General features: G+C 65.3%; 49 protein-coding genes and 4 pseudogenes. 22 read left to right on the top strand and 31 right to left on the bottom strand.

The features are described 5' to 3' along the window. The first annotated feature begins 29 nt into the window (after positions 1-29). From AB3X99_RS32110 to AB3X99_RS32095, 4 genes are all read left to right on the top strand, one after another. Entirely contained in the window at positions 30-1,160 is a 1,131-nt protein-coding gene (locus tag AB3X99_RS32110) for a mandelate racemase/muconate lactonizing enzyme family protein (protein ID WP_368619192.1), read from the top strand. 83 nt (positions 1,161-1,243) lie between these two features. After that, entirely contained in the window at positions 1,244-2,284 is a 1,041-nt protein-coding gene (locus AB3X99_RS32105) for an ABC transporter substrate-binding protein (protein WP_342949420.1), read from the top strand. Positions 2,285-2,366: 82 nt separating this feature from the next. Further along, on the top strand, positions 2,367-3,509 hold the full coding sequence (locus AB3X99_RS32100; protein WP_368619191.1) for a porin: 1,143 nt from the start codon (positions 2,367-2,369) through the stop codon (positions 3,507-3,509). 81 nt (positions 3,510-3,590) lie between these two features. Then, positions 3,591-4,511, top strand: a complete 921-nt coding sequence (locus AB3X99_RS32095; RefSeq protein WP_368605118.1) for a LysR substrate-binding domain-containing protein — start codon at positions 3,591-3,593, stop codon at positions 4,509-4,511. 50 nt (positions 4,512-4,561) lie between these two features. Here AB3X99_RS32095 and AB3X99_RS32090 read toward each other — a convergent pair whose 3' ends face one another. From AB3X99_RS32090 to AB3X99_RS32080, 3 genes are all read right to left on the bottom strand, one after another. Beyond that, positions 4,562-5,734 carry a hypothetical protein gene (locus tag AB3X99_RS32090; protein ID WP_368619190.1) on the bottom strand — a complete coding sequence of 391 codons (1,173 nt, stop codon included), beginning with the start codon at positions 5,732-5,734 and terminating at the stop codon, positions 4,562-4,564. 573 nt (positions 5,735-6,307) lie between these two features. After that, positions 6,308-7,777 carry an amidohydrolase family protein gene (locus AB3X99_RS32085; protein WP_368619189.1) on the bottom strand — a complete coding sequence of 490 codons (1,470 nt, stop codon included), beginning with the start codon at positions 7,775-7,777 and terminating at the stop codon, positions 6,308-6,310. A gap of 28 nt (positions 7,778-7,805) precedes the next feature. Then, complete coding sequence (locus tag AB3X99_RS32080; protein WP_069267055.1) at positions 7,806-8,855, bottom strand: AI-2E family transporter; 1,050 nt, start codon at positions 8,853-8,855, stop codon at positions 7,806-7,808. 533 nt (positions 8,856-9,388) lie between these two features. Here AB3X99_RS32080 and AB3X99_RS32075 point away from each other — a divergent pair. Further along, positions 9,389-10,285 (top strand): annotated as a pseudogene (locus AB3X99_RS32075) (S1C family serine protease); the annotation flags it as partial. 62 nt (positions 10,286-10,347) lie between these two features. On the opposite strand, the gene AB3X99_RS32070 reads toward AB3X99_RS32075, so the two are convergent. The 4 genes from AB3X99_RS32070 to AB3X99_RS32055 all read right to left on the bottom strand — a co-directional run bounded on the left by AB3X99_RS32070 (position 10,348) and on the right by AB3X99_RS32055 (position 15,413). Next, positions 10,348-11,820 (bottom strand): alpha/beta hydrolase, encoded by a 1,473-nt coding sequence (locus AB3X99_RS32070; protein ID WP_368619188.1) that lies wholly within the window; start codon positions 11,818-11,820, stop codon positions 10,348-10,350. 44 nt (positions 11,821-11,864) lie between these two features. Further along, positions 11,865-13,697 (bottom strand): SLC13 family permease, encoded by a 1,833-nt coding sequence (locus tag AB3X99_RS32065; protein WP_368619187.1) that lies wholly within the window; start codon positions 13,695-13,697, stop codon positions 11,865-11,867. A gap of 148 nt (positions 13,698-13,845) precedes the next feature. Beyond that, complete coding sequence (locus AB3X99_RS32060; RefSeq protein WP_368619186.1) at positions 13,846-14,955, bottom strand: DUF484 family protein; 1,110 nt, start codon at positions 14,953-14,955, stop codon at positions 13,846-13,848. A 167-nt stretch (positions 14,956-15,122) separates the two neighbouring features. Further along, positions 15,123-15,413, bottom strand: a complete 291-nt coding sequence (locus AB3X99_RS32055) for a hypothetical protein (RefSeq protein WP_069266991.1) — start codon at positions 15,411-15,413, stop codon at positions 15,123-15,125. 621 nt (positions 15,414-16,034) lie between these two features. Between AB3X99_RS32055 and AB3X99_RS32050 the strand changes: the two genes are divergently transcribed. From AB3X99_RS32050 to AB3X99_RS32035, 4 genes are read left to right on the top strand one after another with little or no spacing between them, the layout of a single operon-like run. Further along, positions 16,035-16,370: an ArsR/SmtB family transcription factor gene (locus AB3X99_RS32050; RefSeq protein WP_368619185.1), complete on the top strand. Its 336-nt coding sequence runs from the start codon at positions 16,035-16,037 to the stop codon at positions 16,368-16,370. Next, the gene (locus tag AB3X99_RS32045) at positions 16,367-16,849 is read left to right on the top strand and encodes an ArsI/CadI family heavy metal resistance metalloenzyme (protein ID WP_368619184.1); all 483 of its coding nucleotides are present in this window, start codon (positions 16,367-16,369) and stop codon (positions 16,847-16,849) included. The genes AB3X99_RS32050 and AB3X99_RS32045 overlap by 4 nt, the downstream gene beginning before the upstream one ends. Positions 16,850-16,878: 29 nt before the next feature. Then, entirely contained in the window at positions 16,879-17,373 is a 495-nt protein-coding gene (locus AB3X99_RS32040) for an arsenate reductase ArsC (RefSeq protein WP_368619183.1), read from the top strand. Beyond that, complete coding sequence (locus tag AB3X99_RS32035; protein ID WP_069266996.1) at positions 17,370-18,086, top strand: MIP/aquaporin family protein; 717 nt, start codon at positions 17,370-17,372, stop codon at positions 18,084-18,086. Before AB3X99_RS32040 ends, AB3X99_RS32035 begins: the two co-directional genes overlap by 4 nt. Positions 18,087-18,206: 120 nt before the next feature. Here the strand turns inward: AB3X99_RS32035 and AB3X99_RS32030 are convergent, their stop codons facing one another. Together AB3X99_RS32030 and gcvA are read right to left on the bottom strand one after the other, a co-directional pair. Continuing rightward, positions 18,207-18,581 (bottom strand): BON domain-containing protein, encoded by a 375-nt coding sequence (locus AB3X99_RS32030; RefSeq protein ID WP_069266997.1) that lies wholly within the window; start codon positions 18,579-18,581, stop codon positions 18,207-18,209. A gap of 425 nt (positions 18,582-19,006) precedes the next feature. After that, positions 19,007-19,939: a transcriptional regulator GcvA gene (gcvA, locus tag AB3X99_RS32025; protein WP_069266998.1), complete on the bottom strand. Its 933-nt coding sequence runs from the start codon at positions 19,937-19,939 to the stop codon at positions 19,007-19,009. 108 nt (positions 19,940-20,047) lie between these two features. Here gcvA and AB3X99_RS32020 point away from each other — a divergent pair, with 108 nt between their 5' ends. The 3 genes from AB3X99_RS32020 (at position 20,048) to AB3X99_RS32010 (ending at position 22,338) form a co-directional block, all read left to right on the top strand. Continuing rightward, a complete protein-coding gene (locus AB3X99_RS32020) occupies positions 20,048-20,890 on the top strand; it encodes an EamA family transporter (RefSeq protein ID WP_368619182.1) in 843 nt (280 codons plus the stop codon). 79 nt (positions 20,891-20,969) lie between these two features. Beyond that, complete coding sequence (locus AB3X99_RS32015) at positions 20,970-21,863, top strand: alpha/beta fold hydrolase (RefSeq protein WP_368605128.1); 894 nt, start codon at positions 20,970-20,972, stop codon at positions 21,861-21,863. Between the two features lie 49 nt (positions 21,864-21,912). Then, on the top strand, positions 21,913-22,338 hold the full coding sequence (locus tag AB3X99_RS32010) for a GFA family protein (RefSeq protein ID WP_368619181.1): 426 nt from the start codon (positions 21,913-21,915) through the stop codon (positions 22,336-22,338). A 106-nt stretch (positions 22,339-22,444) separates the two neighbouring features. Here the strand turns inward: AB3X99_RS32010 and AB3X99_RS32005 are convergent, their stop codons facing one another. Genes AB3X99_RS32005 through fae form a run of 3 tightly spaced genes read right to left on the bottom strand, consistent with a single transcriptional unit; the run spans position 22,445 to position 25,477 of the window. Further along, on the bottom strand, positions 22,445-23,911 hold the full coding sequence (locus AB3X99_RS32005) for an NAD-dependent succinate-semialdehyde dehydrogenase (RefSeq protein WP_368619180.1): 1,467 nt from the start codon (positions 23,909-23,911) through the stop codon (positions 22,445-22,447). After that, a complete protein-coding gene (locus tag AB3X99_RS32000) occupies positions 23,908-24,927 on the bottom strand; it encodes an aldo/keto reductase (RefSeq protein WP_069267003.1) in 1,020 nt (339 codons plus the stop codon). The genes AB3X99_RS32005 and AB3X99_RS32000 overlap by 4 nt, the downstream gene beginning before the upstream one ends. A gap of 28 nt (positions 24,928-24,955) precedes the next feature. Next, positions 24,956-25,477 (bottom strand): formaldehyde-activating enzyme, encoded by a 522-nt coding sequence (gene fae / locus AB3X99_RS31995; RefSeq protein ID WP_368605133.1) that lies wholly within the window; start codon positions 25,475-25,477, stop codon positions 24,956-24,958. Positions 25,478-25,762: 285 nt separating this feature from the next. Between fae and AB3X99_RS31990 the strand changes: the two genes are divergently transcribed. The 5 genes from AB3X99_RS31990 to AB3X99_RS31970 all read left to right on the top strand — a co-directional run bounded on the left by AB3X99_RS31990 (position 25,763) and on the right by AB3X99_RS31970 (position 30,892). Beyond that, on the top strand, positions 25,763-26,800 hold the full coding sequence (locus AB3X99_RS31990) for an ABC transporter substrate-binding protein (RefSeq protein WP_069267005.1): 1,038 nt from the start codon (positions 25,763-25,765) through the stop codon (positions 26,798-26,800). Positions 26,801-26,860: 60 nt separating this feature from the next. Further along, on the top strand, positions 26,861-27,826 hold the full coding sequence (locus AB3X99_RS31985) for an ABC transporter permease (protein ID WP_368619179.1): 966 nt from the start codon (positions 26,861-26,863) through the stop codon (positions 27,824-27,826). A gap of 89 nt (positions 27,827-27,915) precedes the next feature. Further along, positions 27,916-28,740, top strand: a complete 825-nt coding sequence (locus tag AB3X99_RS31980) for a glycine betaine/L-proline ABC transporter ATP-binding protein (RefSeq protein WP_051481489.1) — start codon at positions 27,916-27,918, stop codon at positions 28,738-28,740. A 10-nt stretch (positions 28,741-28,750) separates the two neighbouring features. Next, complete coding sequence (locus tag AB3X99_RS31975; protein ID WP_069267007.1) at positions 28,751-29,923, top strand: MFS transporter; 1,173 nt, start codon at positions 28,751-28,753, stop codon at positions 29,921-29,923. Positions 29,924-30,013: 90 nt separating this feature from the next. After that, positions 30,014-30,892 carry a LysR substrate-binding domain-containing protein gene (locus AB3X99_RS31970; RefSeq protein WP_368619245.1) on the top strand — a complete coding sequence of 293 codons (879 nt, stop codon included), beginning with the start codon at positions 30,014-30,016 and terminating at the stop codon, positions 30,890-30,892. On the opposite strand, the gene AB3X99_RS31965 is transcribed toward AB3X99_RS31970, so the two are convergent. The 4 genes from AB3X99_RS31965 to aldA form a co-directional block, all read right to left on the bottom strand. After that, positions 30,865-32,541, bottom strand: coding sequence for a GMC family oxidoreductase (locus tag AB3X99_RS31965; protein ID WP_368619178.1), 1,677 nt, complete (start codon positions 32,539-32,541; stop codon positions 30,865-30,867). The two genes, AB3X99_RS31970 and AB3X99_RS31965, sit on opposite strands and share 28 nt — an antisense overlap. Positions 32,542-32,558: 17 nt before the next feature. Next, on the bottom strand, positions 32,559-33,776 hold the full coding sequence (locus AB3X99_RS31960; protein WP_368619177.1) for a mandelate racemase/muconate lactonizing enzyme family protein: 1,218 nt from the start codon (positions 33,774-33,776) through the stop codon (positions 32,559-32,561). Positions 33,777-33,789: 13 nt separating this feature from the next. After that, on the bottom strand, positions 33,790-35,079 hold the full coding sequence (locus AB3X99_RS31955; RefSeq protein WP_368619244.1) for a nitrate/nitrite transporter: 1,290 nt from the start codon (positions 35,077-35,079) through the stop codon (positions 33,790-33,792). Between the two features lie 247 nt (positions 35,080-35,326). Further along, positions 35,327-36,748, bottom strand: coding sequence for an aldehyde dehydrogenase (gene aldA / locus AB3X99_RS31950; RefSeq protein WP_368619176.1), 1,422 nt, complete (start codon positions 36,746-36,748; stop codon positions 35,327-35,329). A gap of 251 nt (positions 36,749-36,999) precedes the next feature. Here aldA and AB3X99_RS31945 point away from each other — a divergent pair, with 251 nt between their 5' ends. After that, entirely contained in the window at positions 37,000-37,728 is a 729-nt protein-coding gene (locus AB3X99_RS31945; RefSeq protein WP_368619175.1) for a DeoR family transcriptional regulator, read from the top strand. Positions 37,729-37,776: 48 nt separating this feature from the next. On the opposite strand, the gene AB3X99_RS31940 is transcribed toward AB3X99_RS31945, so the two are convergent. From AB3X99_RS31940 to AB3X99_RS31880, 13 genes and pseudogenes are all read right to left on the bottom strand, one after another. Next, entirely contained in the window at positions 37,777-38,820 is a 1,044-nt protein-coding gene (locus AB3X99_RS31940) for an ABC transporter permease (protein ID WP_069267013.1), read from the bottom strand. Between the two features lie 29 nt (positions 38,821-38,849). Next, positions 38,850-40,370 carry a sugar ABC transporter ATP-binding protein gene (locus tag AB3X99_RS31935; RefSeq protein ID WP_368619174.1) on the bottom strand — a complete coding sequence of 507 codons (1,521 nt, stop codon included), beginning with the start codon at positions 40,368-40,370 and terminating at the stop codon, positions 38,850-38,852. Between the two features lie 73 nt (positions 40,371-40,443). Then, positions 40,444-41,448, bottom strand: a complete 1,005-nt coding sequence (locus tag AB3X99_RS31930; protein ID WP_069267015.1) for an autoinducer 2 ABC transporter substrate-binding protein — start codon at positions 41,446-41,448, stop codon at positions 40,444-40,446. 102 nt (positions 41,449-41,550) lie between these two features. Continuing rightward, the gene (locus AB3X99_RS31925) at positions 41,551-42,588 is read right to left on the bottom strand and encodes an ABC transporter permease (protein ID WP_368605141.1); all 1,038 of its coding nucleotides are present in this window, start codon (positions 42,586-42,588) and stop codon (positions 41,551-41,553) included. A gap of 39 nt (positions 42,589-42,627) precedes the next feature. Continuing rightward, positions 42,628-43,569 (bottom strand): ribokinase, encoded by a 942-nt coding sequence (gene rbsK, locus AB3X99_RS31920; RefSeq protein WP_368619173.1) that lies wholly within the window; start codon positions 43,567-43,569, stop codon positions 42,628-42,630. Further along, positions 43,566-44,045: an RbsD/FucU family protein gene (locus AB3X99_RS31915; RefSeq protein WP_069267018.1), complete on the bottom strand. Its 480-nt coding sequence runs from the start codon at positions 44,043-44,045 to the stop codon at positions 43,566-43,568. Before AB3X99_RS31915 ends, rbsK begins: the two co-directional genes overlap by 4 nt. 42 nt (positions 44,046-44,087) lie before the next feature. Continuing rightward, positions 44,088-46,469 (bottom strand): aldehyde dehydrogenase family protein, encoded by a 2,382-nt coding sequence (locus tag AB3X99_RS31910; protein ID WP_368619172.1) that lies wholly within the window; start codon positions 46,467-46,469, stop codon positions 44,088-44,090. A gap of 13 nt (positions 46,470-46,482) precedes the next feature. Then, a complete protein-coding gene (gene deoC, locus AB3X99_RS31905; RefSeq protein ID WP_069267020.1) occupies positions 46,483-47,496 on the bottom strand; it encodes a deoxyribose-phosphate aldolase in 1,014 nt (337 codons plus the stop codon). A gap of 146 nt (positions 47,497-47,642) precedes the next feature. Then, a pseudogene (locus AB3X99_RS31900) lies at positions 47,643-48,608 on the bottom strand (GNAT family N-acetyltransferase). Between the two features lie 172 nt (positions 48,609-48,780). Then, on the bottom strand, positions 48,781-50,061 hold the full coding sequence (locus tag AB3X99_RS31895; protein WP_368619171.1) for an MFS transporter: 1,281 nt from the start codon (positions 50,059-50,061) through the stop codon (positions 48,781-48,783). Between the two features lie 2 nt (positions 50,062-50,063). Then, positions 50,064-50,579: a flavin reductase gene (locus AB3X99_RS31890; RefSeq protein ID WP_368619170.1), complete on the bottom strand. Its 516-nt coding sequence runs from the start codon at positions 50,577-50,579 to the stop codon at positions 50,064-50,066. Positions 50,580-50,643: 64 nt separating this feature from the next. Continuing rightward, a complete protein-coding gene (locus AB3X99_RS31885; protein ID WP_368619169.1) occupies positions 50,644-52,017 on the bottom strand; it encodes an LLM class flavin-dependent oxidoreductase in 1,374 nt (457 codons plus the stop codon). Positions 52,018-52,271: 254 nt separating this feature from the next. Then, positions 52,272-52,877 carry a metalloregulator ArsR/SmtB family transcription factor gene (locus AB3X99_RS31880; protein ID WP_069267024.1) on the bottom strand — a complete coding sequence of 202 codons (606 nt, stop codon included), beginning with the start codon at positions 52,875-52,877 and terminating at the stop codon, positions 52,272-52,274. A 280-nt stretch (positions 52,878-53,157) separates the two neighbouring features. Here AB3X99_RS31880 and AB3X99_RS31875 point away from each other — a divergent pair, with 280 nt between their 5' ends. The 3 genes from AB3X99_RS31875 (at position 53,158) to AB3X99_RS31865 (ending at position 55,209) form a co-directional block, all read left to right on the top strand. Beyond that, positions 53,158-54,042: a catalase family peroxidase gene (locus AB3X99_RS31875; protein WP_368619168.1), complete on the top strand. Its 885-nt coding sequence runs from the start codon at positions 53,158-53,160 to the stop codon at positions 54,040-54,042. Between the two features lie 92 nt (positions 54,043-54,134). Continuing rightward, on the top strand, positions 54,135-54,527 hold the full coding sequence (locus AB3X99_RS31870) for a tautomerase family protein (protein ID WP_069267026.1): 393 nt from the start codon (positions 54,135-54,137) through the stop codon (positions 54,525-54,527). A 115-nt stretch (positions 54,528-54,642) separates the two neighbouring features. Next, positions 54,643-55,209, top strand: a complete 567-nt coding sequence (locus AB3X99_RS31865) for an XRE family transcriptional regulator (RefSeq protein WP_069267027.1) — start codon at positions 54,643-54,645, stop codon at positions 55,207-55,209. Between the two features lie 36 nt (positions 55,210-55,245). Here AB3X99_RS31865 and AB3X99_RS31860 read toward each other — a convergent pair. Both AB3X99_RS31860 and AB3X99_RS31855 read right to left on the bottom strand, forming a co-directional pair. Beyond that, positions 55,246-55,434, bottom strand: a pseudogene (locus AB3X99_RS31860) (amidohydrolase family protein); the annotation flags it as partial. A 26-nt stretch (positions 55,435-55,460) separates the two neighbouring features. Beyond that, a pseudogene (locus AB3X99_RS31855) lies at positions 55,461-55,583 on the bottom strand (LysR family transcriptional regulator); the annotation flags it as partial. Positions 55,584-55,736: 153 nt separating this feature from the next. On the opposite strand from AB3X99_RS31855, the gene AB3X99_RS31850 reads away from it, so the two are divergent. Beyond that, positions 55,737-57,159, top strand: a 1,423-nt coding sequence (locus tag AB3X99_RS31850; RefSeq protein ID WP_368619167.1) for a cation-translocating P-type ATPase, incomplete at its 3' end; no start/stop codon positions are given.

Below are 57,159 nucleotides of genomic sequence, written 5' to 3'. Positions count from 1 at the left end.
TGCGCGCCCAAGGCGGCGCCCCACGCGCCATGACGACTCGCATCGCACGCATCACCATGAGCCAGCACCGGCTGCCGCTCGACCCGCCGTTCCCCGCCTCGTGGGACAGCCGCCCGCGGCGCGCCTTCCCGGCGACGATCGTGCGCGTGGAAGATAGCGAAGGCCGCGTTGGCATCGGCTCCGGCGACGCGATGTACGGCTTTGACGACTACCGGGATCTCTTCATCGGCGCTGACCCGCTCGACCTCGCGCGGCACTCGGCAGTGCTCGAGAACCTCAGCTTCCACGCGGGACGCCTCTGGCCGCTCGACGTCGCGCTCTGGGACCTCGCCGGGAAGATTCGCGGCGAGCCGTGCTGGCAAATGGCCGGCGGCCGATCGAAACGCGTGCGGGCCTATGCGTCCTCGGGCGTGCATCGCACGCTCGACGGCATGGCGCAGTGGGCCGAGCATGCCGTCGTCCGCGGCTTCCCGGCGCTCAAGGTGCGCTTCGGCCGCCCGACCCTCGCCGACGATCTCGCCGCGCTCGCCGCCGTGCGCGAAGCCGCAGGCGAGAACATCGAACTGATGGTGGATTGCAACCAGGGCTGGCGCATGCCGTGGGACACCCAGGCGCCGTGGCGCGCCGACGAAGCGCTCGCCGTGATTCGCCAGATCGAAAAGCATCGCGTGTACTGGGTCGAGGAACCGCTGCATCGCGGCGACTACGCGGGCCACGCGCAGTTGCGCAAGCAAACGGACGTGCGGATCGCAGGCGGCGAGATGACACGCGACGCGCACGAGTTCGCAGCGCTCCTCGCGCACGACTGCCTCGACGTCTATCAACCCGATGTCGTCAGCACGCTCGGCATGGAAGGCGCACGGCGGCTCGCGGCGCAAATCGAGGCGCACGGCAAGGTCTTCACGCCGCATACGTGGGGCAACGGCATTGGCCTCGCGGCGAACCTGCATGTCGTGGCAGGCGCTGCGCACACACCGTTCGTCGAGTTTCCGTACGACCCGCCTGAATGGACGCCGGCGCGGCGCGACTTCCCGATCAAGCGCGTGATCGACATCGACGCGAACGGCTGGATCGAGCTAAGCGATGCGCCAGGACTTGGCATCGAACTCGACGAAGCCATGCTCGCCGCGACACGCGCACACGACAGCCGTTACGACTGAAACCTCTTTGGGCCGCAGCAACGAACCAGATGCCAGCCCCATCTAAAGCATTCCGAAACATTTCAATAAAACGGAGACACACAATGAAACGCTTCACCACCCTCTTGCGCGCAGCCTGCCTGGCGGCCCCGCTCGCCCTCGCCGCGTTGCCGGCGCACGCCGCCGGCACCTGGTGCAGCGCGGGCAAACCCGTGCGCTTCGCTGGCGTCACATGGGAAAGCGGCAACTTCACGAGCGAAGTGCTGCGCTACATCCTCAAGAACGGCTATAGCTGCCAGACGGACACGGTGCCGGGCAGCACAGCGGCCACCGAAACGGCGCTCTCGCGCAACGACCTGCAGATCTGGTCCGAGCAATGGACGGGCCGCTCGGAGATCATCGCCGGCGCGGTCAAGGCGGGTTCGGTCAAGCTCGTGGGCGACACGCTGCCGGGCGGCACGAAGGAAGGCTGGTACGTGCCCGACTATGTGGTGCACGGCGACGCGAAGCGCGGCATCAAGGCGAGCGCGCCCGACCTTCAGTCCGTGAGCGATCTGCCCAAATACAAAGGCCTTTTCGTCGATGACGAGGAACCGGATCGCGGCCGCTTCCTCAATTGCCCCTCGGGCTGGGACTGCGAACGCGTGAATACGCGCCTGCTCAAGCTGCTCAAGCTCGACGACACCTACACGAACTTCCGCCCCGGCACGGGCGCGGCGCTCGACGCGGCTATCTCCTCGGCCTACGCGCGCGGCAAGCCGATTCTCACTTACTACTGGGAGCCGGCCGCCCTGATGGCGAAGTACAAGTTCGTTCAGCTCAAGATGCCCCCGTTCAACGAAGCGTGCTGGAAGACGCTGCGCGATGCCAACAGCGCACAGCCATGCGCCTCGTCGTATCTGGTCTCGCAGTTGAAGATCGGCGTTTCGACGCCGTTCTATCAAGCCGAGCCCGACGTGATGGCGTTCTTCTCGAAAGTGAACTTCCCCATCGACTTCCTGAACACGACGATTCTCGACATGACCGAGCATAAGGTCGATGCCCAGGACGAAGCGCTCAAGTTCCTCAAGCAGCACCCCGAAATGTGGAAGACCTGGGTGCCCGCCGATGTCGCGCAGAAGGTGCAGAAGTCGCTTGGCGCGTAAGCGCGACGCGCTCCACGAGATAAAACGATTCCAACGAGAAAAGCCGGGCCGCGCAACGCGGCTCCATGATAAGGAGACTTAAATGAATAAGAAGATTCTCGCGGCGCTGCCGCTGGCGCTGGCGCTGGCCGCAGCGGGCGCGCACGCCCAAAGCAGCGTGACGCTGTACGGCCTCATCGATCTCGGCGTGGACTACGCCAGCAATGTGGCGAACGGCGCGAACGGCCAGCTCGTGCCGGGCACCGGCAGCAAGCTCGTACAGATGCAAAGCGGCGTGCCCGCCGGCAGTCGCTGGGGTCTGCGCGGCACCGAAGACCTGGGCGGCGGCTACGCCGCGATCTTCCGGCTCGAAAGCGGCTTCAACGCGGCGACGGGCGGTCTGGGCGGCGGTCTCGCGTTTTCGCGCAACGCGTATGTCGGCTTCAAGTCGGACCAATACGGCCAGATCACCTTCGGCAAGCAATGGGACGCCACCGTCGATCTGATCGAGCCGTATTCGCTCAATGGCAACTACGGCGGCTGGTATTTCGCACACCCGAACGACATGGACAACCTCGACAACGGGTTCCCGGTCAACAACGCCGTGAAATACGTGAGCCCGGTGCTCGCCGGCTTCCAGTTCGAAGGCCACTATTCGTTCGGCGGCCAGGCGGGCCAGTTCTCGAAGAACGCCTCGTATAGCGCGGCAGCGGCCTACACGCTCGCCTCCTTCAGCGCGGGCGTCGGCTACCTGCGCGTGAACGATCCGATCACGGCGGTGGCCGGTTATGGCAGCGGCGGCAGCTTCGTGAACTCGATTTTCGGCGACGCGCTCGCCAACGCACGCTATCAGGGCATCCTCTCGGCCGGCGCGTCGTATGTGATCGGCAGCCTCAAGCTGATGACGAACTACTCGAACGTGGACTTCGCCTCGGCCACCGGCCGCGGCGACCTGCACTTCCAGAACTTCGAAGCGGCGGGCACCTATGCCGTGACGCCCGCGTTCGTCGTGGGCGCGGGCTACACCTACACGGTGGGCCAGGACCACGCCACCGACAAATCGCCGAAGTACCACCAGGTCAACCTGATCGGCCAGTACGCGCTGTCCAGGCGCACGTCGCTCTATGCAATGGGCGTGTACCAGCACGCGGCGGGCTCGGCGGAAAACGCGCAGATCACGGGCTTCAACCCCTCGGGCACCGACAACCAGGCCGTCGCCCGCGTGGGGATCACGCACGCGTTCTAACGTATTTCACGCAGTCCTTATTACTGAAATCGTGCCGGCGCGAATGAAAATGCGCCGGCGCTTCTGCATCGCGAGGCTTGCATGCGCCGCCTACCCTCTTTATCGGCACTGCGTTCATTCGAGGAGGCGAGCCGCACGCTCAGCTTCACCCGGGCAGCGCAGAACCTGCACGTGACCCAGGGGGCGATCAGCCGTCAGATTCGCCTGCTCGAAGACTATCTCGGCACGCCGCTCTTCATGCGGCATCATCACCGGCTCGAAATCACGGCCGCGGGCAAGCGTCTGCTGCCTACGCTGCAGGCCGCGTTCGACAGCATCGCCCATACGCTCGACACGATTCGCGCCGACCCGTCGAACAGCCTGCTCAGTCTGAACGCCGCGCCCACGCTCGCCACGCGCTGGCTCACGCCGCGCCTGCGCGACTTCCAGGTGCGCCACCCCGACTTGCGCATCTCCGTCACCAACGAATACGGGCCGCTGCACGGCACGGAGCGCAACGAAGATTGCCAGATCCGCTTCGGCATGGAACCGCTGCCGGGCGGCCAGAGCACGCTGCTCATGCGCGAGCGCCACGTGCTGGTCGGCTCGGCGCGCGAGTTCAGCCAGCCCGCCGCCGATCAGGACGCGTTGCGCGAGATCCTTGCGCAGCATCCGTGGCTCTATATCCTCGATATCGACCGGCGCCTGCTGGTCTGGGAAGCATGGCTCGAAGCTGCGGCGCTCGACGTGCAGATGGCGCCGCGCGGAGAACTGGAGTTCAGCACGCTCGATCAAGTGATCCACGCGGCCGTGGCGGGTCTGGGCATCGCCGTTGCCGACCGGCACATGATCGCGCCCGAACTGGAGAACGGCACGCTCGTGCAACTGAGCGAAGTGGAAGTGGTGGGACCTTCGGGATACTGGCTCGACGTGCGTCCCGAAGTGCAAGAGACACTACGCGTGCGCAACTTCAGCGACTGGCTGGTCGGCTACCACAGCGAACAGGGCAGCCAGCAACGCTAGCGCGGGTGCATGACTCGCGTCACGCACCCGCGTCTGCGCTTTGGATATCGTCAGTTGGGATCGATCGGTGGCCCCGGCGGGCCCGAGTCCACCTGTCTCATCGTGGCCGCGGGGGGGCCCGCGCCCTGTGCCACGTGGCCGGCGCCCTGTGCCGCGATCGAACGCGAGAGGATCTCCCGCGCTTCGCCGCTCGACGAATCGACGGTCAGTGCGTGCCCCGCGTTATGCCAGGCGCACACCCACCGCCCATCGCGCGCGCAAAGCCGCGCGTAGCCAAGCAACGAATCGCGCTGATCTTCGCGCGACGTCAATTCGGCCTGCATTTGCAGCGCGGAGCCGTTGCCCGGTTGTGCCGCGAGCGCGGAATTGATCGCACTGCGTGCAGGCCCGAGGCTGTTCTTGTCGAGGCTCGCGCGCGCCATCGCCAGACTTCTCGAGACGTCGGCCCGCGAATCGGCGGCGGCCTTCGCTGCGGCGACCTTCTCTGCGTTGGCCTTCGCGGCCGCGACCTTCTCCGCGTTCGCCTTGTCTGCCCTGGCCTTCGCGGCGGCAATCCTCTCCGCGTTGGCCTTGTCTGCCTTGGCCTTCGCTGCAGCGAGCGCGCGCTCTTCCGCAGCGCTCGGCGGTGGTGCGGTCTCCGCGCGAGCGGTCGCCGTACGCGGCGGCTGCACTTGAGCAGGCGTCGGTTGAGGCGCCGGCGCCGGTGCGGGCGGCGCGACATGGGCCACCACGGGCGGCGGCGCTGTATTGACTGGAGGCGGCTTGACGCTCGCGACCGGAGGCGGCGGCACACTGGCAACCGGAGGCGGCAACTGCGCGACGGCTACGGGCGGCGCGCTGAGCACCGTATGCGGCTTCGAGTCGTGCGCGGCCGGTGTGGCCTTGGGTCCGAGAATCGCGCCCTCCACGATCTGGGCGCCCGGGGTCGGCTCGCGCTCGGTCCGGTGCGAAATCATGTACGCGGTCAACAGGAACGCGATCGACACCACGCTGCCAATCGCATAGAAGGGCAACCACGAGCGTGGCGCCCGAGGCGCCTCATCGCGCAGCTCGTAATCGCTGTCGCGCGGCGCGCCGCCGCTGAAGCTGAATGCAGAAGGGTTCCACTGCGTGCGCGCATGGCGCGCGAAACCATCGTGCCATTCGGGCGCGACGGATTCGCTGGCCGGCGACGTGCGCGGGCCAGAGGAAAGCTGCTTCGCGCCGCACTGAGGACAGATCATCAGTGGCGCATTAAAACCGGTCCCGCAGTATGGACATCCCCACGGACCAGACTTGGATCGGCCAGGTTCGTTGAACATTGCAGGCATGGAAGCTTTGACAGGATGGTTTCGGGTTGGCTACCGGCGGCTGGTGCGCGTCGCAGCGGAGGCAACCAGGCGGCCCGGATTCGAAGTATTCGCTGTAGTCTCTACTCTATTGCGCAGATCGTTGGACGGTTGTAACAAATAGTCGATTTGAATATGAGCTACTTCGCCGCGAAGTTCAACCGGCATAATCGGCCAGATGGCGGATAAGGACAGGCGGGATTTCGACCCCCGCTGGGGCCGCTCGGGGCGTGCCATGATGGCCGCGCTGCGCAGGCAGATGGGCCCGCTTGATGCGTCCCCGCGCCGTGACATCTTGATACAGAAATCGTGTGGCTGACTGTGGCTGATACGCCATGAGCGCAGCGTTCGGAACGCCTGCGCGGATATTTCGCCCTCGATTTGCGTGCCAAATCGCGACCGCGACCCGTTTGTTTTCGGCTGTTTTTTAAGTACGTTGGTGACGCCGCGAGCCCGCGCCCCACAGTGTCACGCCTTCAACGCGTCCTTGTAGACGCAGCCATCCTTCATGATCAGGCTCAGGTTCTGATCGGGGTTGGCCAGCAGCGTCATGTCCTGGAGCGGGTCGCCCGCCACGATCAGCAGATCCGCGTATGCGCCCTCCTCCAGCACGCCGAGCTTGTGCGGATACGGATTGCGCTCGCCCGCCATCGCGAGCAACTGTCCGTTCGTGGCAGTGGCCATGCGCAACGACTCGGCATTCGAATACCAGCGCGTCATGTGCCCGAGCATCGTGCCTTGCCGTGTGGCCAGCGCCTGCGAAAAGATCAGGTCCGTGCCGAACGCCACCTTGAGCCCATGCTTGCGCGCGAGCTTGTACATGTTGTCGGTCCCGGCTGTCACCTCGAGAAACTTTTCGCGGCTCGACGGCGCCAGCGGCGCAACGTCCTCTTCGCTGGTAAATGGTTGCGTGCTCAACCACGTGCCGTTCTTCGCCAGAACTTCAGCCGTCCGGTCGTCGATGAGGTGTCCGTGCTCGACGCATTGCACGCCGGCAGCCACCGAGCGCTTCACCGATTCCGGCGTGTAGGCGTGCACGAGCACGTAAGTGCCCCAGTCGGACGCCGTTTCCACCGCGGCTTTCAGCTGCGGCTCGGTGAACGTGAGCATGTCGAGCGGACTGCGCGGGGTCGACACACCGCCGCAGCCCACGAGCTTGATCTGCGTGGCGCCCATCATGAACTGCTCGCGCACACGCAGGCGCACTTCGTCGGCCGTGTCGGCAATGGCGGCCGCGCCGGTGCGTTCGATCTCGCTGATCTGGCCGCTCGTGCGCGGCACGTCGGTCAGCAAACGAAAGTCTCCATGGCCGCCCGTCGTGGTGATCATCGCGCCGCAGGGGTAAATGCGCGGGCCGCTCAGCATGCCGGCGTCGATGGCCTGCTTCAGCGCGAATGCGGGACCGCCCACGTCGCGAATGGTCGTGAATCCGCGCAAGAGTGTGCGCTGGGCCTCCGCGCCCGCGGCCAGGTAGACGAAGCTCAGATCGGACTGGAGGATGGTCGCGATCGGGACCGCAGCGAGAAGCGAATGCCAGTGCATGTCGATGAGGCCCGGCATCATCACCTTGCCGCCGCAGTCGATCACGCGCCCGCCCGACGCGTTCTGCGCGTCAGGCGCGCCCCGACGCAGCTGCGAAATGCGGTTGCCATCGACGACGAGGGACATGCCGTCCTGCAGCGCCGCGGACTTGCCGTCGAACAGGCGAAAGTTCGTGAAGGTCGTGGGCTGGGCGGGAGCGGCGGCGCCAGGCTGCTGCGCGCTGCTGAACTCGGGCAGCACCGCGCTCAACAGGGATGCGCCCATGCCGATCAGGAAGCCGCGACGGGCAAGATCGGCGCTGATGCGGCGACTGGCGAACTCCGCGAGCGCCTTGTCGCCCAGGCAGGCGGAGACAGGGCGGATTGCATTGCCGCGGCGGTCGATTCTGGAAGCCATAGTTCACCTGTGAAAGTAAGCCACGCTTTTATTCTGCACGCCTGACTACATCGTCCTTCGTCAACAGCAGCGCCAGCGGCCGTGTCGAGCTGAACGCAGAGAAAATGATCGTGAGTGCCACGGTGCCCGGCACGGCGAGAAAGGCGCCGGGTATGCCCCACAGCGCCGTCCATGTGGCGAGGCTCATCAGGATGACCGCGGGGCTCAGGTTCAGCGACCCCGCCATCAACCATGGATCGAGCACGTTGCCCATCACGAAGTTGATCGCGGAGAGCGCAATGAGCAACGTGATCGACTCGTTCCACTGGCCGAATTGAAGCGCGGCGAGCAAGGCGGGAAGCGCAACGGATATGAGCGACCCCGCATACGGCACGAAGTTGAGCAGCACGATGAGCACGGCGAGCAGCGGCGCGAACTCCAGCCCGACCAGATGCATGCAGATCCAGCTGAGTATGCCGAGCACCACGCCGAGCAGCGCTTTCAACGCGAGATATGTGCCGATCTTCGAATTGATGGCGTCGATCACGGGCTCCATGTCCGCCTTGCCGCGCATGACCGCGGAGAGCTTGCGGCGGAACCGCCCCATCTCGACCATGAAGAACGCCGTGTACAGCAGAACGACGAGCGTCGTTGCCATGAGCGAAGAGAGCGAGCCGAGCAGCGAGGTGAGCAGCGACTGGACGTTGACGGTCGCGAGCAGCTCGCGGCGGAAGGCCGTCCAGGAAGCCTCGGTCTCCAGATGAAACAGCGCGGTGATTTTTGCGAGCAAGGCGAGCAGCGTGGCTTCGTATTTCGGCGCCACGGCCAGCATGCGGTCAGTGTCGGACAGCAGCAGTTCGGTCGCGACCCACGCGGCCACGAGGATGAGCGCGGCCGCGCTCCAGTAGCGCGCCCCCGCGCGAATGCGCGTGCCCACGTGAGGCACGCGCCGCAGGATTTCAGCAAGCCCGTAGATCACATACGACGTGATGATCGCGAATGCGATCGGCACCAGCACCGGGCGCCCGATATACAGCACCCACCCCGTGATGACTGCGATGACGACCACGCAGGTGAACGTGACGAGATCCTGTTTCATGGAGATGCTTGGGATGACGAACCACGTTGCGTTGATGTTGTAGACAGCGGTTGCGTACAGCGTGTCGCGCGGCGAAGCGGGGACCAGGCACGAGACGTTTGCAACCCATCCACGCCTCGCCGCGCACATCCGGCCCTCAATAAAGCGTCTTCGGGGCGCGATCGGCCGCCACTTCGCAAGACTAGCCGCTTTGAAGAAGACGTGCGCGCTAGCTGGCGAGGAATCCGAACAACCGCGCCGCGGCTTTTCGTTGCGCGCACATCGACTCTTCGCGCGGTCAAAAGATCTCTCCTGCATTTAAGTCACGTTTAAGCAGCTAAACGTACCTTACGCGCACCTTCACCCTCTCTTCGAAGACCATAGCAATGAGTACCATCAAGTATCGGCGCCGGGGCCTGATCGCCGGTGTAGCGGTGGCGCTTGCCGGCGCCTGGGTCGTGAGCCATGAGCACGCCAGCGCGGACGAAAGCCCCATCACGAAAACGACGTTATCGGCACCCGTACCGAAGGCAGACGACGTCCGGGGCTCGGCGCCCAACTTCTCGGCGATCGTCGCGCAGTACGGCCCGGCTGTGGTCCATGTCGAGGTCGTCAAGGAAAACCCGGACTCCGAAGACGGCCATTCGGGCGCCCTGGGTTCGGGCTTCATCGTGAGCCAGGATGGCTACATCCTGACGAACAATCACGTCGTCGAAGGCGCGGACGACGTGACGGTCAAGCTCACCGACGGCCGCAAGTTCCCCGCACGCGTGATCGGCACCGACAAGGCAGGCGACGTGGCCGTGCTGAAAATCGCCGGCACGGGTTTCCCCACGGTGAAGATCGGCAATCCGGCGAACAGCAAGGTCGGCGACTGGGTCGTCGCGATCGGCTCGCCCTATGGTCTCGACAACACCGTGACCTCGGGCATCATCAGCGCGAAGTCGCGCCAGCTTTCGGAAGATAGCCCGACGCACCTGATCCAGACCGACGTGCCCGTCAACCCGGGCAATTCGGGCGGCCCGCTCTTCAACCTGAACGGCGAAGTCATCGGCATCAATTCGATGATCTATTCGCGCACGGGCGGCTTCCAGGGCCTCTCGTTCGCGATTCCGATCGACGAAGCCATGCACATGAAGGATCAGATCGTGCAGGGCGGCGGCCACGGCAATGGCACCACGCTGGCCCGCAATGCGCACCCGCGTCTGGGCGTGGCCGTGCGCGCGCTCAGCGGCGACGAAGCGCAACAGATCGGCGTGGAAGGCGGCGTGCTCGTCGTGAAGGCTGGCGGTGCGGCAAAGGCGGCTGGCATCAGCGCCGGCGACGTGATCATCGCGGTCAACGGCATCGAGGTGGACAACGTCGAGCAGCTGCAAAGCATGATCGCGCGGGCACGCAGCAACGTATCGATCGTCGTGGCCCGCGACGGCGAGCAAATGACCGCACAGGTCGAGCTCGCGCCGCACGCATAAACCCTGGCCGGGTCCGGGCCTGACGCGCGCCAGACGCGCGCTCACGGCCCGTGGCTCGCCAGGTAGTCGATACGCTCGACGATATAGTCGTAGAAGGGGTTCCACGAAAGCCGCGTGAGAAGCCCCGCCCCCACGATCAGCGCCCCGGTTTCGCCGCGTACGGACTGGGCGCCCAGATGGATGCCCAGGTCGTCGTTGGGATCGGGGTTGCGGCCGTACAGCGAATCGGTCACCGGAAACGGCAAGGCCACGTGTGAAAGCGAATAGACATCGAGCGGATAGTCGAGCCCCGTGGGTTCGACTTTCGCCGTTGTCTCGTTCGGCGCCGTACTCTCTTCGACGACGTGCGGCGAGGTGGCGGAGGCGTTGGTGAGCACGGTCAGGCGGTAACGCAGTGGCGGCACGGGCGAGAGACGGCGCAGCGCGTCACGCATCGAAGCGCGCAGCAGCGGGCTCCATTGCGCCGTGCGATTAATGTCGAACAGCACGAGCTCGCTGCCGTTGGCAGGCAGTTGCGCATACAGCGAACTGACGATCGCGCTCGTGCTCACCGTGAAGTCGAGCACGGACTGGAACGTGAGCGTGGGCGGCAGCGCCGCCAGCTTGCCGTTGCGCGCCGCGTCCGCCACTTCCTGCTGGATCTTGCGCGTGACCCGCCACGACTGGCGTGCGCCGTTCACCGGAAACGAGTTGTACTTGAACGGATTGAATTCCGGCACGATGTCGAGCCACGCGGCTTTCGCAAACGCAGGCAGGATCGCGGGCAATGCCGCGAGCCCCGCAAAGCGCGCGAAACGCGTAATGCCGATCATCGGCGAAAGCAGGATCAGGCGGTCCGCTTTCGGCAGGCTCGGGTCGTCCAGCGCCTCGAGCGAGTATTGCAGCGCGAGCGCGCCGCCGTTCGAAAAACCCACGATATGCAGCGGCGCAGGCGCCGGCACGAGGTGCCGCGCTTCGCGCACGGCGAGGCGCGCGGCCGCCTCCCAGTCTTCCGCCGTCACTTCGGTCAGCCCCGAGGGCACGGTGCCGTGCCCCGGCAAGCGCACCGCCACCACCGCGAAGCCATCTTGCTGATAGCGCTGCGCGATGTGCCGCAGGCTATAGGGAGAATCGGTCAGCCCATGCAGCATCACTGCCACGCCGCGCGGCGCGCCCTCTGGCATAAGAGTGTATGAGCGGTTCCAGTTGGTACGAAAGTGCCCGGGATAAATCGGGCTGCCCGAGAAGTAACGATTGGCGGGAATGCGTTCGTCCGCCGGCAGCTTGTCGGTCACGTTTTTCTTCACCGAGTCGAACAGGCGGTTCTCGTTGGCGACGTATTCCTCCCACGTCGCATGATCGATTTCGTGCGCGTGCATGTCTTCCGGCACGTACGTGTGCCACAGGCTCAACGGCGCCTTGCGCTGCGCGTCGAAGAACCGCACGCCGGCAATGCACACGAATGCGATCAGCACGAAAAGGGAAATCCGCTTGATCCAGCGAAGGAGCCACGCTCTCGTCAAGAAATTCGCCATGTCCGGTCAATGCCTCGTGAACGGGTGGCCGGCCCTTCCTCGCGCTAGCGCGGGAAAACCGGCCAGATGAGCGGTACCAGCATGACGGTGATCACGAGCGCCCCGAGGGCAGCCGGCGAGCCCACCATGAAAAATTCCCGGAACCGATAGCCGCCAGCGGTGCTGACGAGCGCATTCACGGGCGTCGAGATCGGCGACATATAGGCCGCCGACGCGGCAACCGCCGTGGTCATCGCGAACGGATACGGAGACGCATGCAGGTGCGCCGCCATCGCGAGCACCACGGGCGCCATCAGCACCGCCGTCGCCGTGCCGGAAATCACGGTGCCGATCACGAGCGTCAGCAGGAAAACGGCGCCCAGCAAGCCGTGCGCCCCCCAGTTGCCGGCCACGCGCAGCACGGCGTCGGCGGCGATATCGATGCCGCCCGTGCGCTGCAGCGCGATGGAAAACGGCAGCATGCCCACGATCAGCACGAGGCTGCGCCAGTGAATCGCGCGATACGCGCTGTCGAGGCTCACGCAACCGGACGCGCCCATCAGCAGACACCCGATCAGGCCCGCGAGCACGTTCGGCACGCGCGGCGTGAGCATCATCGCGATGACGAGCGCCATGATGGCGAGCGCGTGCAGCGCCTTGTGCGGCACCGGCACGTAGGCGTCGCTTTCGACCGGCATGGCGAGACAGACGATGTCGCGCTCAACCGCCTGCATCGAGAAGATGTCGATCCACGGCCCGACCACCAGCAGCGTGTCGCCCACCTTGAGCTGCGTGGCCTGCAGGTCCTGCTCGAGCGCGGCGTCGGCGCGGCGCAGGCCGACGACCGTCACGCCGTGCCGACGCAGCGCCGAGGAACTGCGCGCGATGTTGCCCACCAGCGACGAGTCCGGCGGCACGATGACTTCGGCCATGCCCACGTCGTGCGACTGGTCGGTGAAGTATGCGCCCGACATGCGGCGCGTCGCGAGCGCATAGCGCGCGCAAAACGCCTGCACGTCGAAACTCGCGGATTCCACGTCGAGTAGCAGCACGTCGCCGGGCGCAATGCTGCTGTCCGCGGTCGCGGGCAGGACCGTCGCGCCCATGCGCGTGCGCCGCTCGATCGCGACGACGCGCGCCACGGGGTCGTCGTCGAGCCCGGTGTGGCCGAGTGTCTGCCCGACGAGCGGCGAGTCCCCGCCGACCTCGAGGCGAAAGGCGCGCCCTTCGAGCGAATAGCGCGCGACCCAGTCGTTCAGCGACGGGCGCGTGGTCGCCTCCGCGCCATCCGTGCCGGTCAGAAAGCGCCTTGCGAACAGCATCCAGCCGATGCTCGCGGCGAGAACCGGCACGCCCAGCGGCGTGATGGCGAAGAAACTGAAGGGCCGGTAGCCGCGATAGACGAGCGCGCTGTTGATGACGAGATTCGGCGTGGTGGCGACGAGCGTGAGCATGCCGCTCGTGAGCGCCGCCATGCTGACCGGCATGAGCATGCGCGCGCGCGACACGCCCGACTGGCGGGCAATGCGAATGACGATGGGAATGAAGATCGCGACGACGGCCGTCGAGCTCATGACCGAGCCCATGACGCCGACGATGATCATGATCAGCACGACGAGGCGACGCTCGTTGGACCCGCCGCGCTCGATCAGGTAGTCGCCCACGCGCTGGGCGACGCCCGTGCGCGCGAGCGCGTCGCCCAGTACGAAGAGCGCCGCGATGAGGACGATGTTCGGGTCCGAGAAACCGGCCAGCGCCTCGTTGACCGTCACGATGCCCGAGAGCGACAGCGCGACGATCATGATGAGCGCCACCGCGTCCGCGCGGGGCCGGCCGATCAGGAACATCGCGATCGCGCAGGCCAGACAGGCAACGGTCATCAAAAGGTCGGTAGACATGATTTCGCTTTGCCTGCCCAACGGGCCTGGGAAACCACCGCTACCGCAAATAGTGCCGGATTTTGAAAACTTACGTTTCAGCGCGGCCTTGGGCCGTCATGCCTGCGACGCCGCCGTTTCAATGCAACGTTTGTGAACGTCCAGCCCTTCACGACTCCAGCAGCGAAACGCGGTTGCGCCCCTGGTGCTTGGCGCGGTACATGGCTTGATCGGCTTGGTCGAGCAGCGAGCGCGCCAGCGCTTCGGGACTCGCGGCACCGGCATTCGTCTCGCTGTTGAGCCGATACGCCGCCACGCCAATCGACACGCTGAGCGCAATGCGCTCACCCTCGTCGTCGAGCACTTCGAGCGCCTCGACCGCAATCCGGATACGTTCCGCAACGGCCAGCGCGTCGGGCAGCTCGCACATCAGCAGCGCGACGAACTCCTCGCCGCCGTAGCGCGACACCGTATCCCCCACGCGCACCTGCTGCTTCAGGCAGGTGCCGATGGCGCCCAGCGCGAGGTCGCCGGTTGCGTGGCCGTGCGTGTCGTTGATCTGCTTGAAATGATCGATGTCGATGAAGAGGCACGACATGGGCGCCGCGTGCGAACTCGCGCGCCGGATCTCTTGATGCAGGCGCTCGTCGAAATAGCGGCGGTTAGACAGGCCCGTGAGCGGGTCGGTCACGCCGGTCTTGCGCAGATGCTCGCGGTGAGCGACGTTGTCGAGACTCGCCGCCGCAACGCGGCTGAAGCGCGCGAGCAGATCGGTGCCCATGCTGGCATCGAAACGCGCGGAATCATCGCTTGCGAGGCACAGATAGCCGAGCAGTTGAGTGCGGTTCAGAAGCGGCAGCACGATCGCACTGCCGATCGTGGTCCGCGCGTCGAAGAAGGTCTCGCTCACTGCGGGCTCGAGATCGCTCAGTTCGCTCACGCGGCCAAGCCACGGCTGGTTTCCCGCGCACAGACGCGACAGCGCGAGGCCGCCCTGGAGCCCCGATCGCAGATTCGCTTCGAGGTCGGCGCGCCCGCAGTCGGATTCGAGCAGGTCGCGTAGCAGCGGCGTACGGACGTCGAGCCAGAGGCCGGCGCAAGCCAGCCGGAACACCTCGGGCAGATAAACGAATATCCCTTCGAGAAAAGCGCACCAGTCGTGCGCGCCGATCAGGCGCAGTTCCACGTCCTGGAACGACTTCGATGCGCGCTCGTTGCGCTGAACGGTTTCGATTAGCGCAGCAAGATCCAGTGAAGGCTGAGTCCCGGGATGTGTCACGATGCATCGAGAATATTCCGAAGCCTGCTATTACGGCAGCCTGGGGACAGACTTGAGCGTCGAACGACGAGACTCGCGCGGCGGCGGCCTGTTCCAACGGAGTCAGGGCAAAAGAAAAGACCGCTGTCCGTGAGGGCAGCGGTCTTGCTTATGGTCACAGGCTGCTGTTATTTCGCTGCCGGCGACCTTACGCTCGGCCTCGCCAGCGAGTTGTTGTCAGGGCCGCCGGGGGCCGGCGCCGCGCTGTTGTCCATGCTATTCGGCGACGCAGCGCTCATGCCGCTGTCCGAGCCCGTGGCGCCAGGCGTGCCGTAGCCGCTCGTTGCATTGGTATTGGCTGCGGCAGCCGGCGACGTAACGCCTGGGGTTGCCAGTGTGTTGTTGCTCTGTGCATACGCACCGGCGGACAGCGTGAGCGCGGCAACGGCCGCGATCAATGTGCTGGTTGTCTTGCTCATGACTTGCTCCTCCTTTGATTGGACTGGAATTCCGGCACAAACGACCCGCGATATTTCTCATTGGGCGGTCGTTATATGCGGCTCACGACGATCAAATCGCGTAACTGTTCGCAGTGGTGTACGTAAAGCAAACCACTACCAGTTCATGTCAAGTTTAGGAAAGCAATCGCGGATAATTAAGCGCATTGTGCGCAACGATTTATTTCGTTTTTTGGCAATTACCCGTAATGGCGTAATGGATTTATCGGCCTGTAATCCGGGCGCGGCGCGGTTCGATATGCGGTTCGGCGATTTGACGTGGCATTTGCGAGAAGCCTTTTTTTGGCGCCCTGATTGAAATCCACCTCAACGATTTACAGCGCATTTTGCGAGACTACATTTCGCATCCATATTGCGGAATATCGGTCGCGTTCATTGCGGCACACATAATCGGTCTGCGCGATTTTCGTTGCATGCGCATCGAGGTCATCATTCATTTCCGCGCTGGCATGCAGCCCGCAGCGTGCCGGCAAAAACCGTACGAAGCGCGAGCGAGGCCACCGAGGCCACCGAGGCCAAAATTTTCACGTCGTGCGAGCGATCTCCTTGCCAATTCTTCGATATTTCGACTATTATCGAAACATGGAAACGAACCAGACCATCGCCGCACTGGCGGCTCTCGCGCACGAGTCCAGGCTCGCGATCTTTCGCGCCCTCGTTCAGGCAGGCCCCGAAGGCTTGCCCGCAGGCCAGATCGCTACCCTGCTCGACGTGCCCCCGTCGTCGCTCTCCTTCCATCTGAAGGAGCTGTCTCACGCGCAACTCGTCACGAGCCGCCAGGAAGGCCGGTTCGTTTTCTACTGCGCGAACTTCGCGACGATGAACAGCCTGCTGGCCTACCTCACCGAGAACTGTTGCGGCGGCAATCCCTGTTCGCCCACATCAATGTGCTCACCCTCCACGGAGAAGCAGTCATGAAGCGCTTTCACATTCACGTCGCCGTTGCGGATCTCACATCGAGCATCCGTTTCTACTCGGCGCTGTTTGCCGCTGAACCGACCGTCGTAAAGAGCGACTACGCGAAGTGGATGCTCGAGGACCCGCGCGTCAATTTCGCGATCTCGCAGCGCGGCGCTGCACCGGGCCTGGATCACCTCGGTGTGCAGGTCGAGAACGAAGCCGAACTGGCCGAAATGCACGCGCGGCTGGAAAGCGCGGCATTGCCGGTGGATACGCAGCTGGATACCGCGTGCTGCTACGCGAAGTCGAACAAGTACTGGAGCGTCGATCCCCAGGGCATCGCGTGGGAGTCGTATCACACGCTCAATGAAATTCCCGTGTTCGGGGAGTCGCGCAATACGCCGACCGGTGCACCCGCCCGCGAAGTGGCTGCGTGCTGCGCGCCGTCGTCGGACAAGCCGGCTGGCAATCCGGCCAGGTCTTCGGCGTGCTGCTGAGTAGCCGCGAACGATCCAGCGGGAACGCCATGACGACCAACGTATTGATCCTGTGCACGCACAACTCCGCTCGCAGCGTGCTGGGCGAAGCCATGTTGAATCACCTCGCTTCGAAGGCCGGCAAGGACGTGCGCGCGTTCAGCGCGGGCAGCGCGCCGGGCGGACGCCTGAATCCTTTCGCCGTCGAGTCGCTCGAGCGCGCGGGCATCGACGTGAGCGGCTACCGCAGCAAAAGCTGGGACGAGTTCGCCGCCAGCCATGCGCCGGTCATGCGCATCGTCATCACGGTCTGCGACAGTGCCGCCGCCGAGACGTGTCCGTATTGGCCTGGCAGTCCCGTCAAGGTTCACTGGGGCTACCCGGATCCGTCTCTCGCACCCGGTGGCGATGAAGGCAAGCGCGTGGCGTTCGAACTCACTCGCCAGGCGATCGGTTATCGCATGCTGCAACTCCTTGCGCTGCCGCTCGAATCGATGAGCGACGAGGAACTTCAGCAGGCGCTCACTGCAATCTCCGGATCATGACCGCAGTCACGAGTCTCAAGCGCAAGGTCCTGGCCGAGTTGATCGGCACGGCCTTGCTGCTCGCCGTCGTCATTGGCTCCGGCATCATGGCGCAACGGCTTGCGGGCGGCAACGCGGCGATCGCGCTGCTCGCCAACACGCTGGCAACCGTGGCCGGACTGTATGTGCTGATCGAGGTGTTTGGGCCCTTGAGCGGGGCGCATTTCAATCCCGCCGTCAGCGCTGTCATGGTGCTGCGCGGCGAACTGCATGCTCAGGAATTGCTGCCGTACATCGCTGCGCAACTCGTCGGCGCGCTGCTGGGTGCATGGCTCGCGCACGCCATGTTCGACCTGCCCATCGTCGAGCTATCGAGCAAGGTGCGCGCAGGCACCGGACAATGGATTGCCGAAGCCGTGGCGACTGCCGGTTTGATCCTCGTGATCCTGCGCGCGCCGGGAGAACGCGCCGCGATCATGGTGGCTGCGTACATTGGCGCCGCATACTGGTTCACGGCATCGACATCGTTTGCGAATCCGGCCGCAGCGTTCGGACGCATGTTCAGCGACACTTTTGCAGGCATTGCGCCTTCCAGCGTACCCGCCTTCGTCATTGCCCAACTGATTGGCGCGGCGACTGGCCTCGCGCTGCATACAGCCTTCGAACCGCGCAAGCTACGCGTTGGTCACCCGAACCTGGTTGAGTCGTCCGGCGAACACGGCGACGCTCGCTAATGCGCGCATGCGGCTCAGCTGCAGCTTCGCGAGACAAAGCCCGCAGGAGGATCCCGGAGACCTGTCTCCGGGCTTTAGCGCATGCGCCCGGCCGGGCGCAAGGCCATAGTGAGGGGATGATCAGGACTCGTTCGGACGGATCGTCAGCGCGTTCTTGACCGACGTGACGCCTTGCACGCCCGTGGCGACTTCAGTGGCGTGTTCGATCTGCGACTGCTCCGGCACCGAGCCCTGCAGGACGATGGCGCCGTCACGCGCGCGCACGGTGATGTTGGCAACATCGATCTTCTTGTCCTTGGCGAGAGCGGTGCGGACCTTACGGCTGAGCGCGCGATTAGCGGCCTTGGCCTGCTTCGATTGCGCCTTCGACGGGGTTGCCTGTTGCTCGGCTGCGGCAGTCGCACCGCTAGCTGCGTCGCCCTGCGCATAGGCGTGCAAAGACGCGGCCACGAGAGCCGTCGCCGCGGCCAGCTTGAATACCTGAATAGCCTTCATGGAATTTCTCCTGTTGTCACAGTCTTGTTGTCGGCCCACGAAACGGGCCGGTGCACTACACCATCTACGACTAAGCATTCGCGCGCCAGAAACGGCGCTAGACGCGATGCCGCATTTTTCGACGACATCGCATCCATTCGCGCGAGCGCGCGGCAAATTATAAGAATGAAAGGAACGGCACAGGTCGGAGAAAATGCGGCCGAATCATTAGCTTGATATCGGTCCCGTCATGGAGTAGGCACACCGTTCGTGACCACGGGCTTGTGGTCACATCGCCCGCTCCCTTAATTGCATCCGTCAACGATCGAACGGCTTCGATGCGCTATTTCCGCGTTGGGAGCGAAATGGCGCGCGCAAACGGTCGCGCGTGGGCGGCAAAATTCTGCCAGGCGTCGCATTATTACGACGCCGGTTTTGCCGTTGGATCAGCGCGATGACCGGCTGCCTCTTGCATTGCGCGACGCATCTGCGTTCACTATTGCCTCGCGTTCGAGCCATGAACGGAACAACGCGACCCGTTCATCGCCGGACTTCTCGTCCGCCACGTAAGTGCAATAGCTGCGCGATGGCAGACGTGGGCCAGCGAACGGTGCGACGAGCCGGCCAGCGGCGAGGTCGTCGGCGACCAGCGCGGTGGGCCCCATCGCGATGCCGATTGCGTCGATGGCAGCCTGCAAGGTCAGAAAGAAGTGGTCGAAGGTCAAAGCGGCGGCCGGCCTCAGGTCGGGCATCTGCACGCTCGCCAGCCAGTCGGGCCAGAGCCGAGGAAGACTCGACGTGTGCAGCAACGTGTGCTCTCGCAAGTCGCCAGGCGAGCGCAGCGGTACGCGCTTCAAAAGCGTAGGACTACAGACCGGAAGCCGCTCCTCGGACAAGAACGGTTGCATCGAATAGCCGTAGAAGGTGTCCGGGCCACCCCGGATGACGAGGTCATAGTCGTCCTTCAGACTCTCCAGCGGCTCGTTCGACGTCTCCACCTTGACGTCGATGTCGGGATGGCCGGCGCGGAATTTCGCCAGCCTCGGCACCAGCCAGCGCAGCGTGAATGTCGCGGGCGCATTCACGGACAGGGTTCGGGAGACCGTTTGCGGCGTGCCGTATCGCGCGGTTGCCGCCGAGAGCTGTTCGAACAACGGGCCGATTTCCGCCAGATAGTGCTTCGCCGCCGGCGTCAGCTCCACGCGGCGGTTGTGCCGCTCGAACAGCGACGCGCCTAGCCACTCCTCCAGCAAGCGCACGTGCTGGCTCACTGCACCGGGCGTCACGTGCAGTTCCGCGGCGGCGTCCTTGAAGCTGCCGAGCCGGCCTGCGGCCTCGAAGGCTCGCAGGGCGTTGAGTGGGGGCAACACCGGTTTCATTCGCGAGAGTTTATCTAACGTAAGCACCCAATTTATCTGGTTTGTTAGCCCGTCACAAGATAGATATCCTTCTTGCTAGACCATTCATGCATCCCTGCCCGCACCCTCATGCTCAGTTATACCGGCGGTATCGTGCTGTTCGCCGCGCTGCTCCACGCGAGCTGGAACGCGATGCTCCACGGCAACCGCGACCGGTTTTTCTCCATGGCGTGGATGAGCATCGCCATCGGGCTGGTCGCCACGCTCGTCATCCTGTCCGTACCCTCGCCGGCCCGCGCTTCGTGGCCCTACATCGCCGCGTCGGGGCTCGTGCATGTCTTCTACAACGTGAGTCTCGTGCGCTCGTATCGCCGCAACGACCTGGCGCTCGCGTACCCGATCGCAAGAGGCTCGTCGCCGCTGCTCGTCACGCTCGGGGCGGCACTGTTCGCGCATGAAGCGATCGGCCCGTTGCACGGTCTCGGGATCGTGATGATTTCGGGAGGCATCATCGCGATCGCGCTGCAGGGGCGTCACGTGTCGCGCGCGGGCGCACTCGCCGCGCTGACGACCGGTGCAACGATCGCGCTCTATACCGTGATCGACGGCATCGGCGTGCGCCTGTCCGACGGCCAGCCGCTCAGCTACACCGCATGGATGTTCCTGTCCTATTGGACGATGCCGGCGCTGTTCGTTGCGCGCCGCGGGCCCCCGGCGCTATGGACACCGGTACGCGCCGAGCCGCTGTCGATCGCCTCGTCGCTGGCCGGCGGCCTCGTGTCGATCGGGGCGTATGGCATCGTGATCTGGGCGCTGCAGGCGGGCGCGATGGGCGCAATATCGGCGTTGCGCGAGACGAGCGTGGTGTTCGCGGTGCTGATCGGGCGGACCTTTTTGCGGGAGGCGGTGAGCGGATCGCGCTGGCTCGCCTGCGTGGTCGTCGCGGCCGGTGCGGTTTGTCTCGGGCTCTGAGATGATTTCACGCACACCGTTTGCTACCCGTGCTGCATCGCGCAACTGAGCACGCAACTTGAGTTCGAAGGAGCGCCCCATGCTTGACCATATCGAAACCGACCTGCTCGACATCGCCTATGACGAACAGGGCGACGCGAATGGATGGCCGGTCGTGCTGCTGCACGGCTTTCCCTATGACATTCGCGCATACGACGAGGTGACGCCACGCCTCGTATCCGAGGGCGCCCGCGTCATCGTCCCCTACCTGCGGGGATACGGCCCAACGCGCTTCCTTTCGCCCACGACACTGCGCTCGGGCCAGCAGGCAGCGCTTGGCGCTGACCTGCTGGCGCTGCTCGATGCCCTGCAGATCGAGCGGGCCATCCTCGGCGGATACGACTGGGGCGGCCGCGCGGCATGCATCGTGGCGGCACTCTACCCGTCGAGGGCGCGGGGTCTGGTTTCCGTCAACGGCTACAACATCCAGGATATCGCCGCTGCCGCACAGCCAGCCGACCCCGAAAAGGAACACCGCATGTGGTACCAGTACTACCTGCACGGCGAGCGCGGCCGCACTGGGCTGACTGAAAAACGGCGCGAATTCTGCCGTCTCCTGTGGTCACTCTGGTCGCCGACCTGGCACTTCGACGACGGCCTCTACGCGCGCACGGCAGCGTCGTTCGACAATCCCGATTTCGTCGACGTGGTGGTCCATTCTTACCGTCACCGTTTCGGACTGGTCGAAGGCGATCCCCGCTTCGACGACATCGAGCGCCGCCTCGCCGCCACGCCGCCGATCACCGTGCCGACGATCACGCTCGACGGCGACGCCGACGGCGTCCAGCCGCCCGGCGCACGAGAGACAAGCTCGAAGCGCTTCAGCGGGCGCCATGAGAACCGCATCGTGCCGAATGCAGGCCATAACCTTCCGCAGGAGGCGCCAGAAGTGTTCGCCAAAGCGGTGCTCGACGTCAACGCGTGGGCAGGTTGACGCCGCGTCCTTGCACAACACGCTTTATTCGAGAGGAGAAGCTAAAGACATGGTTGGCGATACGAACCAACGGGAAGGCCAGTGCCATTGCGGCGCAGTGCGTTTCGTGGCGACACTCAGCGACGGCTTCAACTCGATCCGCCGCTGCAACTGCTCCTACTGCCGTATGCGAGGCGCGGTCATCGTCGCGGCCGAAACGGGTGGGATCGAATTCCTGCAGGGCGAGGAGATGCTAACGGACTACCGCTTCAACACCGGAGCGGCGCGGCACTTCTTCTGTTCTCGCTGCGGAATCGCCACCCATCTTCAACGGCGCTCGAATCCGAACCTGTATGGCGTGAACGTGGCTTGCCTCGACGGCGTCAGCCCGTTCGATTTCGCCGAGGTCCCTGTCATGGACGGCGTGAATCATCCGAACGACATCGGCGGGCAGGCGCGTCTGGCGGGCATGCTGCGTTTCATCGCAGCCAGCTGAGGTCTCAGCGCCATTCGCATATCGAAGTGAAGGCTCAAAAAAACCGCCGCACTTTCGCGCGGCGGCTTTCGCCAGAAGCTGGCAAGCGCAGCAACAGCAAGGAAAATCAGCCGAGCCCGCCCATCATCAGGTACTTCGTTTCGAGGTACTCGTCGAGCCCGTACTTCGAGCCTTCGCGCCCGAGCCCCGACTCCTTCACGCCACCAAAAGGCGCGACTTCCCTCGAGATGATGCCCTCGTTGATGCCGACCATGCCGCTTTCCAGCGCGCCCGCCACGCGCCAGACGCGGCCAATGTCGCGCGCGTAGAAGTAGGCGGACAGGCCGAAGTCGGTATCGTTCGCCGCCTGGATCGCTTCTTCCTCGGTCTCGAAGCGGAACACCGCGGCAACGGGGCCGAACGTCTCTTCGTGCGCGAGCATCATGCCGCCGTGCGCGCCCGTGATGACCGTGGGCTCGTAAAACGTGCCGCCCCGCGCATGCGGGTGGCCGCCGCACGCAATGGCGCCGCCCTTCTCGAGCGCATCGCTCACGTGCGCCTCGACCTTGCGCAACGCCGCGCCGTTGATGAGCGGCCCCTGCGTGGCGCCCGGCTCCATGCCGCCCGACACGCGCAACGCGCGCACCGCCGCAACCAGCTTCTCGACAAACGCGTCGTGCACGCCGGCCTGCACGTAGAAGCGGTTCACGCACACGCAGGTCTGCCCCGTGTTGCGGAATTTCGAGGCCATCGCGCCTTCCACGGCGGCATCGAGATCGGCGTCGTCGAACACGATGAAGGGCGCGTTGCCGCCCAGTTCGAGCGACACCTTCTTCACCGTATCGGCGGCAGCGCGCATGAGCAGCTTGCCCACGCGCGTCGAACCCGTGAACGAGATCTTGCGCACCGCCTTCGAGGCCATCAGCGTGTCGCCGATCGCCGGAGCATCGCCCGAAACGACGTTGAACACGCCGCGCGGAATGCCCGCCTCGACCGCCAGCTCGGCGAGCGCAAGCGCCGAAAGCGGCGTCTCTTCCGAAGGCTTGAGCACCATCGTGCAACCTGCCGCGAGCGCCGGGCCGGCCTTGCGCGTCACCATGGCGAGCGGGAAATTCCACGGCGTGATCGCACCGACCACGCCCACGGGTTCCTTCGTCACGACAATGCGCGCGCCCTTCTTCGGCGCGGGAATCACGTCGCCATAGGCGCGTCGCGCTTCCTCCGCGAACCACGTGAGAAAGCTCGCCGCGTACGCCACTTCGCCCAGCGATTCTGCGTACGGCTTGCCCTGCTCGGCCGTCATGATGCGCGCGAGGTCTTCGCGATGCAGGTGCATCAGCTCGCCCCAGCGGCGCACCTTCGCGCCGCGCTCCGCCGCCGTGGCGTCGCGCCACGCAGGGAACGCGTGCGAGGCCGCCGCCACGGCCTGCAGCGCTTCGCGCGCACCGGCGCGGGCCACTTGCGCGAGCGGCGCGCCGGTGGCCGGGTCGATGATCGGGTAGGTCGCTTCGCTCGCCACCCATTCGCCGTCGATGAAGCTCGAGGTGCGCCACAGGCGCGCTTCTTTCAGTCCGTCAATCGTCAAGCTCGTCATGCTGCGATCTCCAGGCGTCGCGCCGCGCGCGGCACGCGCGGAATGCGTGCGCTCACGTAATCGTTGATCACGTCGCACGGCGTGTAGTTGCGCTCGAGTTCATACAGCTCGTCGGCGGTGAGTTGCGTGTCGAGCGCGGCGAGCGCACTTTCGAACTGCGCGACGGTGTCCGCGCCCACGAGCATCGACGAGACGCCCGCACGCCCCAGCACCCAGGCCTGCGCGATCTGCGCGCACGACACGCCGCGCGCCGCCGCGACTTCGGCCACCGAACGCGCGATATCGCGCGAGGCTTCGTCGTCGTACATCTGCACGGTGAAGAAGTCGGTCTGGTTGCGCACCGACTTCACGTCGCCGGAAAGGAGGCCTCGTGCGAGCGGACTGAACACCGACACGCCCACGCCCTGATCCTGGCAGAACGGAATCATCTCGCGCTCTTCCTCGCGATACGCGCAGTTCAGCTGCAGCTGCATATTGATCGGTCGTGCGAAGTGATAGCGCTCGCACGCCTGCAGAATCTTGGCGAACTGCCAGGTGAACATCGTCGACACGCCGATATAGCGCGCCTTGCCCGCACGCACGATGTCGTTCAACGCATCCATGGTTTCTTCGACCGGCGTATTCACGTCGAAGTAGTGCAGCATGTAGACATCGACGTAATCGGTTTGCAGTCGGCGCAGCGAGCCGTCGATGCCTTCCATGATGTGCTTGCGCGAGTGGCCCTGATTATTCGCGCCATTGCCGATCGGATAACCGACCTTGGTCGTGAGCACGAGTTCGTCGCGCTTCGCAAGCCGCCGCACGATGCGCCCCACCACTTCTTCGCCCACGCCGGTCGAATAGAAGTCCGCGAGGTCGATGAAGTTCACGCCCGCCTCGAGCGCGCGGCGCACGATGGGCTCGCTCTGCTCTTCGTTGTAGATCCAGGGCTTCCATTCCGGCGTGCCCATGTTCATCGTGCCGAGGCACAGGCGCGACACCTTCAGGCCGGAGCGGCCAAGTTGCACGTATTGCATCGTAGTCACCTGTAACGATTGGTGCGGCTCAAGCCGCCCTGGCCTTCGGCGTGTAGAACGGATTGCTGATCTGATCCTTGATCTTCGCAATGTCGTCGAGCAACGGCAGCCCGTTCATCGCGGCGCGAATAGCCGTCTTGCAGGCCACGTAATTGTTCTCGTACACGGCGTCGAGGTCGTCGCACGACCAGTTCACCCAGTTCGCCGTGACGATGCACCACTCGTTCTCCGCTTGCGGCGGCAGCGTGCCGTCGAGCATCGCTTCCGTCACCGCCTTCGCGATGGCCGCCTGCGAGGCGCCCCACGTGGCGTTGCCGTGCAGGTCGCCGCGAATGTCGGCCTTGTTCACGTAGAGCGTGGCGGGCTTGACCGGCACGTTGGGCTGCGCCACCACCATGAACGGCACGTGCCCTTGCGAAGGCGACGACAGGCTGTTCGTAAACGCCTGCCCCACCGGGCCATTGCGCGGGCCGATCATGATGTTGATGTGGGCAGCGTTTACGCCTGGTCCAGCGAAACCTTCGCCGATATAGACTTGCAGGTCTTTCATGTTTGACTCCGTCTCCTGTGTACATGGGTTCGAATTTGGCCAGACGCATTCCAGCACACGCCGCAAGCGCCCAAAAGCTATGAAATCTCATGGGGGCATGACGCGCAGTCATCGCTCACGCCTGCATGATTCGCGTGATGAAAGTGGCATGAGATCAGGTAATGCATCGATGACTATTCGTTGCTTCGCAACCCGAAATGCCACGGCTAGACTCTGGTCGGATTGATTCGAAAAGCGACGGCCCCACGCTGGCCCGCGCAGACAATTCCAATCACAGGAGACGACATGAGACGTATCACGCTGGCAGGCGTGCGTATTGCCGCCGCCCTCGCGCTGACCTGCGCGGCCACGAGCAGCTTTGCAGCCCCCGGCTGGTGCCAGGCGGGCAAAACCGTGAAGCTCGCGCAAATCACCTGGGAAAGCGGCGCGCTGATGACCGAAATGGTGCGCACCGTGCTGGAGAAGGGTTACGGCTGCAAGACCGAAGTCGTGCCCGGCGCCACGGCCGCCACCGAAACGGCGCTCACGAAGAACGACCTGCAGGTGTGGGCCGAGCACTGGACGGGGCGCAGCCCCATCGTCGCGCGCGGCTTGAAGGACGGAGGCGTGAAGCTCGTGGGCGAACTGATTCCCGGCGGCGACAAGGAAGGCTGGTACGTCCCCGACTATGTGATCAACGGCGACGCCAGGCGCGGCATCAAGCCCATGGCGCCGCAACTGCGCTCCGTCGCGCAACTGCCGCAGTACAAATCCCTCTTCACGGACGACGAAGAACCCGGCAAGGGCCGCTTCTACAACTGCCCCGCGGGCTGGGATTGCGAGCGCTTCAACAACCGCCTGCTCACCGCCTACAAGCTCGGCGACGACTACACGAACTTCCGCCCCGGCACCGGCGGCGCGCTCGACGCGGCCATCGCCTCGGCCTACGAGCGCGGCAAGCCCATTCTGTTCTACTACTGGCAGCCCGCCGGCCTGATGGCGAAGTACCACTTCGTGCAGCTCGAGGGCGCGCCGTACTCCGACGCCTGCTGGGACACCATCGCCGATCCGAAGGGCGCGCCGTGTGCCTCCGCGTTCAAGGTCTCGCATCTGAAGGTCGCGGTCTCCACGCCGTTCTACGACGCCGAGCCCGACGCCGTCGCGTTCTTCGGCAAGGTGAGCCTGCCGCTCGCGCTCGACGAACAACTGGTCCAGCAGATGCACGACAAGAAGCTCGACGCCTCCACGGTCGCGCGCACGTTCTTCGAGCAGCATCCGGAAATCTGGAAGCAATGGGTCACGCCGGAAGTCGCGGCGCGCGTACAGGCCGGCCTGCGCACGTAAGCAACGGCACTGTCCGCACGACGGTACGCATCACATGACACACGCAGAATGAGGCTCACCATGGGATCTCCCTTTCTTCACCTCTCGATCGCCGACTGGGTCAACGATCAGGTCGCCGCGTTCGTGCAGCGCTACGGCGACGCGTTCCACAACTTCAGCGTGCTCATGCTGCGCGACCTGCTCGTGCCGCTCGAAAGCCTGCTGCGCGCCACGCCTCCCGTCGTCGTGCTCGCCGCCGTGGGCCTGCTCGGCTGGCATGCCTCGCGCCGCATCGGCGTGGCGCTGCTGTTCGTCGTGCTGCTCTGGCTGATCGGCTGCTTCGGGCTGTGGGACAAGCTCATGCAGACCTTCGCGCTGATGGTCGTCGCCACGCTCATTTCGGTCGTGCTCGGCGTGCCGCTCGGCATTCTCGCGGCCTCGAGCAGCGGACTGCGCCGCGTGCTGCTGCCGGTGCTCGACGTCATGCAGACGCTGCCGAGCTTCGTGTACCTGATTCCGGTGCTCATGCTGTTCGGCCTCGGCAAGGTGCCCGCCATTCTCGCCACGGTCGTCTATGCGCTGCCGCCGCTCATTCGTCTGACCGACCTCGGCATCCGCCACGTGGATGCGGAAATCGTCGAAGCCGCGCGCGCGTTCGGCACCACGCGCATGCAACTGCTGTTTGGCGTGCAGTTGCCGCTCGCGCGGCCGAGCATCATGGCCGGTATCAACCAGACCACGATGATGGCGCTTTCGATGGTCGTGATCGCCTCGATGATCGGCTCGCGCGGTCTTGGCGAAGACGTGCTCGCGGGCATCCAGACGCTCGACGTGGGCAAGGGCACGCAAGCGGGCGTCGCCATCGTGATTCTCGCGATCGTGATCGACCGCATCAGCCAGGGCTACGGCCAGGGCCGGCGCACACGCGGACTCGCGCGAAAGTCGAAGCAGCCCTCGCGCATTCCGTTTCGCCGCGTTCGCGAACAGGAAAGCACAAGCGCCGACGCGGCCAGCGGCAGCGAGCTGACGAGCCAGCCGGCCAAGTAACGAACGCGAAGGCAAAAGCGCCGGCACAATGGCGGAGACCCGGCCGGCGCATCCAGCATACGCAATGAGCATGCAATGAGGTAACGATCATGAGCGGCATCGAAGTCAAGAACGTCTACAAGATCTTCGGCACGCGCGAAAGCAGCCAGCGCGCGCTCGAACTGCTGCGCGGCGGCGCCGGCAAGGCCGAGGTCCTCGAGAAGACGCGCTGCAACGTAGGCCTGAACGACGTGAGCCTGTCGATCGGCTCGGGCCAGATCTTCGTGATCATGGGTCTGTCGGGCTCGGGCAAATCCACGCTGGTACGCCACTTCAACCGGCTCATCGAGCCGACCGTGGGCGAGATCCTCATCGACGGCAAGGACGTGCTCAAGCTCTCCGACAACGGGCTGCGCGATCTGCGACGTTACGGCGTGAGCATGGTGTTCCAGAGCTTCGGACTCCTGCCTCACCAGACGGTGCTCAACAATGCCGCCTATGCGCTGGCCACGCGCGGCGAAAAGAAAGCGGCGGCGCACGCGAGCGCGCGCGAATGGCTCGGCAAGGTGGGCCTCGCGGGTTATGCGGACCACTATCCCGACGAGCTTTCGGGCGGCATGCGCCAGCGCGTGGGCCTCGCTCGCGCGCTCGCCGCGAACACCGACGTGCTGCTGATGGACGAAGCGTTCTCGGCGCTCGATCCGCTCATTCGCACCGAAATGCAGGACCAGCTGCTCGAACTCCAGGCCACGCTCAAGAAGACCATCGTGTTCATCACGCACGACCTCGACGAGGCGCTGCGCATCGGCAACCAGATCGCGATTCTGCGCGACGGCCGGCTCATCCAGTGCGGCACGCCCGACGACATCCTGCACCGCCCCGCCGACGACTACGTGCGGCGCTTCGTCGAGCGCCGCGCCGGGACGACGCACTAAGCCGCCGTACATGCGGGCGCTCATCGGCCTGCTGGGCGGCTATACGATCCTCGTTTGCGGGAACAGCCTCCTCACGACGCTGATCTCGCTGCGCATGCTGCAAGGTGAGCGCACCGCACTCGACGTCGGCCTCGTGCAATCGTGCTATTACGTCGGCTTTATCGTCGGCGCGCTGGGGCTCGGCCCGATCGTCGGGCGCATCGGGCCACAGCGTGCCTTCATCGGCTTTGGCGCGCTCGCCGCGCTCGCCGCGCTCGGCTATCTCTCGTTCGATTCCCCTGACATCTGGGCCGTGCTGCGGCTCATCACCGGCTTCAGCATGGTCGGCGTGTTCACCTCGATCGAAAGCGGCGTGAACGGCGCGGTGCCGAACGAGCGGCGCGGGCGTGCGTTCGCGTTTTATCTTGTGCTCACCTATCTCGGCGTCAGCGCCGGGCAGTTCCTGCTGGGCGTGGGCGCGCCCGGCGGCATCTTCGAGCATGCGCTCGTGAACGGCTTGTTCGTGACCGCGCTCATCCCGGTGGCGTTGATCGGCGAGTGGCAATCGGCGGGAGCCGGACCGCCCGCGCCTGCGGCCACGGCGCCGCCTTCCGCGCTCGCCACGCCGAAGCGCCCCACACTGCTGCTCGACGGCCTGCGCGAACTGCACCGCGTCGCGCCGCGTAGCGTGCCGGCCTGCATCGGCGCGGGGCTGCTTTCCAGCGCGTTTTACGCGCTCACGCCGGTGTATCTCGCGCGCATCGGTTATCCGGCCAGCGGGATTTCGCGCGCCATGGGTGTCGTGCTGATCGGCGCACTGCTTTCGCAATGGCCCGTGGGGCGGCTCTCGGACCGCCTCGGGCGGAGCGCCACGCTCGGCCTCATCTCGCTCGTCTCCGCGTGCGCGGCAGCGGCGCTCGCCATCCTGCGCGCACCGGTTCTCGTCGATACGATCCTCTTTCTCTACGTCGCGCTTACCTTCACGCTCTACGGCGTGATCGTCTCCGACGTGAACGACCGTGTCGATCAGGCGCGACGCGTGCAGACGAGCGCGACGCTGCTGCTCGTGTTCTCGCTCGGCGGCGCGGCCGGTCCCACCGTCGCTTCGCTGTTCATGCGTCTTCTGGGGGCGGGCGGGCTCTATGTGTTCGCGCTCGTCGTCACGCTCTCGCTCGCTGCGCTCTCACGTGCGCGGGGCGTCTGAATGGCGGCGCGGGCCGGTATACTGCGTCGTTTGCAGGAGGCGTCGTTTCGACATGGCGCCCGGAGCGAGGAGACGACCTTGAAGCGAAAGATGCCGGCGCTGAACGCCCTGAAGGCGTTCGAGGCGGCAGGCACGAGCGGCAGCTTCACCCGCGCCGCCGAGCAGCTGAACGTGACGCAGAGCGCCGTGAGCCGCCAGGTGCGCCAGCTCGAAGAACAGCTTGGCGAGGCGCTGCTCGAGCGCCATCATCACCGGCTCGAACTGACCGAAGCCGGGCGCGCGCTGCTGCGCACGCTCCAGCAGTCGTTCGACTGCATCGAACTGACGGTGCGCACGATCCAGCAGAAGAGCGACCTCAACCGCCTGCGCGTGAACGCGCCGCCCACCTTCGCGAGCCGCTGGCTCGTGCCGCGCCTTACGCGTCTGCAGGCGCGCCATCCCGAACTCGAACTGAGCCTCACCACGCATCTGCAGGACAGTCTCGCCGATTCGACGGCGCTGGACTGCGCGATCCGCTTTGGCGATGGCGAATGGGAAGGCCTCGACAGCTCGCTGCTGATGCACGAATCGCACATCGCGGTGTGCGCGCCCGCGCTGCTCGCGCAAGGGCCCATCGATCTCACGCGGCACACTTTGCTGCACGTGCTCGCGGGCGACAACCAGCGCTATCTCACCTGGCGGCACTGGCTCGACGCGGCGCGCATCGAGGACGTGGATACCTCGGGCGGCTACGAATTCGACCTGCTCGACCATGCTATCCGTGCGGCCATCGAAGGGCTCGGCGTGACGATGGCCGACCGCCACATGATCGAGCACGAGCTGGCCCAGGGTCTGCTCGCGCCCGTGCGCGACATCCACGTGGACGGCCGCCAGTCATACTGGTTCGTGGTGCGGCCCGAACAGAAGGCTTCGAAGCCGCTCCGGCTTTTCCGGCAATGGCTTCAGGACGAAGTTGCGGCCATGCGCTGACGGCCCTGCGCAATGGCCTTCGCGGCGATGGCCTGATCGGCGTCTTCCAGAATCAGGTCTGCGCCCTTTTCCGCGACCATCATCGTCGGCGCGTTGGTGTTGCCCGAAGTGATATTGGGGAAGATCGACGCATCCACCACGCGCAGGCCCTCGATGCCGTGCACACGCAGGCGCGCGTCCACCACCGACGTGCGCGGGTCCGGCCCCATCGCGCAGGAGCCGCACAGGTGATAGATCGAGCCGCTTTGCTCGCGGAAGAACTTGAGCATGCTGGCGTCGTCGGTCACTTCGCCGGCGGGCGTCACCTCGGCTTCGGTGATGCCCTGCAGTGCGCGCGCTGTCATCAGCTTGCGCACGAGGCGGCTGCCCGCAATCGCTTCGTCGCGATCCTTCTGCGTCGAGAGGTAGTTGCCGCGAATTTTCGGCGCGTCTTCCACGTTCGCCGAAGCGATCTCCACCGAGCCGCGGCTCGTGGGCCGGCAAGGATTGAAGCAGACGAGAAAGCCCGAGTACGGCTCCGGCGTGAGTTGCGCGCGATCCGACTTCGGAATCCGGTACGAAAGCGGGTTGAAGTACACCTGCATGTTCGGGTGCGCCTCGTCCTGGCTCGAGCGGAAGAAGCCGCCCGACTGGTTTACGCTCATCGAGAACGGGCCCTTGCGCTGAAGCACGTATTGCAGTCCGAACTTCAGCTTGCCCATCCAGCTGCTGAACGAATCGTTGAGCGTCTTCACGCGCGAGCGATAGTAAAAGCTCACGCACAGATGGTCCTGCAGGTTCTGGCCCACCGCAGGCAGTTCATGCACCACGTCGATGCCGTGCTTCGCGAGCAATTCGCGCGGGCCCACGCCCGATAGCTGCAACAGCTTGGGCGAATCGACCGCGCCGGCCGCGACGATGACCTCGCGATTTGCACGAAACGTGCGCTTCACGCCCTGCTGCACGATCTCCACGCCGATGGCGCGTTTTTGCGCCTCGTCGAACAGCACACGCGTGGCGCGCGCATGATGCTCGATCTTCAGGTTCGAGCGCTGCCCCGCGCGATGCAGGTAGGCCACGCTGCTCGAATCGCGTTTGCCGTCGCGCGTGTTCACATCGTAGATGCCCACACCTTCGAGCCGCGCGCCGTTGAAGTCCTCGTTGCGCTCGTAGCCGAGCTGCGTGCAGCCTTCGACAAAGGTGCGGCAAACCGGATGCGCGCCCTCCTTCATCGGCGTGATGCGCACGGGGCCGTTCGCGCCGTGCCACGGCGTGTCGCCGAGCGGATGCGATTCGAGCTTGCGGAAGTACGGCAGCACTTCCTGGTACGACCAGCCCGCATTGCCCGCCGCGGCCCAGTCGTCGTAGTCGCGCGCGGCGCCGCGCACGTAGATCATGGCGTTGATCGCGCCAGAGCCGCCCTGCACCTTGCCGCGCGGCGCGTAGATCTGCCGGCCGGCAAGCTCCGGCTCCGGCTCGCTGTAGTACATCCAGTTGTACTGCTTGTTGTAGTACAGCTTGGCGAACCCGATCGGGATCTTGAACCAGAACGAATCGTCGGGTCCGCCCGCCTCGAGTAGCAGCACCGAATGACGCCCCGAAGCGGAGAGCCGTTCCGCGAGAATGCAGCCCGCCGAGCCGGCGCCGGCGATGATGTAGTCGTAGTTCATCTGAGTGCTCCGGCAGGTCAGCCGCGTGCGGGCGAGGTATCGCGCACGTCGGCGGGCTGGCTCGCCATCTGCAGATGCAGACGCTTACCCGTATAAGGCGAGTGCGCGCGCACGACGTCCATGTCGAGCTCGACGCCAAGGCCCGGTGCCTTCGACGGGACGATGTAGCCGTCTTCCCACTGAATCGGCTGCTTGAGCACTCGTGCGTGGAAACCGTCCCACGTGCCGATGCTTTCCTGAATCAGGAAGTTCGGCGTGCAGGCCGCGAGCTGAATGCTTGCCGCCGCGCCAATGGGCCCGTTGTAGAGATGCGGCGCGATCTGCGCGTAGTGCACTTCGGCGAGCGTCGCGATTTTCTTTGCTTCGAGCAGGCCGCCCACGCGCGCGACGTTCAGTTGCAGGATCGACGCACCGCCCGCCTGCAGCAGCTTATGGAATTCGTATTTGGTGGTGAGGCGCTCGCCCGTGGCAATGGGAATCGACGTGTGCTTCGCGACATTGGCGATGGCCTCCTCCTGGCCCGGCGGCACCGGCTCTTCGAACCACAGCGGGTCGTATTTCTCGAGCCGCTTCGCCAGCCGGATCGCCGAGGAAGGCACCATCTGTCCATGCGTGCCGAACAGCAGATCGGCCTTGCTTCCCACCGCTTCTCGCACCTTGCGGCAGAACGTTTCGCATCGGTCGAGCACGTCGAGCGAAAGCTGATGCCCCGAATAGGCCGTGTACGGACCCGCCGGATCGAACTTCACCGCGGTGAAGCCACGCTTCACGTTCTCGGCCGCGCATTCGGCGGCGAGATCGGGATCGTCGTAGTCGTATTCGCCCTGCGCGTTCTTCGGGTACAGGTAGGTGTACGAACGCAGCCGCTCGTTCACCATGCCACCGAGCAGTTCGTACACGGGCTTGTCCGCCGCCTTCCCGATGATGTCCCAGCATGCCATTTCGAGGCCGCTCACGATGCCCATCATCGTGAGGTCCGCGCGCTGCGTGAAGCCGCTCGAATAGCCCTCGCGGAACAGGCGCTCGACGCGGTGCGGATCGTGGTCCAGCAGATAGCGCGTGAAGACGTCTTCGATCGCGCTCACCATCACGTCGGGATGGAACGTGGCCGCGTAGATTTCGCCCACGCCTTCGATGCCACAATCGGTTTTCAGCGTAACGAAGATCCAGTACATGCCGCCGAGGTGCGGAGGCGGCACCGCGACGACGTTCGTTTCAATTGCAACGACTTTCATGGTTCAGGCTGTTTCAGGCAGGTTTGGAGTGGGTCATACGCTTGAGCACGAGCGCGGCGATACCGCCGAGCGTGCCAATGGCGGCGACATAGGCGAAATAGATCTGGTAGCCGAGCATGCCCGCGTAGTGCTCGGTGATATAGCCGTTCACGAGCGGCAGGAAGATGTCCGACGAATACCCGATCAGCGAAACGAGACCGATGGCGAGGCCCGTGATGCGCATGGGAATCGCGCAGTAGTCGAGCAGCGTCCAGTAGAGGCCGCGAATCGCGTAGGTCATGAGGCCGATGAACAGCACCACCGCGCCGAGCAGCGCCATGTTGCGCAGCGCGGGCAGCACGATCAGGCCGATCAGGCCCGCGACGGCCAGGAACAGCGCCCAGATCAGCACGCGCAGGTTCGACAGACGGTCGCCGAGAAAGCCGCCGCCGATGCCGCCGATGGGACGCATCCAGAGCTTCGCGGTGGTGACCATGCCGGCCGCCACGACGGTCATATGCATCTCGCCCTGCTGCAGATACGCGGAGAAGCTGTAAGTCGCCCAGAAGATCTGATAGCCGCAGAACACCACGGCCGCCATGAGCCAGAGCTGCGGAATCGCGGCGAGCGTCGCGAGATCGCGCCACAGCGAACCGTTCGCATTCGCCTCGACCGGCTTGCTTTCGGCCGGCGCGGGCGCGGGGTCCTTGAAGAAGCTCATCAACGCGCCGAGTGCGATACACGTGAAGGAATACATATAGATCACGTGGCGCAGGCCCGCCGCTTCACCGCGTCCCGAGCCGGTTGCGGCGGCGAAGAGCGCGAGCGCGGCAGTGGCGAGCAGCGCTTCGACGAGCCCGCGTCCGCCATCGAGCAGCCCGAAGAAGCGGCCTTGTTCGTTCGCCCCCGCGATCATGCGCACGCGTTTGAGCACGGACGCCCAGAACGTGAGGCCGGTCGTGACGCCCCAGAGGCAGAAGATCACGAGCAGCGCATGGAACGAGGGTGCTGTGGAGTACCAGAGGCCGAGCGCCCCGGTGCCGATAAGCGAAAAGCAGATCAACAGGCGCGGTGCGACGCGGTCGGCGAGCCAGCCGCTCGGCAGATAAGACACGAAGAACACGATGCCGAGCACCGAGTAGAGATAGCCGAGTTGGGCGTTGTCGATATGCAGGACATCGAGCATCGTGGTCTGGTAGACCTGACGCAGATACAGCAGTGGATAGATACCGCCCGCGGCGAGCACGAGCAGCAGCAACTGCACGTAGCGCTGCATGGAGCCCGCTGCGGCGGGCGTGAGCGCTGCGGTTTCGGCGCGCGGCATCGCCGGCGCATTGGGCTTTCCGATGGACTTCTGCAAGTTTGTCTCCTGTCGACCAGAGTTGGCGCTTTAGCGCTTACTCTGGTCCCATGCAAAGCTGTCGACCAGAGTTGGAGCAAAGCACTTACTCTGGTCCCATGCAAAGCTGTCGACCGGCACGCGGGCGGTTGCCCGCGCGAGGCGTCTTTTCTTTATCTGCGACGCCCAGTTCAAGGGCGCCGTTGCTGCGATTAATCAGTATCTCGAACGGTCAGAACGGCATCACGACAAGGCGTGTCTGCGTGAATTCGAGCATGCCGTGCTTGCCGTCGTCGCCGCCGAGGCCCGAGCGCTTCCAGCCGGCGTGATAGCCCTGATACGGGTCCGCGGGCGTGCGGTTCACGTACAGCTCGCCGGCTTCGATCTCGTTCGCGACGCGCAGGGTCGAGCGGTAGCGCTCCGTAAAGAGCACCGACGAAAGGCCGAACTGGTGATCGTTGGCCATGCGCAGCGCGTCGTCGAGCGTCTCGTATGAAAGCACCGGCAGCACCGGGCCGAAGATCTCCTCCTGCACGATCTCCATGTCCTGGCGGCAATGCGTGAGCAAGGTAGGCGGATAGAAGTGGCCCTTGCCTTCGGGCACGTAGCCGCCCGTTTCGAGCTTCGCGCCTTCGGCCACCGCACGTTCCACCATCGCGTGGATCGCCGTGCGTGCGCTCGCGCTCACTAGCGGACCCATGCGAGCGGCGTCTTCGGCGCGGTCGCCGAAGCGCACGGCGCCCATCTTCTCGCGCAGCAGCGCGACGAAGCGGTCATGCACCGAAGCGTGCACGTACACACGTTCGATCGCCGTGCAAAGCTGGCCGCAATGCGTGGTTTTCGAGCGCACGATGGCCGTTGCGGCCGCTTCGAGATCGGCGTCGTCTTCGATGATCGCGGGCGTCTTGCCGCCCAGTTCCAGTGACGGCTTCGCGATATTTTCCTTGCAGTAGTCGAGCACCTTGCGGCCCGCGCTCACGCTGCCCGTGAGCGTGATCATGCCGACGTCCGCGTGCGTGCAGAGCACGGCGGCGGTGTCGTGGTCCATGGCCAGCACGTTGAAAATGCCCGCCGGAAGTTCGGCTTCCTGCGCGGCGCGCGCCACTTCGAACGCCGAGCACGGCGTGTTGTTGCTCGGGCGCACGACCACCGCGTTACCGGTGATGAGCGCCGGCGCGACCTTGCGCAGCAGCGTGTACACGGGGAAGTTGAACGGAATCAGGCATGCGGCCACGCCGATCGGCTCGCGCATGAGAACGAGGTTTTCGTTCGCGCTGTCGCTCGGAATCACCTCGCCTTCGATGCGACGCGCCCACTGCGCGTGGTAGCGCAGGATTTCGGCGGCGTACTGTGCTTCGGCGGTTGCGTCCGCGACGCTCTTGCCCGACTCGGCGGCAAGCGCCGCGCCGATCTTCGGCGCGCGCGCCACGATCGCTTCTGCAAACCGGTTCAGGCTCGCGCCGCGTTCGGCGGCGGGCAACTTGCGCCAGGCGCGCTGCGCGGCCCTGGCGGCCACGACCGCGCGAACCGCGTCCGCGGCGCTCGCCGCGCTCACGTGGCCGATCGCGTCGCCGGTTGCGGGATTATGGACAGCGATCTGCGGCCCTTCGGCGCCGACGAACTGCCCATTGATGAAATTGAGGTCTGATCGCATGGATTGCTGCCGGTTTGGCGTTGCCGCCGCTTCACGAGAAAGGGCAGTATCCGTGCGGCATCGGGACGCCACAAACGATTAATTGTCGAGCGGAGCATGCGAAAAACGCATGCTCGCCGAAGCGGGTGCCGGGGCAGCAGGAGCCAAAGCGCGTGGCCATCGCACGCCTTGCTTGTTATAATTCGCTCAAGCGTACGAAACAAATCTAACGTTCGCCGGAACGCAGCACAGTCCGGCGCAGCACCCACTCCATGGCCAAAACCGACCGGCTGCGCGCCCTTGCCGACGCGCTCGCAAAACACAACGTCATGCATCTGCGCGATGCAGCCAGCGTGCTTGGTGTTTCTGAGATGACCGTGCGGCGCGACGTCGCCGCGAATCCCGAGCGTTTCACGTATCTGGGCGGCTATATCGTGAGCGCGCAGGACGTGCCCAATACCGCCGGCTACTCGCTCGAACACGAAAAGGACCACTTCGCGCAGGCCAAGGCGCAAGCGTCCGCGCACGCGGCAAGGCTCATCGCGCAGAACGACACCGTCTTCATCGACTGCGGCACGACGCTTGCCGCACTCGCGCGCCTCATTCCTTCCCAGCTGCAGATCACGGCGGTGTGCTATTCGCTCAACGTGGCCGAGATTCTGCGGCGCATGCCCAATGTGCGCATGATCCTGCTGGGAGGCGTGTATGTGCCGTCGTCGGATTCGTTTTCCGGCGAGGAGAGCCTGGAAACGCTGCGCCGCATGGGCATCAACAAGGCGTTTATTTCAGCGGGCGGCGTGGACGCCGCGCGCGGCGTGACGTGCTGGAACTTTCACGAAGTGGCGCTCAAGCAAGCCGCCATGGCCAGCGCCGTAGAAAGCCATCTCGTTGTGGATGCCAGCAAGTATGGCATCGTGAAGGCGTGGCGCTTTTCGCAGCTGGACGACTTCAATTCCGTCATCACCGAGAAAGGCCAGACGCTGCGCGCGCACAGCGCATAAGCGCCGACCGGCCGTGCGGCGCCGGCCTCGCGCCAATAGTCTGCCGACTCAGCCGCGCCGGCGCAGCGCGAACAGCGTGCCGGCCACCAGAATGAACGCGCCGACAATCACCTTCTGCCACGTGCTCGGCACGCCCACGAGAATCAGCACGTTGTTGATGAGCGTGACGAGCGCCACACCGAGCAGCGTGCCCACGACCGTGCCACTGCCGCCGGTAATGCGCGCGCCGCCCAGAATCACCGCCGCGATCACGTCGAGTTCCGAGCCCACCAGGTCAAACGGATTGGCAAGCCGGTTGTTCGCCACGTGCAAAATGCCCGCCACGCCGGCGAGAAACCCCGTATAGCCGAACACGAACAGCCGGATCGCGCGCAGGTTGAAGCCCAGCCGCTCCGCAATCGCCGTGCTGCCGCCCATGGCGTAGACGCCGCGCCCCATCATCGTGCGATTGAGCAGCCACCACGTGAGAATCGCGCCCGCCACGAGCGCGATCGCGGAAACCGGGAGCACCGCGTTGAGCCCATCGGCGGTCTTGTAGGCGATGAGCGGAATGCGGCCGAAGTGATCCATGCTGTGCGGGATGTTCATGAAGAACGTCGTGCCCACGAAGGTAAGCAGCAGCCCGCGATAGAGGTATTGCGTGCCGATCGTCACGATCAGCGAGGGCGCCTGCAGCCGGTGCACGAGCATGCCGTTGATGACCCCGAGCACGATACCACCCACGGCGCCCGTGAGCAGAATGAGCGCGAACGGCGCATCGGGCCACCACGCGAATACGGCCTTCGTGATCGCGTACATCGTGAGCGCGCCGATCGCCGTGAACGAGACGTCGATGCCGCCCGACGCCAGCACGACGAGCGTGCCCAGCGCGAACAGCGACGTGATCGTCGCCGAGTGCAGCAGGTCGAACAGCGTGGCCCACTGGAAAAAGCGCGGGTTGATGGAGGCGACGATCACGCACGTGATAACGATCAGCGTGGCCGTGAACCATTCGGGGTTGCGGGCGAGCTTCGCGCGCCAGTTCAGCGGTACGCTCTGGCGCGCGACTTCGACGGTGTTGGACGACGTGCTCATTGTCTGATTCATGCTCATGCGGTGTCCGGCAAAACGTTACGCGAAATTCAGGCTGCCTCTGCAAGCAGCGCACGGTACAGCTCGGCTTCGGTCAGACGATCGGCGTGGTGCTCTTCAGCGAGGCGGCCCTTACGCATCATCAGTACGCGGTCACAGTTCTGCAGCAGCTCGGGCAGGTCGTCGCTCACGAGCAGAATGCCGATGCCGCGCTGCGAGAGCCGCTGCATGATGCGATAGATGATGTCCTTCGAGCCGACGTCCACGCCCACGGTCGGCCCGTGGAGGATCAGCACGTGCGGGTCGATGGCGAGCCAACGGCCAATCAGCACGCGCTGCTGGTTGCCGCCCGAGAGCGACTGCACGGCCTTGTCCACATCGGGCGTGGCGATCTGCAGTTCCTTCACGGTGTTTTCGGCCAGCGCGCGTGCGCGCGTGCGATCGATCTGGCCGAAGCGGTCGCGCAGGCTCGCGATCATCGCCGTGATCACGTTGTCGCGAATCGGCTTGTCGAGGAAAAGGCCTTCATTCAGACGGTCTTCCGGCACATAGCCAATGCGCGCACGCCTCGCGTCGCCGGGCGTCGAAAGCTCGATCGCGCGGCCTTCGAGCACGATCTCGCCCGCATCGGCGGGCGCGACGCCCGCAAGCGCGCGCGCGAGTTCGTTGCGGCCCGAATCGAGCAGACCCGTCACGCCGAGAATCTCGCCGCGATGCAGCGTGAACGACACGTCGCTGAACAGGCCCGTGCGACCCAGACCGCGAACGTCGAGCAGCACGTCGGCTTCGGCCGCGACGTTGCGGTAGCGTTCGGTGGAAAGCTCGCGCCCCGTCATCAGTTCGCTCAACTGCGCCTTGGTGTAGTTCGTGATCGGGCCTTGCGTCACTTTCTGGCCATCGCGCAGCACGATCACTTCGCCGCCGATCGCATAGCACTCGTCGAGCTTGTGGCTCACGAACAGCACGGTCACGCCCTGCGCGCGCAACTGGCCGAGCACGGCAATGAGGTTGGTCACTTCCTTTTGCGTGAGCGAGGTCGTGGGCTCGTCCATGATGACGAACTTCGCCTCGCTCGCAATGGCACGCGCGATCGCCACGAGCTGGCGAGTGGCGAGCGGCAGTTGTTCGATGAGCGTCGCCTGGAAGTCGGCGTCGCCCGGCAGGCCCACGGCCTTCAAGGCGCGCTCGGCCGTGCGCGCGAGTTCGCGGCGGTCGAACGTGCGCGCGAGGCGCCCCGCGTGCTCAGCGAGTTCGGTCGTGAGCCCGATGTTTTCGGCCACGTTCATGTTGGGCAGCAGCGAAAGATCCTGATACACAGTCTCGATGCCCGCCGCGAGCGATTCGAGCGGCGTGAGCCGCGCGTGGCGCGCGCCGTCGATCACCAGCTCGCCTTCGTCCGGCGGCTGCGCGCCGGAGATGATCTTGATGAGCGTGCTCTTGCCGCACCCGTTCTCGCCGAGCAGGTGATAGATCTGCCCGCGCTCGAACGCGAGCGTCACGCCGCGCAAGGCGTGCACGCCCGTGAAGCGCTTGTGCACGCCGAGCACCTGCAATAACGGTTCTGAAGCCATGTCGTCTCTTCGTGACGTTGCGACGAAGCGCGCGCCGGGCTGCGAGCCCGCTGCGCGCGCCACCTTCTACCGATCAGAAGTTGTATTGCTTGTAGTTCGACTTGTCGACGCTCACCCAGCCCTGGCCGCGCACGATGATGCCCTTGCCCGGACCCTTCGACACCGTGACCTTCTCGTAACCCGGCAGACCGAGGTTCGCGCCGTTCTCCACGGTCTTGCCGTCGATCAGCATCATCGCGATCTTGTTCATGGCGATGCCCGCCAGCTTCGGATCCCAGAACGCAATGCCGTTGATCGCGCCGCTTTCGAGGTACTTGCCGGCCTCGGTCGGCAAGCCGGTGCCGTACACGCAGATCTTGCCCTGCAGGCCCGCTTCCTCGACGGCGCGGCCAATGCCGATCACGTCGAGCGACGACGAGCCCTGGAAGCCCTTGATGTCAGGATGCTTGCGCAGCACTTCCTTGGCCACTTCATACGCGTGCTCGCCGTCGTTGTTGGTTTCGAGGTTGGTCTCGACGAGCTGCATCTTCGGGAACTTCTTCTTCGCGTTGTCGATGCCGCCATTGGCCCACTGCACCTGCGAGCGGCTGCCGAGCGAGCCGACCATCGTCGCCCACTTGCCATCGTCGTGCATGCACGAGGCGAGGCGGTCGTTGAGCGCGGCACCATAGGCGGAGTTGTCGAACGCCTCGACGTCGACCATCGTGTTCTTTTCGTTGTCGGCTTCGTGCGTGACGACCTTGATGCCGCGGTCCATCGCCTTCTTGAGCGCCGGTTCGAGCGTGGGCGGGTCATACGGCACGACCGCGATCGCGCTCACTTTCTTCGCGATCAGGTCGTCGATGATCTTCAGTTGCTGCGCGGCGTCCGCGCGGCCGGGCCCGGTCTGGTAGACCGAAACTTTCGGGTTGTCCTTGCCGAATTCCTTGACGCCGTCGTCCATCCGATTGAACCAGCTGATGCCGGTCACCTTCACCACCGTGACGATGGTCGGGTTCTCCGCCGCATACGCCACGGCCGCCATGCCAGCGGCAAGTGCACACGCCGTGATCGCCACACTGAGTCGCTTGATCTTCATGTTCGATGTCTCCGTTTTTTATTAGCCGATTAACCGTCGCCCCGAAAGAGATGGCGGCGGACCTCCGAGGCACGAGGGCCGCCTGCTACACAGTTCGGCTGGTCAGCCCGAAGTCCGCCCTTTGCCAGCAGACGGGGAGCCGCCGAAACCGAAAATCGCGCGCACCCGCTCGCCGCCCGCGAACGCGAGCGAGAGCAACAGCAGGAAGCCCCAGGCGCAATCGCCAAAAAACTGCGAAACGCCCATCAGATTGAAGAGGCTCGAAAGGAATTGCAGCACCGTTGCGGCGAAGAACACGCAGATGATGCGTCCGTAGCCGCCCGCCGGATTCACGCCGCCCATCACCGCAATGAGAATGGCGATCAGCAGATAGGAATTGCCGTAGTCCCATTTCGCGCTGAGCGTGTGCGAAACGCTCACGAGCCCGGCGAGCGAGGCGAGCACGCCGCACATCGCGTAGGTCATGATCAGCATGCGCGCGCGCGGAATGCCCGCATAGAACGCCGCGCGCTGGTTCGTGCCCATGAGGTAAAGGCGCAGCCCGAACGGCGTGCGCCTGAGCAGCCAGCCCAGCAGCACGACCACGGCCACGAATAGCAGGAACGAAATCGGTATCTGAAAGAACGTGCCGTTGCTGATATCGGCGAGCGGTTCGACATAATCCACGTGCACGGAGGCGCCGTTGCTCAGCGCCACCGCGAAGCCCGTGAAAAGCAGTTGCGTGCCGAGCGTGCAGAGAATGGGCGTGAGCCCGAGGCGCGCAATCACCACGCCGTTGAGCAGACCGCCAAGGAGCCCCATCCCAAGCACGATCACGATGAAGAGCGCCGTATAGAGCGCGGGCGAATCGTCGCCGCTCACGAAACGCGGCACCACCAGCGCGGCGATCATGCCCGAAAGATTCGCGAGCCCCACGCCGGACAGGTCGATGCCGCCGTTGCCTGACAGCATGGAGAGCATGATGCCGAGCGCGAGCAGCGCGACTTCGGGCAGTTGCGCGCCCATCGACTGCAGGTTGTCGATGCCGACGAACTGCCCGCGCGACACCCAGACCGCAACCAGCACGACCAGCAGGTTCACGGCCAGCAGGAAGTTCAACTGCCGGTCACCGAACCATTTGGCAAAGAGTGCAGACTTCATGGACCTCATCCTTTGCGGTGTGTTTTCACCTGGCAACGTTCAATGCGCGCTGGCGTTCGCCGTGCGTGCGAGCATGGCGTCGACTTCTTCCTTGCGCGGCATGGAGGGCGCGGTGCCGGGGCGCGTCACGGAAATGCCTGCCAGCGCGCAGCCAAAGCGTGTGGCCGTGAGCGCGTCGTCGCCGCGCGCGAGCGCCGCCGCGAAGCCGCCCGTGAAGCCGTCGCCCGCACCCGCCGTTTCCACCACCGGGCCGCAGTTGAAGGCAGGAAGCAGGACCGAAGCATCGCGCGTATGGAGCAACGCGCCGGCTTCGCCCAGCGTCACGATGACCGCGCCCGCGCCCTTGGCGAGCAGCACGTCGGCGGCGCGGCGCGCGTCGTCGGCGTTGCGGATCTCGATGCCCGTGAGCGCCTGCGCCTCGGTCTCGTTGGGCGTGATGTAGTCGCACAGCGGGAAGATGTCGTCGGGCAGCGCCATGGCGGGGGCCGGATTGAACACCGTCTTCACGCCATGCCGGCGCGCGAGTTCGAGGCCGCGCCGCGCTGCCGCGAGCGGCTGCTCCAGTTGCGTGACGAATACCTGGGAGGCCGCAATATCGGCTTCGATCGCTTCGGCGTCGCCGGGCTCCATCGTGCCTGCCGCGCCCGCCGCGACGATGATCGCGTTCATGCCGGTCGTGTCGTCCACGAAGATGTGCGCCGCGCCCGTGGCCAGTCCGTCTACGGCCTGGGTGCGCGCCGTGATGCCTTCGGCGGCCCAGGTCGCTCGCGCGATGTCGCCGAACGCGTCGTTGCCCACACGCGTGCAGAACACCACCTGCGCGCCCGCGCGCGCGGCGGCCACGGCCTGATTCGAGCCCTTGCCGCCCGGCCCCATCGCGAATGCCGATCCGGCGAGCGTCTCGCCGATCATCGGCATGCGGCTCGCGCGAAATGCGAGATCGGTCACATAGATGCCGAGGATGACGACGCGCCCGCTCATTGGCCCTGCTCCCTGCCGCGCGGCGCGTCGGGCGCGAGCAGCACGCCTTTGGTGAACACGAAGCAGCCGTAGCCGCGCGTTTCGCCCGTGGCGATCACGCAGTAGGCCTTGCGGGCGCGCGCATAGAACGCATGGCGCTCGATAGGCGCGAACGGCACGGCGCGGCCTTCCGCTGCGTCGACCTCGGCCTGCGCTTCGTGCTGCACGGCGGGAATCGTGTTGGGTTCGCCGACCACTTCCATGCGCATGGCCGGGGCTTCGACGAAGGTGTCGAGCGGCAGCACGGAGAGGATCGCGCGCACGGCGCGGGGCGCATCGGCGCCGTCGATGCGCAGGAGCTTGCCGAGCACCGTGGCGCGCGCAACGGAGTCGGCGGGAAAGTTGGCGTCGCAAACGACGAGTTCGTCGCCGTGACCCATCGCGCGCAGCGCTTGCAGGACATCGGCGTTCAGAAGCGGGTCGAGATTCTTCAGCATGCTTTTGTCTCCATTGATCTGGCGTTTTCTTGTTCGAAGCGCTCAGTCGCCGTACGGTATCCAGATGTTCTTCACCTGCACGGCATGGCGCAGGAACGGCAATCCTGCGCTCGTCCGGTCAAACCAGTCAACCTCGCGGCCATGATCGACGAAGGTCCGCTTCAGGTTGCCCACCGACTCGCGCTCCACGAGGGACGAATCGGCCGCCGTGCCGAAGCACCAGAGCGCGTCCACGTCGTCGTGCTTCGCGAGGGCCGGCAGCAGCGCGGCGCGCTCGCCGGTCAGGATGTTGAGCGCGCCCGCAGGCACATCCGAGGTTTCCACGACCTGATAGAAGTCCGTTGCCGCCAGCGGGCACGCCTCGCTCGCCAGCGCCACGACGCGATTGCCCATTGCGAGCGCCGGTGCGATCAGCGAAACGAAGCCGAGCAGCGGCGCTTCGTCGGGGCAGGCGATGCCGACCACGCCCAGCGCCTCGTGCATGGCGAGCGCGACACCGCGCAACGGCGGGGTATGCACCGCGCCATCGAACTTGTCGGCCCACGCCGCGTAGCTGAAGAGCCGGTCGATCGCCATCTCCACTTCATGCCCGGCCGCGCGCGCGTCGTGCCCGGCGCGGCGCGTGAGTTGCCGTGCGAATTCTTCGGCGCGCGCGCTCAGGTTTTCCGCGAGGTAGTACAGCACCTGGGCGCGAGCGTGCGTGCTCATCCGGGTCCACTTGCCCGCGCCGCGCGCGGCGGCAACGGCGTCGCGCACGTCCTTGCGGCTGCCCGCACCGACTTCGCCCACCCATTCACCGTTTGGTGCGTAGATGGCGTGTGAATAGCCGCTATCGGGCCGTACCTGTTTGCCGCCGATAAAAAGCTTCGCAGTGCGATCGAGACCGCCGCCCGCGGGCGCAAAGTCTGGCGCCGGCGGGCGCACCTCACGTTGCGCGCGCATCGGCAGCTTGCTCCATGCGGCCGGCTTCAGATATTCGAATACGCCTTCGCGGCCGCCCTCGCGGCCGAAGCCCGATTCGCGATAGCCGCCGAAGCCCACGCTCGCGTCGAACAGGTTCGTCGCGTTGATCCACACCACGCCGCACTGCAGACGCGGCGCGATGTCGAGCGCGCGCCCGATGGTCTCGCTCCACACGCTCGCGGCGAGGCCGTAGCGCGAATTGTTGGCGAGCGCCACGGCCTCTTCCGGCGTGCGAAAGCTCATGGCCGCGAGCACCGGCCCGAAGATTTCCTCCTGCGCGAGCGTCGAGGCAGGCCCGATGCCCGTCACGAGCGTCGGCGGATAGAAGCAGCCGCCCGATGGCAACTCGACTTCGCGCGGCTGCCACACGTTGCAGCCTTCGCGCCGCCCGGCTTCCACGAGCGACTCGATGCGTTCGAGCTGTACCGGATCGACGATCGCGCCAATGTCGATGCCCTTGTCGAGCGAGGGCCCGACGCGCAGCGTCGCCATGCGGCGCTTGAGCTTCTCGATAAAGCGCGCCTCGACGCCCTCCTGCACCAGCAACCGGGAGCCCGCGCAGCATACCTGGCCCTGGTTGAACCAGATGGCGTCCACCACGCCTTCCACGGCGCCGTCGAGGTCGGCGTCGTCGAACACGATGAACGGCGACTTGCCGCCCAGTTCGAGCGTGAGCGACTTGCCCGTGCCGGCCGTGGCCGTGCGGATGAGGCGACCTACTTCGGTCGAGCCCGTGAACGCGATCTTGTCGACGCCGGGATGCTCGACGAGCGCCGCGCCCGTGCCGCCGTCGCCCGTCACCACGTTGAGCACGCCCTTGGGCAGGCCGGCGCGATGCGCCAGTTCGGCGAACAGCAGCGCGGTGAGCGGCGTGTATTCGGCGGGCTTGAGCACAACGCAGTTCCCAAGTGCGATGGCGGGCGCCACTTTCCACGCGAGCATCAGCAGCGGGAAATTCCACGGCACGATCTGGCCGATCACGCCGAGCGGCGACCAGCCTTCCAGCTCGCTCTCCTGAAGCTGCGCCCAACCCGCGTGATGGAGGAAATGGCGCGCCACGAGCGGCACGTCGATGTCGCGCGCCTCGCGAATCGGCTTGCCGTTGTCGAGCGCCTCGAGCACGGCGAAGAGGCGGCTGTGGCGCTGCACCATGCGCGAGAGCGCGTAGAGATGCCGCGCGCGCGCCGCACCGCCCATGGCGTACCACTCGGGCTGCGCCGCGCGCGCCGCCGCGACGGCCGCCGCTACGTCCGCCGCACCGCCTTGCGCCACGGCGGCGAGCGCCTCGCCCGTGGCGGGCGCGCGTACTTCGAAGCGCGCGCCATCGGCACTTTCGCGCCACGCGCCGTCAATGAAATGCCCAAACGCGGCCTCGTGCTGCGCGAGCCACGCGCGCACGGGCTGATCGTCCTCGGGGGCGGGACCGTAATCCATCGTTCGGAAATACTCGGCTACGCTCATCGGTATGGTCTGCTCAGGCTACGGGGTGGCGGTGGAAGGCGGAATAGCGGCCGCTCACATGGTGTTCGAGCTGGCGCTCGATGTCGGCGAGCAGGCTCGAAGCGCCGAAGCGAAACAACTCGGGCTCGAGCCAGGGCCGCCCCAGCTCTTCCTTCATGAGGATCTGGTACGCGAGCGCGGTTTTGGCATTCGAGACGCCGCCAGCAGGCTTGAAGCCCACCAGCGCGCCGGTGCGCTCGCGGTATTCCCGGATCATGCGCACCATCACGAGCGAAACGTCGAGCGTGGCGTTGACCCCTTCCTTGCCCGTGGATGTCTTGATGAAGTCCGCGCCCGCCATCATGCAGACCATCGACGCGCGGGCGATGTTCGACAGCACGCGAATGTCGCCCGTGGCGAGAATCGCCTTCAGATGCGCGTCGCCGCAGGCCGCGCGAAACTCGCGCACTTCGTCGTAGAGCGCGCGCCAATTGCCGGTGAGCACGTGCTCGCGCGTGACGACGATGTCGATTTCCTCGGCGCCGTCCTTAACGGAGGCCTCGATTTCCTTGAGCTTGAGCGCGTGCGGATTGAGGCCCGCCGGAAAACCGGTGGAAACTGCCGCGACGGGAATGCCACTGCCTGCCAGCGCATCCACGGCTGCCGCAACGAAGCGGTGGTACACGCACACCGCGCCTGTCGTGATGGCATCGGGCGCGAAGCCGAGCGCCGCGAGCAGGTCGGCGCGCACGGGGTGGCGCGCCTTCGTGCACAGGCGCCGCACGCGGCCTTCGGTGTCGTCGCCGTTGAGCGTGGTGAGATCGATGCAGGTGATGGCCTTCAGGAGCCACGCGGCCTGCGCGTCCTTCTTGACCGCGCGGCGCGTGCCGAGCGTGGCCGTGCGCCGCTCGACGGCGGACTGGTTGACGCGCAAGGCGTCGAGCCACGCCGCGTCGAACGCCACGCCGGCGTTGCGCGCTAAATGCGCAGCATGCTGGGCGGGCGCGCCGCGCAGCACGACGAGCGAGTTCGTTGAGGCTTCTGACATAGGCTGGGTGGCGAATTTGTGCAATGCACATCAAACCGTGGTGGTTTATTCGCACTCATCCTATACCGATGAAACGATCGTGACAATACTCGTTACAATCCTATCTATCGGGCTCGGGACGTGGGAACGCTGACCCAGAGAGCGGTTTAGAACTGCAACCGATACCGTACGAAATCGTCGGCTTGCGCGAATTCGTCGTAGAGCTTGCGCGCGGGGTTGTCCTCGCGCGTATGCCAGTAAAGACGCGACCATGCGCGCGAACGCGCCAGTGCGATGAGGTCTTCGATGAGCCGCCTGCCGATGCCCTGGCCGCGGCAAGCGGGATCGACGAACAGGTCTTCGAGGTAGCAAATGGGCGCATCGACCCATGTGCCTTCATGCAGCACGCACATTCAGGAGGTTGCCGCTTCTCTCAAGCTCGCAAGCGACGCGCGCTGCTGGCCTTGCGCGTCGAAGTTCTCTTTCGAGAGCCACTTCTCGAATGCGGCTTTCGCGAGCGGCCAGTCCTGGTCGATGATCGCGAACCACGCGGTGTCGCGGTTGCGGCCCTTGTACACGATCGCCTGGCGGAAAATGCCCTCGAACTGGAAGCCCAGACGCAACGCCGTCTTGCGCGAAGGCGCGTTGAGGCTGTCGCATTTCCATTCGTAGCGCCGGTAGCCGAGATCGTCGAACACGTAGCGCATCAGCAGGTACTGCGCCTCGGTGGAAAGCGGCGTTTGCTTCAGGCGCGGCGAAAACGTCACGCTGCCCACTTCGATTACGCCATGCACCGGCTCGATGCGCATGAGCGCGAACGTACCCACGGCCTTCCCGCTCGCGCGGTCGATCACGGCGTAATGGAACGGGTCGCTCGATGCAGCCGCTTTCGCGAGATATTCGCGAAACGCGGCGAAGTCGGTGAAGGGCTCGGAGAACAGGTAGGTCCAGTCGCGACCGTCGGCCGCCGTGCCGTAGGCTTCGAAGAGATCGGCGGCGTGGCGGTCGAGGTCGATCGGCTCGATGCGGCAGAACCGGCCCTCGATCGTCACACGCGCCGGCCTTTCGCGCGCTTGCCAGCCGGTGACAGGGTCCCCAATGGGCTGCTGGAATTCGTTCAGTCTTGCGGACATGCGTGACAAGCTCCTCTTGCGCGGGACGTAGCCAATATTCGCGTTAAGGTACCGCATGTCGTGGTTCTGTGGAAAGGTCCACGAACGGCAGGGTGCGTGGAACCACGCAGCGCACACCAATTGTTCAGTTTTCCTCTGCTTTTCGATTCCCGCCTGCGTGCGCCATTGCGGATCACCGACGCCCACCCGCAAGCCGCACCGCATCGGGATGCCGCCGCAACCGCAGCATCGCCGCACAGCCGAGCGCCGGTCCCACGGCCAGCATGCCGAAGCCGCCCCGCCATCCCAGCCACGCCACCGCGTACGGCACGAGATGAATGCTCACCAGCGTGAGCAGAAAACCCGCGCAAGTCTGCGCGGTCAGCAGCGTGCCGACCGAGTCCGGATCGGCCAGTTCGGCCACGCTCGCCGAAAACTGCGCGGAATCGGCGATCACCGAGACGCCCCACACGAGCGCGACCGCGCCCATCACGATGAGCGGCGCGTGAGCCAGCCAGCCCATCAGCGCGGCACACGTTGCGCTCGTCGCCATCGCGCCGACCGTGACGGCCGTGCGCCCCACGCGGTCCGCCAGCACGCCGCCGAGCCACGCGCCCGCCGCGCCGATCGCGATCACGCTGAAGGTCATCCACTCCGCGCGCGTGCGGGCATTGGCCATGCCGCGCGCGACGAACGTCTGCTGCAGGAACAGCGCGAGCCACGCCCACATCGCGTAAAGCTCCCACATGTGGCCGAGGTAACCGAGATTGGCGAGCCGCAAGGCGGGCCGCCGCCACGCCTGCGCGACCTTCGCAACGTCGATGCGCGTGGCGCGCCGGATATTCGGCCCGATGCCCGCAAAGCCGATCAGCACCGCGGCGCACGCCGCGCACGCCGCGGCGACGCCATAGATCGTGCGCCAGCCGAGCCCGCCCGTGGCCGCCAGCAGATGCGGGCTTGCCGAGCCGAGCGTGAGCGCGCCCACGAGCAGGCCGACGAGCAGACCGAGATCGCCTTGCGCCCAGGTGGCCGCGAGCCGCATGCCGACGGGATACACGCCCGCCATGCACATGCCCGTGATGAACCGCAGCGCAACGACCGCACCGCCGACCGGCGGCAGGAACGCGAGCGACGCCGTGGCCACGGCCGCCACGAGCGCGGAACCCGCGAGCAGCCGGCGCAGATCGTAGCGGTCGGGCAGCGAAAGTAACGCGGACGTGATGGTGCCGGCCACGAATCCGCACTGCACGGCGCTCGTGAGCAAGGCTTCGTCGAAGGCGGCAATGGCGTGCGCCTGCTTGATGAGGACCACCACGGTGCTCGACGAAAACCACACGCCCATCGCCGCCACTTGCGCGAGGAGCAGCAATGCGAGCGAGGCGGCCTTGCCGCGTTGCGCCGCGCCAAGCCCCGGCGGCCCCGTTTCGTCCGACGAACGGGAACCGGCAGCGCCTTGGGAAGGCGTGCGCGTCACGCTCAGGCCGCCGCCGCCGCCGCTGCCGCTTGCGCCTGTGCGAGCACGCGATGAAACGCGCGGCCGAACCAGATCAGCCCGTCGCGCCCGCCCACCATGCGCGCCGCCTTGATCTCACAGAAGAACACCGTGTGCGTGCCGACTTCGGTTGTGCGCGCGATGCGGCAATCGAACGAACTCACCGCGCCGCGCAGCGCGGGCGCGCCCGTTTCGAGCCGATACCACTCGGCGAGCGCGAAACGTTCGTCCATGTCGATGTCTTTCGTGGCGAAGCGCGTGGCCACCTCGCGCTGATCGGCCGCCAGCACGTTCACGCAGAGCCGCCCGTTCTCGCGCAGGATCGCGTTGTTGCGGCTCGTGCGATTGATGCAGACGAGCAGCGTGGGTGGCTCGTCCGTCACGCCGCACACGGCGGACGCCGTGCAGCCGGCGCGCCCGGCGTCGCCATCGGTGGTGACGATGTTCACGGCGGCGCCAAGACCGGACATGGCGTCGCGAAAGAGGGATTTGTCTACCATATTCTCGCCCGCTTGCCGCGGTCTCCTCGTAGCGGGAATTCAGTGCCCGATTTTCATGCCTCGCTCATGCCTCGTTCACGCGCGCGCCGCGATACTGCGCTGCCGCGTGAGAGGCCGGCAGGCGCGCGCGGCCGGAGAGCTTTTCGCGCAGGGTGCCCTCACGATACGCGCTTTTATACACGCCACGTGCTTGCAGTTCGGGCACCAGCAGTTCGACCACGTCGTCGAAGCATTCCGGCACCACCGTGCGCGAGAGATTGAAGCCATCCACGCCGGCCGTTTCGCTCCACTCGATCAGCGTCTGCGCGATGCTCTGCGCAGAGCCGACCCACGGCGCCTGACGGCTGCCAAGCACCATCTGCTCGAGCAGCTTGCGGCGCGTCCATTGCGGCCCGGCGCTGCGCGTCATGGCCTCGACGTTCGACACGATCGCCTGGCTCTTGCCCGTCTCGATGGGCTCGTCGAGGTCGTAACGCGCGAAGTCGATGCCAAGCGACGCCGCCGCGTGCGCGAGCGCCGCTTCCGAACTCACGTAGCGCCGGTACTCGTCGAACTTCTCGCGCGCTTCGCTATCCGTGCGTCCGACGATCAGCGTCGCGCCCAGAAAGACCTTCACGTCGTCGGCCGCGCGCCCGAGTTGCACCGCTTGCGCCCGAATGTCTCCGACGATCTCCTTTACGCCTTCCCTGTTCTGACCGTTGATGAACACGCATTCGGCGTGCGTCGCGGCGAAACGCCTGCCGCGCGTGGACGACCCCGCCTGGTACAGCACCGGCGTGCGCTGTGGCGACGGCGCGCACAGATGCATCGCATCCACCTTGTATTGCGGCCCGCGATGATGAATCATCCGCACGCGCGCGGGGTCGGCGTAGATGCCGCCGGCGCGATCGTTGAGGACGGCGTCGTCGTCCCAGCTGCCTTCCCAGAGCTTGTAGACGAGCGCCATGTATTCGTCGGCCAGAGCGTAGCGGTCGTCGTGAGCGTTCTGGCCGTCCATGCCGATGGCGCGGGCCGCGCTGTCGAGGTAGCCCGTCACGATGTTCCAGCCGATGCGCCCGCCCGTGAGATGGTCGAGCGTGGACATGCGCCGCGCGAACAGAAACGGCTGTTCATACGTGAGATTGGCCGTCACGCCAAAACCCAAATGCTGCGTCACCGCGGCCATGGCGGGAATGACGAGCGTGGGATCGTTCACGGGCACCTGCACCGCGCCGCGCAGCGCGGCGTCGGCATTGCCGCCGTAGACGTCGTATACGCCGACGACGTCGGCGAAGAAAATGCCGTCGAAGAGGCCCCGTTCGAGCTTCTTCGCGTAGTCGGTCCAGTACTGGAGTTCCGTATAGCGGCTCGACTGGTCGCGCGGATGTGTCCACAAGCCTTGCTGAATGTGGCCCACGCAGTTCATGTCGAAAGCGTTCAGACGGATTTCACGTGGCATGCCGGCTCCTTTTGGGCGCGCTCGATGCCATCTACTATAGTAGACGAACGGATACTGGTGAAACCTGGGATTGATCCGGTGTTGGCGCAAAGTACTCGGGTGAACTCCGCCTGCCGGCTTCACTAAATGTGATGCCACCCATCACGGATTGTCATTTGTCCCGCTCGACTGGGTGGCGTATGTTTGCCGGCACGCAGCGCTGCAGTTGGCGCGTGCCGGGCTCCGATCAGCGCGGCGCGGGCAGCGTGGTCCCGTTATTTCCTGGCGATGCGATATTGGCAGATGAGCCGGCCTTCGCGTAAGCAGTGCTCGCTGACCGGGCGGCCAGTCGCCTCGGAAAAATACGCTGCGAGCGCGCGACATACGCATGGCGTTTCACGCACAGCACCCGCAACCGGGCAGCTGTAATTGCGGACCATGATTGCGTCGCCATCGGGGACGGCTTCCGTGTGCGCGCCGAGCGCGTCGACGATTGCCATGGCGTCGGCGAGATTCGTCTTGAAGTCGCGTGATGCGGGCAGGCCGTTCTCGCGCGCAAGGCGGCGGCCCGTTTCCGTGAGGATTTCCTCGAGCTCACGGTCGTCGAACCGATGCTTGAGTGTGGCGAGAAGGCCGAGCAGGAACCCGGGGTACGCGCTCGACGATGCATCTTCACTGCCCGGCGCGGCCTCATAGAGGACTGCCGGTTTTCCCGGAGTCCCGGTTTGCAGCAATTTCCGCCGTTGAACGAGCCCCTCCGCTTCCAGTTGCTTCAACTGCATGTTGATCGCCGTGCGCGTCACGGCAAGCCGCTCGCAGAGTTGGACGACAGTCAACGGTTCTCGTTGCAGCGCGCGCAAGACGTCGTTCTTGGTAGTCACGGGAAAGAGGTATGGATCAGCAGGCGTAGCGGGCGATTATAGCCCCGCCCTGGACGGGACCATATTAACCATAATGACATATATAATTGTCATTATTGTCGATATCGACTAGACTTGCGCTGTCTCGTCCAGCCCTCATCCAACCGAAGAGTCCCCAAGCATGAACCGATCCGTGCCCCGTTTTTCGTTAGCGATCCTGTTAGCCCTGTCGACGGGGCAAGCCGCGACTGCCCAGACAACGGCATCCCCGCCCGCTCAAAAGTCGACCCCGGTACAACTCGTGGACGCCCTGAATGGGGTATTCGGCAAGCATCCGTACGCGCGGGCGGTGCATGCCAAAGGCATCGTGCTCGAGGGCACTTTCACGCCCAGCGCGAGCGCGCCGGCCGTGAGCAAGGCGCCGCATTTCCAGACCGCGGTTCCGGTCGTCGTGCGCTTTTCGAACTTCGCCGGCATCCCCGATATTTCCGACGACCATCCCCTTGCGTCCCCTCGCGGCATGGCCATCAAGTTCAAGCTGCCGAACGGCAACGACACCGATATCGTCGCGCACTCGTTCAACGGGTTTCCTTCCGCGACAGCCGACGATTTCCGCGATCTGCTGATTGCCCTCGGAACGAGTGGCCCGAACACACCGAAGCCGACTCCGCTGGACGTTTATCTGGGCAGCCATCCGGTGGCAAAGGCATTCCTCACCGCCCACAAGCCATACCCGCGCAGCTATGCGTCACTGCCCTACTTCGGGGTCAACACGTTCAGATTTATTGATTCGAAGGGCGTCGTGACGTACGGGCGCTATCAAATCCTGCCGGTTGGCGGCGCGCACTACCTGGCGGATGCCGACGCAGCAAAGAAGGCGCCAGACTACCTGCAGTCGGAAATCCGCCAGCGCGTATCGCATGCGCCCGTGCGGTTCCGTCTCGTTCTGCAGATCGCTCAAGCGGGCGACAAGCTCGACGATCCGTCCGTAGCGTGGTCGAGCGCGCATCGCACCGTGGAACTGGGCACGATCTCGATCACGAAAGCCGTGGCGGACAATCAGGTGGCCCAACGTAGTCTGCTGTTCCTTCCCAACGCCTTGCCGGCCGGCATTGAAGTCGAAGACCCGATGATCAATGCGCGTTCCGCTGCCTACCCGGTCTCGTTCGCACGCCGCCAGCAATAATCGCCAAACTCAAATCGTGAATCCAGGCGCTCCAGGTCTGACGGGCTATCGGAGTGACACCCTCACGCTGTCCCACTCAAGGAGAAGTTCACATGCCAATGCTCAAATTCGACATCATCGAGGGCCGCACCGACGAACAGGTGCGGGCGCTTCTCGACGCCGCCCATGAGGCCATGGTTCAGGCCTTCGATGTACCCGTTACCGATCGCTACCAGAGCGTCAACCAGCATCGTCCCGGCGAACTGGTGGTGGAAGACACCGGACTCGGGTACACACGATCGAGAGACGTCATCTTGCTCACGGCGGTGAGCCGCAAGCGCACCGAGCCGCAAAAGGTCGAGTTCTATCGCCTGCTCGTCGAAAAGCTGCAAACCCAATGCGGCATTTCGCCGGACGACGTCATCGTGTCGATCGTCGAGAACGACGATGCGGACTGGTCCTTCGGCCGCGGGCGCGCGCAGTTCATCACCCGGGAACTGACATAGCGTCGCGAGGTGGGGGCCACGGTAAAACTGCGGCAACAGTCGCGCACCGGCGAGGAACCATTCAAAATCTCTGCGCCTGAGCGATACGCCACAAGCCGGCCCGTATAATCGACTCATGGACCGACCGCTCACCGACCCCACCTCCGCCATTTCCACGCGCGTGCGCATCGAGCGCGAATCGCGCGGCTGGTCGCTCGCGGACATGGCCGAGCGTTCGGGCGTTTCCAAGGCGATGATCAGCAAGATCGAGCGCGGCGAAGCGAGTCCTACCGCTACCGTGCTCGGCCGGCTTTCGGGTGCCTTTGGCCTGCAGCTGTCCATGCTGCTCGCGCTCGCGGAGCAAACCGGCGAGCGTTTGAGCCGCGCCGCCGACCAGCAAATCTGGCAGGACCCCGAAACCGGCTACACACGCCGGGCCGTCTCGCCGCGCAACGGCGGCATGCTCGACCTCGTGGAGATCGCGTTGCCGGGCGGGGTTCGCGTTGCGTATCCGGCGTCGGCGTTCACGTTCCAGCATCAGCAGATCTGGGTGCGCAGCGGCACGCTGGTATTCGAGGAAGGCGAGCAGGTTCACACGCTCGAAGCCGGCGACTGCCTCCAGCTCGGGCCGCCTGCCGACTGCGCGTTCTTCAATCCGGGCAAGGGCCCGTGCGTGTACGTTGTTGCGCTCGTGCGTCGCTGACTGCGAGCATTTGGACAACTAACCGAGGGTGGGCGCTCATCCCTCCACCCGCGCCTTCACCATCTTCCCTCGCTGCGGCACATATTCAATCCGCTCGACCTCACCGGCCACCATGCCGATGTCGGCGAGCGGATTACCATCGAGCACGACCATATCGGCAATCGCACCCGCCGCGATCACGCCCAGTTCGCCCTTCGGTTCACTGCGTATCGTTGATGGGGTCCGTCGGCGAAGCCACACCGCCCGCCCCCTTGGCGGCCGATCGCGCTTTGCGTGAGGTGCAGTTCGGCAGCCGCACGCGTGAAGCTGGCGTGACGCACGGCGGCTTCGAACGCGACGAGGCAGGGCAGCGGAGGCAGTGGCGTGATGCGCATGGAATGACTCGTGCGGGTCGTGTCAGGAAGATGTTGCCATACATCCCACGGCGGCAGCCTCGAACCAAAACTGCACGCGCACCAGGTTGCGCGTGCCTGTTGCGAAAAAAACTTACTATTGCGTTGAATCTCTGCGCAACCAAGGGGGCGAAGATGAGTTCTGCCGAGAATGCGGCAACAGGTGCGGGCGCAGTACAGTGGCACGCCATGCCCGCTGCCGAGATCGAGCGCCAGCTCAGCGTGAATCCGTCGCAAGGGCTCGATGTGGCGGACGCCGCGCAGCGCCTGGGCACCTATGGGCCAAACGTCCTGCCCCAGGGCAAGAAGAGTGGCCCCCTCGTGCGTCTGCTTGCCCAGTTCAACAACGTGCTCATCTACGTGCTGCTCGCGGCGGGCTTCATCAAGCTGATGCTGAGCCTGTGGCTCGACGCCTCGATCATCTTCGCGGTGGTCATCCTCAATTCGCTGCTGGGCTTCCTGCAGGAAGGGCGCGCCGAGAAAGCGCTCGACTCGATTCGCAACATGCTCTCCGCGGAGGCGCGCGTGCTGCGCGCCGGCGAGGTGCGCCTCGTCCCCGCCGAAGAGGTCGTGCCCGGCGACATCGTGCTGCTGGAATCGGGCGACAAGATCCCCGCGGACATCCGCCTCGTCGAGGCGCGCAACCTGCGCACGGAAGAGGCGGCGCTCACGGGCGAATCCGTGCCTGCGGAGAAGAACACCGGCGCGGTGCCGGCGCACGCCACCGTGGGCGATCGCGAGAATATGGCCTTTTCCGGCACGATGGTCCTCTCGGGCCGCGCAACCGGCATCGTCGTGGCGACGGGCAGCCAGACGGAGCTTGGCCGCATCAACGAGATGCTGGCCGAGGTCAGCGCGCTGGAAACGCCGCTGCTACGCCAGATCAAGAAGTTTGGATACGTCATTACGATCGCCATCGGCATCATCAGCGTGCTGCTCTTCGCATGGGGCCATTGGCTCGGCCACATGACCTTCATCCAGTTGTTCCAGGCGGTGGTGGGCATCGCGGTCTCGGTGATTCCGGAAGGCCTGCCCGCGCTCATCACCATCACGCTCGCCATCGGCGTGCAGCGCATGGCGAAGCGCAACGCCATCATCCGCCGCCTGCCCGCCGTCGAAACGCTGGGGTCCGTCTCGCGCATCTGCTCGGACAAGACCGGCACGCTCACCCTCATGGAGATGATGGTGACCTCGGTCGTGACGGCCGACGCGCCCTATGAAGTGACCGGCGACGGCTACGCACCCGAAGGCGAAGTCCGCGCGGGCGGGAAGGCGCTCGGCGCCGAACGGCCCGAGGTGCTCACGCTCATGGGCCGCGTATCCATGCTGTGCAACGACGCCGGACTCTTCGAAGAAGACGGCAAATGGAAAGTGGAAGGCGACCCGACCGAGGGCGCGCTCTACCCGTTCGCCGGCAAGCTCGGCATGGACCGCGGTGCCGAAGCCGCCGCCGCGCCACGCATCGACGGCATTCCGTTCGAGTCCGAACACAAGTTCATGGCCACGCTGAACCGCTCGGCGCAAGGCGAGATGCTGCTCGTGAAAGGCGCGCCGGAAG

This window comes from Paraburkholderia sp. BR10882, from assembly GCF_040948855.1.
In the GTDB taxonomy this organism is placed as follows: domain Bacteria; phylum Pseudomonadota; class Gammaproteobacteria; order Burkholderiales; family Burkholderiaceae; genus Paraburkholderia; species Paraburkholderia nodosa_A.
This window is presented reverse-complemented; position numbering and strand designations above follow the sequence as displayed.

Bases quoted from the DNA above. Each gene is read 5' to 3' on its own strand.
- AB3X99_RS31890 (WP_368619170.1), bottom strand. From the start codon at position 50,579: ATGGTAGACAAATCCCTCTTTCGCGACGCCATGTCCGGTCTTGGCGCC.
- AB3X99_RS32045 (WP_368619184.1), top strand. From the start codon at position 16,367: ATGAAGCGCTTTCACATTCACGTCGCCGTTGCGGATCTCACATCGAGC.
- AB3X99_RS32050 (WP_368619185.1), top strand. From the start codon at position 16,035: ATGGAAACGAACCAGACCATCGCCGCACTGGCGGCTCTCGCGCACGAG.
- AB3X99_RS31980 (WP_051481489.1), top strand. From the start codon at position 27,916: ATGAGCGGCATCGAAGTCAAGAACGTCTACAAGATCTTCGGCACGCGC.
- AB3X99_RS32035 (WP_069266996.1), top strand. From the start codon at position 17,370: ATGACCGCAGTCACGAGTCTCAAGCGCAAGGTCCTGGCCGAGTTGATC.
- AB3X99_RS32015 (WP_368605128.1), top strand. From the start codon at position 20,970: ATGCTTGACCATATCGAAACCGACCTGCTCGACATCGCCTATGACGAA.
- AB3X99_RS31965 (WP_368619178.1), bottom strand. From the start codon at position 32,541: ATGAACTACGACTACATCATCGCCGGCGCCGGCTCGGCGGGCTGCATT.
- deoC (WP_069267020.1), bottom strand. From the start codon at position 47,496: ATGTCAGAAGCCTCAACGAACTCGCTCGTCGTGCTGCGCGGCGCGCCC.
- AB3X99_RS32070 (WP_368619188.1), bottom strand. From the start codon at position 11,820: ATGGCGAATTTCTTGACGAGAGCGTGGCTCCTTCGCTGGATCAAGCGG.
- AB3X99_RS32110 (WP_368619192.1), top strand. From the start codon at position 30: ATGACGACTCGCATCGCACGCATCACCATGAGCCAGCACCGGCTGCCG.
- aldA (WP_368619176.1), bottom strand. From the start codon at position 36,748: ATGCGATCAGACCTCAATTTCATCAATGGGCAGTTCGTCGGCGCCGAA.
- AB3X99_RS32065 (WP_368619187.1), bottom strand. From the start codon at position 13,697: ATGTCTACCGACCTTTTGATGACCGTTGCCTGTCTGGCCTGCGCGATC.
- AB3X99_RS31970 (WP_368619245.1), top strand. From the start codon at position 30,014: ATGCCGGCGCTGAACGCCCTGAAGGCGTTCGAGGCGGCAGGCACGAGC.
- AB3X99_RS31960 (WP_368619177.1), bottom strand. From the start codon at position 33,776: ATGAAAGTCGTTGCAATTGAAACGAACGTCGTCGCGGTGCCGCCTCCG.
- AB3X99_RS31945 (WP_368619175.1), top strand. From the start codon at position 37,000: ATGGCCAAAACCGACCGGCTGCGCGCCCTTGCCGACGCGCTCGCAAAA.
- AB3X99_RS32085 (WP_368619189.1), bottom strand. From the start codon at position 7,777: ATGGCTTCCAGAATCGACCGCCGCGGCAATGCAATCCGCCCTGTCTCC.
- AB3X99_RS31910 (WP_368619172.1), bottom strand. From the start codon at position 46,469: ATGAGCGTAGCCGAGTATTTCCGAACGATGGATTACGGTCCCGCCCCC.
- AB3X99_RS32055 (WP_069266991.1), bottom strand. From the start codon at position 15,413: ATGAGCAAGACAACCAGCACATTGATCGCGGCCGTTGCCGCGCTCACG.
- AB3X99_RS32020 (WP_368619182.1), top strand. From the start codon at position 20,048: ATGCTCAGTTATACCGGCGGTATCGTGCTGTTCGCCGCGCTGCTCCAC.
- AB3X99_RS32090 (WP_368619190.1), bottom strand. From the start codon at position 5,734: ATGATCTGTCCTCAGTGCGGCGCGAAGCAGCTTTCCTCTGGCCCGCGC.
- AB3X99_RS32100 (WP_368619191.1), top strand. From the start codon at position 2,367: ATGAATAAGAAGATTCTCGCGGCGCTGCCGCTGGCGCTGGCGCTGGCC.
- AB3X99_RS32005 (WP_368619180.1), bottom strand. From the start codon at position 23,911: ATGACGAGCTTGACGATTGACGGACTGAAAGAAGCGCGCCTGTGGCGC.
- AB3X99_RS32000 (WP_069267003.1), bottom strand. From the start codon at position 24,927: ATGCAATACGTGCAACTTGGCCGCTCCGGCCTGAAGGTGTCGCGCCTG.
- AB3X99_RS31930 (WP_069267015.1), bottom strand. From the start codon at position 41,448: ATGAAGATCAAGCGACTCAGTGTGGCGATCACGGCGTGTGCACTTGCC.
- AB3X99_RS32080 (WP_069267055.1), bottom strand. From the start codon at position 8,855: ATGAAACAGGATCTCGTCACGTTCACCTGCGTGGTCGTCATCGCAGTC.
- AB3X99_RS31865 (WP_069267027.1), top strand. From the start codon at position 54,643: ATGGACCGACCGCTCACCGACCCCACCTCCGCCATTTCCACGCGCGTG.
- AB3X99_RS31940 (WP_069267013.1), bottom strand. From the start codon at position 38,820: ATGAGCATGAATCAGACAATGAGCACGTCGTCCAACACCGTCGAAGTC.
- AB3X99_RS31975 (WP_069267007.1), top strand. From the start codon at position 28,751: ATGCGGGCGCTCATCGGCCTGCTGGGCGGCTATACGATCCTCGTTTGC.
- AB3X99_RS32095 (WP_368605118.1), top strand. From the start codon at position 3,591: ATGCGCCGCCTACCCTCTTTATCGGCACTGCGTTCATTCGAGGAGGCG.
- AB3X99_RS31955 (WP_368619244.1), bottom strand. From the start codon at position 35,079: ATGCCGCGCGCCGAAACCGCAGCGCTCACGCCCGCCGCAGCGGGCTCC.
- AB3X99_RS31915 (WP_069267018.1), bottom strand. From the start codon at position 44,045: ATGCTGAAGAATCTCGACCCGCTTCTGAACGCCGATGTCCTGCAAGCG.
- fae (WP_368605133.1), bottom strand. From the start codon at position 25,477: ATGAAAGACCTGCAAGTCTATATCGGCGAAGGTTTCGCTGGACCAGGC.
- AB3X99_RS31935 (WP_368619174.1), bottom strand. From the start codon at position 40,370: ATGGCTTCAGAACCGTTATTGCAGGTGCTCGGCGTGCACAAGCGCTTC.
- rbsK (WP_368619173.1), bottom strand. From the start codon at position 43,569: ATGAGCGGGCGCGTCGTCATCCTCGGCATCTATGTGACCGATCTCGCA.
- AB3X99_RS32010 (WP_368619181.1), top strand. From the start codon at position 21,913: ATGGTTGGCGATACGAACCAACGGGAAGGCCAGTGCCATTGCGGCGCA.
- AB3X99_RS31990 (WP_069267005.1), top strand. From the start codon at position 25,763: ATGAGACGTATCACGCTGGCAGGCGTGCGTATTGCCGCCGCCCTCGCG.
- gcvA (WP_069266998.1), bottom strand. From the start codon at position 19,939: ATGAAACCGGTGTTGCCCCCACTCAACGCCCTGCGAGCCTTCGAGGCC.
- AB3X99_RS32030 (WP_069266997.1), bottom strand. From the start codon at position 18,581: ATGAAGGCTATTCAGGTATTCAAGCTGGCCGCGGCGACGGCTCTCGTG.
- AB3X99_RS31870 (WP_069267026.1), top strand. From the start codon at position 54,135: ATGCCAATGCTCAAATTCGACATCATCGAGGGCCGCACCGACGAACAG.
- AB3X99_RS31985 (WP_368619179.1), top strand. From the start codon at position 26,861: ATGGGATCTCCCTTTCTTCACCTCTCGATCGCCGACTGGGTCAACGAT.
- AB3X99_RS31885 (WP_368619169.1), bottom strand. From the start codon at position 52,017: ATGCCACGTGAAATCCGTCTGAACGCTTTCGACATGAACTGCGTGGGC.
- AB3X99_RS32105 (WP_342949420.1), top strand. From the start codon at position 1,244: ATGAAACGCTTCACCACCCTCTTGCGCGCAGCCTGCCTGGCGGCCCCG.
- AB3X99_RS32040 (WP_368619183.1), top strand. From the start codon at position 16,879: ATGACGACCAACGTATTGATCCTGTGCACGCACAACTCCGCTCGCAGC.
- AB3X99_RS31925 (WP_368605141.1), bottom strand. From the start codon at position 42,588: ATGAAGTCTGCACTCTTTGCCAAATGGTTCGGTGACCGGCAGTTGAAC.